Below are 55162 nucleotides of genomic sequence, written 5' to 3'. Positions count from 1 at the left end.
GCTGGGCGTCGAGTTCGACGCCGAGGCAGCTCGCCAGTACCCCGGCGAACCGAAGGACAGCCACAGCCTCTTCGACGCCGAAGGCGCGCTCAAGCGTCCGTAGTCCCGAACTCGTTCAAAAATCCGGTTTCGTTTTTAGCCTCGAGCACGGCCTCTCAGCCGAGCGCCTCGAGGACGTCCTCGGCAGCGACGTCGAAGCCACCCGCCTGGGCGAACGACGACGAACCGCCGCCGCCGCCGCCGAACTCGGCCGTCAGATCCTCGACCACTGCACCCGCGTCGGCACCACCCTCGCTCCGGATCACGACGAACGGGTAGTCGGTTTCGCCGACCACAGCGAGAACGTCCGCGCGCGAGTCGGTGACGCCGCGAACGGCGTCGGCGAGCGCGTCCGGTTCGATCCCGTCGACGCTCGTCACGAGCCACGTCTCGCCGTCTCGTTCGACGGGATCGACCGCCTCGAGCGCTCGTTCGACGAGTTCGGCCTCGAGGGCACGCGTGTCGGCCTCGAGAGCGTCCTGGCGCTCGACGGTCTCCTCGAGGGCGTCCGATATCGAGGTGACGTCCGCCCCCAGCGTCCGCTTCGCCGCGAACGCCGCTCGCTTTTCGGCTGCCCGGCGCTCGATCGCTCGCGGGCCGACGGCGAACTCGACGCGCGTGAGTCCCTCTCCGGGGTTCGACCGGTCGAGGACTGTGACGGGCCCGATTTCCCGGGTGTTTCGAACGTGGGTTCCGCCGCAGGCCGCGACGTCCCAGGGGTTGCTCGAGCCATTGGTCGTCCGGCCGTTGTCGTCTTTCGAGCCGATCGTGACGACGCGGACCTGGCCCCTGGAAAAGGCACCTTCCTCCGTGGCTTCGTTGAACGCAATCTCGTCGCGTTCGCGCGCGTCCGCGACCTGGACGTCCTCCCAGGAGACCGGTCGAGACTCCCAGACTGCCCGGTTGACCAGTTCGTCGAGTTCGATCAGCACGTCGTCGTCGATCTCGGTCGTCGTCTCGAGGTCGACGCGGATCTTCTCCTCGCCGATGTCGAACCCGCCGTAGCCGAGGTCCTCGAGGAGGCGGCGCCCTGCGCCGTAGAGGACGTGGCTGGCGGTGTGTGCGCGCATACAGTACATCCGGAACGACCAGTCGATCGAGCACATGACGCGGTGCCCGGCCTTGAACGACGCTGGATCCGCGAGGACGTGGACGTGCTCGCCGTCGACGATCTGGACGTCCTCGACGGGAACGTCGCCAATCCGCCCGCGGTCGGCTGGCTGGCCGCCGCCCTCGGCGTAGAAGTACGTCGTCTCGAGCCAGACGCGCTTCCCGTCGACTGCCGTCACCTCGGTTTCGAATCGCGTTGTGTAGGGCTCGGCCGCTGCCCGTTGACCGCTCATTGGTGGGACTCCGTCGGCCTCCGATAAAAGTCTGCTCGCCGCGGCGTCTCCCATTCTGGGGAGCGTGTTAGCACGAGTCCGGGCACTATTCGGCGAGTTCGACGTCGAGAACCGACTCGAGGGCCGTGATGAGCCCGCCGCCGACGCCAGCCTGGGTCGCTCGCCCCTGTTCGACGGCCAGCAGGTCGGACTCGCGACAGCCGAGTTCCTCGGCGAGTTCCTCGCGCTTTAGTCCGGCCTCCTGGCGGGCTGCCTCGACGCGTTCACCGTAGCCGGAGACGAGGTACGGCAGCGGGTCGTCGTTGTAGTTCGTTCCCTCCTTCTCCCAGTGTTCGGAGTCGCCGTCCCATATTGGGTTCGCACGGGCGACGTTCTGGGCGGCTTTCTTCTTGCGATTGGGTTCGTCCTGCGATCGCGAGCCGCTCGAGCCGGAGCCCCCCGACCGACGACTACGCTGCTTCTGTTCGTCGCTGTGGGGGGCACAGTTCGGGCAGACCTCGAGGTCGGCGCCGGCGACGGTCGCTCGACGCAGCGAGTCGCTTTCGGCGCCACAGAGCTCGCAGTTCGTCCCGCCGCCGCCGGACGACGAGCCGGTCGAGTATTTTGCCATGACTACCATTGGCCGGTCCGACATTTCAAGGCACCGTTCACTGCCTGTCGATTACTAGTGTTCCGTCAAGCGTCAATCGATGAGACGAACCGGACACAAGGTATCGGTTCGTCTCATCACATCAGGCTTGACACAACACTCGTTTCTATGTGACGGCCCCCCAGAGCCGGCGGCAAAAGAAAGGGCTTTTATATGCCCGTTGGATATCGGAAAGTGCAGAAAGACGCCGCGAGCGTGGGTAGCCAAGCTAGGCCAACGGCGCAGCGTTGAGGGCGCTGTCCCGTAGGGGTCCGCCGGTTCAAATCCGGTCCCACGCATCGCAACGGTGGATTATCCCACCACTCGATGCAGGTGATCTCCCTTCGCGGACATCACCCACGCATAATCCTTTCCGACGAACCACTTACTTGAGCAACTGCGATGTCCCATAGGGGTCCGCCGGTGAGCAGTCGCCCGTCGACTGCGAACGTCGTCGTGAGCGAAGCGAAACGACGGAAGTTCAAATCCGGTCCCACGCATCGTATGCAAATTTGGAGAATTTGCATGCCAGCAAATCTCCGATTTGCGCTGCATGCGCGGTTGTATACACGACCGCGAAACGTGAGGCGGCAACGCCGCCGAACGAGACGATGCAGGTGATTTCCCTTCGCGGACATCACCCACGCATAATCCTTTCCGACGAACCACTCAGTCGAGCGACGGCGCTGTTCCGTAGGAATTTGCCGGTGGGCCATTTGTCTCTCGAGCGCGAGTATTGTCTCTCGTGGCCGGTATCCGTACTTCGTACAATCTGTGAAGTGAACGCAAGTATTGTGGTTCATAGACTCGCTAGCCGAAGCCTGATTTCGGTGTCCACTGATTTACCCGTCAGTGAGAAAGCGAGATACGGGGGGTCGATCCCACGGATATCTACCTTTTCGATGAAGATTGTAGACGGCACATTTGAACACCACTTGGGTTTAGATATCTTCTCCAGCTTGGCCGATGGATGTATGGACTCTTACACATTAATAGAATTATGAAAAGAAGGCAATTTGCTGTTATCTTTGTCAGTGGGTTATCACTGACAAGTGGCTGTACAAGGTTATCGTCAACAGTTAGCAACCAACACAGTTCAGACGTCTTCCAGAGCTATAGTTACGAGCGAACAGAGCTAGTGGTAAGATTCCAAGACGAGGCTACGGTCGAGAAGGCCGTGCTGGTCGACCGAACCGCTGATGAGCAATATCAAACTGTTAGTCACCCTTCCGATAGTGTTCGTTTTGATGTCGTGTTCCCTGACAGACTAGCGTCGTATATTTCGAAAGACCTCTACGTGGAAGCTAAAACCTCCGATGGTTGGGTTAGTCAGTGGGTTTGGGAACCAGTCCATGGAGTCGCACAAAATATTGAGGTGCAATCAGACGGAAGGGCTTCCTTCGATATTCACAATACAGGCACCGCCCCTCTTCTGGTCCGGTTTGTCGGAATGTATGGGAACGTTCCAAACCCCACTGTCGATCTTCAGAGCGAGTCGTTTGATCGCGGTTCTTTCGAACTGGGACCAGGTGTCGTTGGCGCTGGTCGTAGCCGGCCGCTCAGTCCATCGAGGACAGATCTCGTTGTTGGCCCGGGCGAGACCGTTCCGTTCGAGACAATATATCGCCCCTTTGCGTTTGTGGGTAGCGCACCTGACGGTGCTTGTGATGACGGCACAGAACGCAACGGAGAGATCGGCATCTTCCATTCGTCCGGCAAGATAGCTTCGTATTCGTTCACATATAGTGCGAGTGGTGGCCCTGTCGTTGTCGGTGGCGAGACCGATGGGGCTGCCAGCCAGCAGGTAGTCGAGAAGTGTGACACAGTAACCACTTCCAGGTGACATTGTTGCTGGCTCTGGTGAATGGCCAGACACGGGGTTCCTCTGGTAGGTACCAGCCAATTCGATGGTTAGAGTGAACCCACCAGGATGGTCTCTTGGCACCACACTCGAGCATGCACTGTGTTGACGAGGGCGCGTCTGATCTGAACGATCGCAGTTTTCAGGTTGACCCAGGAAACCGTCACGAAGTGTTGACGGTGTCTCTCGAGAGCAATACAGGCCGTCGAACCGTTTCTCGGGCCGATTGACTTTTGTGTCCGGACACGATACGGACACCTGCGCAACTGCCTAGCCCTTTGTACCGATATGCAAACTGAAATCCCTCCCCCAGACAGCACGCACGACTCGAATTACGACCAGGCGAACGATCGGTACGTCTTTCGCTACGACCCCGACGGCACGGCGACGTTGACGACGACCATCGTACACGCCCTCTCGAGCATCGCGAACGTCGACGTCTCCCAGGGCGAGTTCTCCCTGTACGACAGCATCGACCCCGACGCGCTCGAGCAACTGTTCAGCCGGAAGAACGACGGCGAACGACGACTCGACGGCCACGTGTGCTTCAGGGCCCTCGAGCACGAGGTGTACGTTTTCGCCAACGGCGACATCTTCGTCTATCCACCGGCTGGCAGCGGCCAGTCACCGCTTCGCTGAGCCTCTTCCCCTGTCTCTCGATACCGATAGCGAGCCCGTACGCGTCGGTACCGACCCGGGATACACGACGTTCCCGATTCGTCGTCGGCCCCGTTATCGAGGCTATCGAGGCACCAGTCTCCGCGTCGCGCCAATTACAGTCCCGCGCAACGGACAGCTATTTCTCCCTTCTCGGTCTCGAGTCAACCATGACGGTCATCGGATTTCTGAGCACGGCACCGGTCGTCGAGGACAGCATGTCGTCTGAAGTGGCCAAAGCTGTCGACGCGCTCGAGGACTACGACGTCGAGTACGAAACCGGGCCGATGGGAACGACCATTGAGGCCGAAAACGTCGACGAACTGTTCGCCGCGGCGCAGGCGGCCCACGAGGCGGTCGGCGGCGACCGCGTCAGCACTTTCCTCAAGATCGACGACAAGCGGACGAGCGACGAGTCGGCGGCGGCGAAGGTCGACGCCGTCGAGTCCCACCTCGAGCGGCCGGCGAGAAGTGGCGAATAGTCGCAAGTAGTCGCGAGTAATCGCCCCTGACCACAACTAACAAACGGTTTGAAGGCGGAGCGAGTAGCCCGAGCCATGGAGAGTCTCAACCGGATGGCCATCGAACTCGTCGACGAGGCCCTCGAGTTCACCGAGGAGCTCAACGTGGGCGCGTACGAACTCGAGAACGAGACGACGGTGCTCGACTTCGGCCTCGAGTTCGACGGCGGTATCGAAGCGGGACTGCTGTGTACGGAGATCCAGACGGCTGGACTCGCGACGCCGAGTCGCGACCTCACGGAGATTGGCGGCGCGCCCATCCCGCACGTCGAACTCTCGACGGACCAACCGGGACTCGCGTTGCTCTGTTCACAGAAAGCGAGCTGGGAACTCACGACCGAGGACTTCGAGGCGCTGGGGAGCGGTCCCGCCCGCGCACTCGTCGCCGAGGAGACGGAGTTCCGCCGCATCGGCTACACCGACGCCTTCGACCTGACGGCGCTCGCGGTCGAGACCGACGAACAGCCGACGGAGGCCGCTTCCGAACAGGTGGCCGCCCTCACGGGCGTCGAGACCAGCGGCGTCTTCCTGCTGGCCTACCCTACCGCCAGCGTCGTCGGGAGCGTCACGAACGCGGCCCGCGTGGCAGAGCACGCGACGTTCAACCTCGTCGAACTCGGCTACGATCCGCTCGACGTCGTCTCCGCGACCGGGCGTGCGCCGGTGCCGCCGGTCGCCAGCGACGAGCAGACGGCCATCGGCCGGACGAACGACGCCGTCGCGTACGGCGGGACGGCTCACCTCGTGGTTCGGGAGGACTTCGACGCCTTCGACGCGGTCGTCTCGAGCGCGCGCGAGGAGTACGGCACGCCGTTCGCCGACATCTTCGAGGATCGAGACTGGTCGTTCGAGGAGACGTCGGCCGACCTGTTCGGCCCGGCGAAGGTGACCGTGGACGTCCTCGGCGGCCCGACGTACGTCTACGGCGAGACGGACGAGGACGTCCTGGTCGACTCCTTCGGCCTCGACGCCGACCGCTGAGGTCCGTATGCAGTTCAAACTCGTCCCCGAGGCACCCGACGACCTCGCGTACGTCGAGACCGTCCAGCGAGCCGTCCCCCTCGTTCCCGGTACCGAGGACGACTGCTGTGCCCGGATCATGCGCGAGACGGGAATCGGCCCGCGAGACGAGGCCCGGACCTGGCTGACCTTCCTCCGGGCGCTCGAACTCGCTCGAGAGGGACAGGCCGGGTTCTACCGCGAACGGGTCGATCCCGACCCCGACCACCTCCGCGAGGCGTTCCGCGAGCGCGTCTACGGCGTGCCCGTGGTCCTCGACGTTCTCGAGGCCGCCGACGGACCGCTCTCGGCCGACGCCGTCTTCGAGGCGTTCCGCGACGAAATCCCGGCCTACGAACAGCACAAACACCGGACCCGCCTCCAGGAAGTCTGGGGCGAGCGCGTCCGCAGACTGCTCGAGTGGGCGGTCCTGTTCGACCTCGTCGAGCGAACGCCCGAGGGGTACGCTCGAGACGTCGGGCGAGGGGAGGGATGACCGCGCCCACGACGATGCCCGTCGACGCCGTGCTGTTCGACCTGGACGACACCCTCTGTCGCTACCGCCGGTCGCCGGCGACGGTCCTCGAGCGAGCGTTCGAGCGTGCCGGCGTCGACACACTCTTCGAGCCGTCGACGTACCACGATCGGTACGGCGACTACCTGGAAGATAGCTCGAGCGTCGCCGACCTGCGCGAACGGTGCTTCGGCGACCTGGCGGTCGAATCGGGCTTCGACCGGGACGTCGGCGTCGCCGTCGCGGAGGCGTTCGCCGCCGAGCGCGACCAGCGAGCGGTCGATCCGCTCTCGGGCGTTCCCGACGTCCTCGAGGCGCTTGGTGAGGAGTATCGTCTCGGCCTCGTCACCAACGGCAACCCCGAGATGCAACGCGAGAAACTCGACGCCATCGGCCTCACCGACGCGTTCGAGACGACGGTCTTCGCGGGCTACGACACGGCGCCGAAGCCCGACCCGGAGCCGTTTGGGCGGGTGCTCGAGACCCTCGAGACGGATCCCGGGCGCGCAGTGTACGTCGGGAACTCCCTCTCGAGCGACGTCGCAGGTGCTCGAGCGGCCGGGATTCGGTCAGTCTGGGTGCCCCCTAAGCCAGACGTTCCCGCGGAGCCGACGCCCCGCCCGGACTACACGCTCGAGTCACTGGCGGATCTCGAGCAGCCGCCCTGGCTCGAGTCGTAACGACGTCTGGCCCAGCAATTACCGATCGTCGTCGGTCTCCAGTAGCGGAAGGAGCAGGGAGGCGAGGGCGTTCGTTCCGCTGGCGGTAACCGACGCCTCGGGTCGCTCCTCGTCGCCGACGTACACCGTCTCGAATCCCTGCTCACGGGCCGGGACGATGTCGTGTTCGTACGTATCTCCGACGTAGAGGTACGCGTCTGCCGGCAAGCGCACCTTCGCTTCCTCGAAAATGGCGGGGTCGGGCTTTCGCGCTCCCAGGTCGTTCGAAACGATGACTTCGTCAACGATCTCGTCGAGGCCGTGCTCCTCGATCTTGCGCCACTGCATGGGCCCGTCGCCGTTGGTGAGAATGCCCGTCCGATGCCGGTCGGCGACGCTCTCGAGGAGGCGTCGAACCGCCGGGTCGATGGTCATCGACGCTGCCTCGAGAGCGACGTAGTCGGCGGCGAGCGACGGCGGATCACCCGAAACCCCGTAGCGATCACAGGCGGCTTCGAACGCCCGTTCGTAGGGATCCGGTTCTATTTCGGTAATGCCCTCGAGTACTCGATCGGAGAAGAACTCGGCCAGTTCCGGGGACGGGTCCTCGGAGAGGACGCCAGCGAGCAGCTCGTCGAACGGCGTCGTGTACTCGAGGAGCGTGCCGTCGAGGTCGAAATACACCGTCGTTGTCATTACAGAAGAGCGAGGGCGATTCGAAATGGACGTTTCGATTCTGCTCTGTGGACTGGAAGCGGCTGACGACCGGTTTGCCTGGCGCCGAGATCACGTTCACTGAAATATTCGCCCTCGGTTCCCGCGTCGCGTTCCCTCGTCGACGCCACTCCGGACTGCATTCGTACAAGTCTATGTAGGTTGAGTATTATGAAATGGTCGTATGCCAACAGCGCAATTACGGCAAGCCGTCCCCCTTCCGTATCAAATCCTCTTGCTCACGGCGTTGGGTGGGAGTCTCGCGTACGCGTTGATCACCGCCCACATCCTCCTCTGGTTCCTGAGCGTTGCCGTCGTCGTTTCGCTCGGCCTCGGCGTCGTACTGGTGTCTCTCTTTTACCGATTGGTGGTCGCCGTCGAACGAATTGCCGACGAACGATGACGGACCGCGGCCTCAGGACAGTCGCGCCGCCAGATCCGCCTCGGTGATGATGCCCACGGTCTGGCCTGCCTCGGTGATCATGACGGCCTTGTAGTGCTCGAGGAGGTTGCTAATCTCGTCGAGGGTCGCGTCCTTCGAGACGGTCGGAAAGCTCTCAGCCATGTGTTCGGCGACGGGTTCGTTGCGGTCGTCCTCGTCCAGGTGTACCAGTTCCGTCTGGCTGATCGACCCGACCGGAATTCCGTCCTGGATGACCGCCAGTTGCGAGTACGCCTCCCGTTCCATTTGGTGGGCGGCCTCGCTAACCGGATCGTCGGGGGCGACGCTGACCACGTCCTCGTGCATGAGGTCGTCCGCGCGAATGATGTCGCCCTCCGCGTCCTCGAGGGCGTTGACGATCCGACGCAAGGTCGAGAGTCGCGGGTCGACGTCGCCGCCCTCGATGCGGGCGATCAGTGGCTGGGAGACGTCGGCCCGATTTGCCAGTTCGCTCTGGGTGAGTTCCAGTTCGTTCCGGCGCTGTCTGAGATCCGTCGGCGTCGGCAGGTCCATACCGGCACATAACCGCGGGTTATAGAAATGTGTTTGGGTGGGATGGTCTCGAGAACTCGCCTCGAGGTCAGTCCTCGTCGTCGTCGAGTTCGAAGATTTCGACGACCGACAGCGGGACGTCTCGAAGCGCCCCGCCGATCTCGCTCTTCGCGATCCGAGAGGCGTGCTCCTCGCTGTCGGCGTTGAAGACGTCCATCTCGAGGGCGAGCCCGACGAGCGCGGTTTCGGCCGCGATGAACGCGGAGTCGAACGGTTCGCCACAGGCAGGACAGCCCGTCGCGCCGACCTCGACCTCGACGTACTCCATGTTCTCGCTGTTGAGTCGCTTTCCGGCTTCGCTGACGGCGACGCCGATTGCATCGTCGATCGCTTCGACGTCGCGAACGAGCCACGCGGCTTCCATCGCGACGAGATAGTTGGCCATACTCCCTGGTCGGGCCCCGGGGTTTCCTGCTTTGCGGTTTGGCCGCGCTCCGTTCGTCGCCGAAACCGATCCTCGAGCCGAGTGCTCGTACGGCTGATCACCGCGCACGGTTGGCCTATGTTGGCCATAAGTTTTGGAAATTGCCCCGGTGTATTGGCTTCTGGATACCCATCCCTCGAGCGGAAACGCGGATTCGATTTCCCTTTCCACAACTGTACTTGAACCGCAAGACTGCGCGGACTTCAAACCTTCCTGATTAATCATCAACCCGCTATCGGGGCAACAAGGCTTATATATACACCTGGTCTGACCATCGACCGAACGCCGATGATATCCCGCGTGTACCACGCGTCCCTGTTCGCACTGTATCAACTGTGCATCGCAGCCGGCATCGTCATGATGCCGCTCGCGGTCGCCGCCCGCCAGGCCGGAATTTCGATTCCAGTCCACAAGGTGCTCGCCAGCGTCGGTGAGGCCTACGAGAACGCCCAGCCCGAGCCCTGAACGTACACTGTTTCTACCCTTCCATACCTCGATCCTCGACCCTCGAGCCGTCGTGAACGACCCGACCTCGAGCCACCGGTGACAACCGACTTCGAGCCACCGCGTTACGCGACGCGGCGAAACCGGAACGAAGCACGGTGACCGCCGATGTTTTATACCCTGTCGGCCGTAACATGCGGATAATGCGAACGCCATCCCACGACTCCGAGTTCTCTCGCACCGTCGACCAGCTGGCGAACGAGCCCTCGCCGTACGAACCGGAACTCGGCTCGCTCCCCCAGAACGGCCTCTCGCAGGCCGAACTGGACAACGTGAACAAGACGGGGACCACGACGATCGGCATCACGACGGCCGACGGCGTCGTCATCGCGACCGACATGCGCGCGAGCCTCGGCGGTCGCTTCGTCTCGAACAAGAACGTCCAGAAGGTCGAGCAGATCCACCCGACCGGCGCGCTGACGATGGTCGGCAGCGTCGGCGGCGCCCAGTCGTTCATCAAGAGCCTGCGCGCCGAGGTCAACCTCTACAACGCCCGCCGTGGCGAGGAGATGAGCATCGACGCACTCGCCACCCTCGCGGGCAACTTCGCCCGTGGCGGCCCGTTCTTCGCCATCCACCCCATCCTGGGCGGCGTCGACGCGGAAGGGAGCCACGTTTACAGCATCGACCCCGCCGGCGGCGTCATGGAGGACGACTACACCGTCACCGGTTCGGGCATGCAACTCGCCTACGGCCACCTCGAGCAGGCCTACGAGGAGGGCCTCTCGAACGACGAGGCGATGACCATCGCGGCCCGGAGCATCAAGTCTGCCGCCGAGCGCGACACCGGCTCCGGCAACGGCGTCTTCCTCTGTGAAATCACCGAGGACGGCGTCGAGATCCACGGCCACAACGACTTCGAAGAAGTCATCTGAGCGAGCGAGGTCTGAGCAAGCCCATTTTCCCACCCTCGACGAATAATGACCGTCGCATCTTTCCTGAGGTGGCCCGGACGTCTCTTCGAGTGATCGTGTCGATCGATCCGTAAGTAACCCGAAGCCGATGCGACTCAGTACCCGTTGGCGACGTGCTCGAGCAGGACCGACTCCGTCCGTTCGTACGAACCGATGACGACGATCCGGTCTTCCGCTTCGATCGATATCGTGTAGGTTGCGCCGACCGAGGGATCGTCGTCGACTCGAACCGTCTCTCCGTTTCGTTCGATCCACAGACCGTCGAGGTGTTCGATCGCGGTGATCGTGATCACGGCCTCGCCATCCTCCTCGTCCAGGCTGAGGCCCGCCTGTGGTCGGGTATGGCGCGTCGCGTCCGCCGGCGGTTCGAAATAGTTGAACGCCGTGGTCTCGATCCACCCCTCGTAGACAGCCACGCGGTCGGTCGTCCACATCGACGTCTCGTTGTAGTACTCGAGTGGAAGCCACGATTCGATATGGGAGCGTGGGCGCTCTTCGTGGAGCGTTTCCAGATCTTCGTATATCCAGGCGGTCGATAGCTCCGTGCGTTCGCCCCCAAACGACCAGGAAACGACGAACCCACCCGGTTCGTACGATGGTCGCCCGGTACTATCAGGAGCGAGACAAAATAAATACGAACTTTCCCCGCTCGGGACGACCGCTTCCTCGAGCACCTCCAGGAGCGTGCCGACGTCGTCGTGTGTCTCGGGAAGTGCGGCGCCTGACGCCCCTCCCGTTTCCAGGAGCGACCCAACCGACAACGTCGACGAATCCGCAGCGTTCTCGTCGATCAGCCCCGCTGTGGGCGCGACAACGAGGGTGGACGGACCGACGGCAACGGCCGAGTCCTCCAGCAGTTCCCTGTCGCCGTCCTGGATGGAGACGCCGTCGTACACTTCGTACGCTCCGTGGCTGCTCGCGTCGGCGTACCCTGCTGTTTCGATGGCGTCGGTGACGACACTCGAATCGAACGAACCGTAAAGAATCTCACCGACGTTTAGATTGAGGTACCGGTCCAACTCTCCACTCGAGATGCCGAGTGCGCTGTACGCTTCGACGGCCTTCTCGAGTTCGGCGCGGTCGACGCTCGAAGCCGTGTCAGCCAGGTCGTAGGAGGCCTGGACGTCGAGTTCGAGGAATCCCGGAGTCCCCTCGTAATCGTAGGTATCCATCGCCGGCGTCCACTGGCGAAAGAGCGGTTCGTCACGTGCTTCGTAGGTCTCCTCGGCCTCGTCGTCGGTGTTGGACTGGTCGTCGCTTTCGGACTCGCCGTCGACGCCGTCGGTGTCGACGGTGGTATTCGAGGGGTCGTCGTTCGCGTCGCCGTCACCGTCTCGAGAATCGGACGTCAGGCACCCCGAGACCGCGGCGACTCCACCGAGGGCCAGCGATTGCAACAACCTTCTTCGGCCAGCATCATTCATTACGATGCGTCTCACTCTTGAATACAGGACGAAAAGTATTTCTGAATGATACGAGCGCCGGGATGACCTGAGTCAGTCCATCGGACGGGTCGCCTTACGCGTGTCCTCGAGACGAATCGCGCGCCCCGTCTCGCTCGAGCGATAGATCGCGTCGATGACCCGCTGAACGGCCAGGGCTTCGTCGACCGTGTTGACCGTCGCTTCCTCGCCCGCGGCAACCGTCTCGAGGAAGACTCGATCCTGTTCGTAGTGTCCGGTTACCGACGCGTCGCCGGTGAGCTGGGTGTCCGCGTAGTGGTCACAGCCCGCAATGCCGGCTTCGAGCAACTCGAGATCCGAATCGCCAATTTCGAACCGCGCGCCGGCGTTGCTCCCCCGGACGTGGAACTCTTGACTGGGGTCGCGGTTGGTCGCCCAGCCAGCCTCGAGGGTGATCGTTCGCCCGTCGGCACAGCGGATGAACGCGCTGACGGAATCGTCGACCTCGTAGGCCTCGGACTGCGCGTCCCAGTTGTTGCCAAAGCCGTCGGGGTCGGCGTACTCCTCCTGGGTGCCGAACGTGCTCCGGGCCGTACCGGAGACCTCGAGCACGTCCGGAAAGTCGAGCATGTAGAGCGCGAGGTCGATAGCGTGGACGCCGATGTCCAGTAACGCACCGCCACCGGCGAGGTCGGGGTTCGTGAACCAGGAACCAGGGCCGGGAACGCCGCGCCGACGGATGTAGTTGGCTTCGACGTGGGTCAGCCGACCGAATCGGCCCTGGGCCTTGTACGCGTCGAACATCGCCGCCGACGCGGCGTGACGGTTGTGAAAGCCCACCATACAGATTCCGTCCGCCCGTTCGGCCGCCTCGGCGAGGCGCTCGGCGCTCTCGAGGGTGTGCCCGAGTGGCTTCTCGACAAGCACGTGGCGACCGGCCTCGAGCGCGGCGACTGCGATCGGCTCGTGGAACTTGTTCGGCGTCGTGACGACGACCACCTCGACGCGCTCGTCCTCGAGCATGGCCTCGTGAGAGTCGTACGTTTCGGCGCCGAACTCGGCACCGAACCGTTCGCGCTGTGCTGCGATCAGATCGACACCGGCGACGATATCGGCGCCCTCCTGGCGCATGTTCGAGGCGTGGAGTTGCCCCATCCCACCGAGGCCAACGATACCAACGCCGATTCCGGTGCCGACGCCGGTCATCGAGTAACCCCCGATTTACCGGCTCGTGTTCGGGTAATGCCCGATTTCATCTGAAAACGAATGCGAAAGAACGCTCCCATAGAGAAACCCGGGGTGGCGATCAAAATAAGGGTTGTGACCCATGTCGTCCATATGTTCGAACCAGTTGAGTTCGAATTCTTGTTGGTGGGTCGATGAATGTCAGCGTCCCTACCGCTAGTGCCAGCTTACGACCCCGTCAGCCGCCGCCGGGACCGCCCACGCTTTCAGTCTCGATGTCGAATCGCTTCACGATGGCCACTGTCACGATCTGGAACGAGTACCGACACGAACGGGAGAACGACGAGGTCGCCGCCGTCTATCCCGACGGGATCCACGCGACCATCGCCGACTTCCTCGAGGACGACCACGAGGTGACCACGGCGACGCTCGACGAACCCGAACACGGGCTCACCTCGGACGTCCTCGAGGAAACCGACGTCCTGCTCTGGTGGGGACACACGGCCCACGACGAGGTCGAGGACGAGATCGTCGACCGGGTCCAGGAACGCGTCCTCGAGGGAATGGGCCTGCTCGTGCTCCACTCCGGCCACTACTCGAAGGTCTTCAAGCGCCTCATGGGAACCGGTTGCAGTCTCCAGTGGCGCGAGGACGACGGCCTGGAACGCCTGTGGGTCGTCGATCCCGGTCACCCGATCGCGGACGGCCTGGGCGAGCGTATCGAACTCCCCGAGACGGAGATGTACGGCGAACCCTTCGACGTTCCCGAGCCCGACCGTCTGGTCTTCACGAGCTGGTTCGAGGGTGGTGAGGTGTTCCGCAGCGGGTGCTGTTACCGGCGTGGAAGCGGCCGCATCTTCTACTTCCGACCGGGCCACGAGACGATTCCGATCTACGAGAACGAGGACGTTCAGCGGGTGATCCGAAACGCCGTCGAGTGGGCCACGCCGAACGAGGGCGCCCCGCGGACGTTCGGCGAGCGAGACTGAGTCTGCGTTCGTCCTGGCCTGGAGCCTTCTCGGACACGACCACGGTCTCGAGTTCGCCTGAATCGTGTTCTCGCTCTCGTACCTGATCTCCACCTCGATCTCGAGCGGCGCGTTTTTGCCGCCGGCGCGAGACGCTCGCGTATGGACGTACACGTAGTCGGTGACGACCCCGTTCGCGCGGCCGTCGTCGCCGCGTTCGACGACGTGGATTCGGTATCGGCCGTCGACGCAACCCCAGACGATCTGAACGACGCGCGATTCGCCGTCGTGAGCGACGTCGTCGGGGCCGAGACCTTCGAGCGCGCGAACGCGGCCGCTCGCGAGGGGAACACGCCCTGGATCGCCGTCGAAGTCGGCGGCGTCGGTGGCCACCCGCTCGAGGCGGTCGACGCCGCAATCTCGGGGTTCGCCACCGACACGGCTTGCTTCTCGTGTCTCGAGGGTCGCGTCGAGTCGACGCTCGAGGACGAGAACGGTAGCGACGGAAAACCACGCGCGAACCGGAGCGCGGCCAGGCTCGCAGGGGCCATCGCCGGCCGGGAGTGCATTCGGCTGTTCAGCGGGGAGGAGCCGACGATCGTCGGGCAGGTTCGCGAGGTTCCTCACGCCAGGCGACAGGTGCTCCCCGTTCCAGGCTGCGCGTGCCAGCCGTCAGAGCGGGATCGATCGCTCGACCTCGCGGACGACGAGTCCCTCGACCTCGAGGCGGCCGTCGACCGGGCCGAACTCGCTATCGACGAACGAGTCGGCATCGTCGAATCAATCGGCGAACTCGAGTCGTTTCCGGCTCCCTACTACCTCGCGACGGTGGCCGACACGACGGCCTACAGCGACGCGAGCGCGCCGACGCAGGCCGCCGGCGTCGCCGTCGACTGGAACGCAGCGCTGATGAAGGCCGTTGGGGAAGGCCTCGAACGCTACTGTGCGGGGACCTACCGAGATGCGGACTTCGTTCGAGCCAGCGAGGCCGGCCTCGAGCACGCCGTCTCGCCGACCGACCTCGTTCGGCCGGACTCGGCCCCCGAGTACGATTCTGGTGAGGACCGCCGATGGGTCGAAGGCGTCGACCTCGAGAGCGGCGCGTCCGTCCACCTTCCAGCGGCAGCGGTCCAGTTCCCCCAGCCCGGCGACTCGCTGGTGCCGTCGATCACGACCGGACTCGGCCTCGGGTCGTCGACGGTCGACGCGCTCCGCTCCGGGCTGACGGAGGTCGTCGAACGCGACGCCACGATGCTCGCGTGGTACTCCACGTTCGAACCGCTGGCCCTCGAGGTCGATGCCGAGGCCGAGACCACCGCCTACGAGACGCTCGCCAGGCGGGCGCGAAGCGAGGGACTCGAGACGACCGCGCTGCTTTGCTCGCAGGACGTGGACGTCCCCGTGGTCGCGGTCGCCGTTCATCGGGACCTGAACACTCCCACCGAGGAGTACGAAGAGCCATGGCCCCACTTCGCCGTCGGCTCGGCCGCCGGACTCGACGCCGGTGCCGCCGCGGCGGGCGCGCTCGAGGAGGCCCTCCAGAACTGGATGGAACTTCGAGGGATGGGACCGGAGGAGGCCGAGAACGCGAGCGGTGCCATCGGCGAGTACGGGTCGTTTCCCGACCGGGCCAGGAAGTTCGTCGACGTCGGCGACGCGCGGCAGGTAGCGGCCTCGTCCGTCGGCCCGGACCCCGTGCCCACTGGCGCGGCGAGACTCGAGGCGCTCCTCGAGCGCGTGACCGACGTCGGACTGACGCCGTACGCCGCTCGACTCACGACGCGAGACGTCGAACGAATTGGGTTCGAGGCCGTGCGCGTCGTCGTCCCCGACGCCCAGCCGCTGTTCACGAGCGAGCCGTACTTCGCGCCTCGAGCCGAGACGGTCCCCGACGACCTGGGGTTCGAGCCGCAACTCGAGCGGGCATTTCACCCCTATCCGTAGGTCGATATCGGCGTTTTGGTGGTGTCGGTTGAACGATCAGTCGTCGGACGCGTTGTCGTTCGAGTCGTCCTCGTTATCGTTCGAACCGTTATCGGTCGAGTCAGACGAATTCTCGCTCGAGTCGTTCGCCTCCTCCTCGAGTTCCTCCTGCTCGGCCTCCGCTTCGTCCTCGTCCTCGATGATCTCGAGTTCGAGGGCATCGTCGTAAATCCGGATGCTCACGAGCTGAGTATCCTCCGTAATCCGGCCGGTCTCGACGAGATCCTCGCCCGGGCCCCCTTCCTCGCCATCGTGTCCGAACCGGGTGACGCGAAACTGCTGTGGGCTTCGTTCGATACGGCCGGTGACGGCCCGCTCGCCGGGGACCATGTTGATTCCATCGTCGTGCGTCTTGCGTCCAGTCTCGACTTCTTGGGCTTCGATCGCGACGTTGTACGAACGTTCGGCCTCGCTAAAGAGCTGGATCGGCACGTTCGGCTGGATCCCACCACCGGTGAAGAACTCACCGAGACCCTGAAAACAGCCGGCGAGTCCGACGCTCGCGCCGACACCGATCGCCTGAAGGACGTTCCGACGGTTCACACCGCCGGCTAGGGAGTGGACTCTCCTAAGCGTGCTGATTCGTCGCCTCGAGTATCACCCGGTCTTGTACACGCCTCGAGCGTCCGCGATCAGCGTGTCGTCCTCGCTGTAGACCTCGACGTCGACGACGCCGACGTCCCCACCACAGCGAACGACGTCGGCTTCGGCGTAGAGGTCGCCCGTGCCCGCCGAGAGATAGTCGATGCGCATATCGATCGTCGGCACCGGCTGATCGACCTCCGAGACGAGCGCCGCCCCGCCGACGGTGTCCGCCAGGGTGAACGTCACCCCGCCGTGGGCCATCAGCCGATCGGCGTTCCAGGACAGTTCCTCGCGCATCTCGAGGCGACCTTCGGCGTGGCCGTCTGCGGCTTCGGTGACCTCGACGCCCAGCAGGTCGGCGAACGGCATCTCCTCGAAGAAAGACTCGATGTCCATACTCGAGGATGGTTCGGGATGGCGCATAAACGATGGGGGTCTTGTGTGACGGTCGGGACCGTCGCGAACCACTTTCGAGCCGGTCGCGAAACGATCGCGAAATCGAGACGGTCTCGAGGAGGAAAACTTACGGTATCCCAGTAGTTTGGATTGAGTATGTCTACGCGCGCACACTCCCGTGGCGGTGGCGGATTCGTCGCCGCGGTGAAAGTCGACCTGGCACGGCTCCACGGAGCGTGGATGGAGCTCGTCTTCCCCCGTCAGCGTGGCCGTGGCCACTCCGTCATGGGGAAATGGAAACCGGAATCGCTCCCGCAGAAAGTGGGCTACTATCTCTGGAGTCTCGTCGGTGCCCTCGGCATTCTACTCGTGTATCCGTTCACCGTAATCGGCCTCGCGACCCGCTACTACGCGGCGAAACTCGACTCGACGCGAACCCGACTCGGCATCGTCGGCGTCACCGCCGTCGCCCTCCTCGGCTGGGGCCTGCTGACCATCGCCTGGGGTGCGATGTCGTACATGGAGCAAGTCGACGTCCCGCTCGACGCCGTCTACGCCGTCGCCGCAGCGAGCGGCGTCGCAACGGTCTCGACCGCACTCGCCGCCGCCTGCTCGAAGTTCGGTGGACGGCCTCTCTCGGTGATCCTCGCCTATCCCTTCGCGATGACCGCCCTGTTCTTGCCTCCGGTCGTCGCCGCGCTCGTCACCCCCTCGCTCGAGCCCTACGTCCTCGAGCCGAGCTACGACCTCGCCGTGTGGCTCCTCGACACCGTCTTCGTCGTCGGGGATCTCAACCAGTACCTGCGGAACAACTACCAGCTCGAGGGCGCGGCCTACGCGGCCATGTGGCTCGGGTTCTCGTTCCCGATGGGCTGGTTTCTCGGGACGATGGTCTCGCTGGCGAACGTCGTCCGGCCGTCGGGCGAGTAACCGAGTCCTCGCCATCCAGCAACTTCAGCAACCGACGGAAATGGGCGCGTCATTTCGGTATTCTTAGGAATCTTCGGAACCGACGTCCGCATATGCCACTCGAGTTCGACCTCGTCAAGACCGTCGGTGCGTTCGTCGCGATCATCGCCGTCGGGACCGTAGCCCTCACGATGATGCCGGGCATGACGACCGGAACGATCCTGACGATGGTCCTGCCGTCGATGGCGATCTTCGGGGCGGTCATGCTCGCCATCGGCGTCAAACACGGGGAATACCGGGCGACGCGCTGATCGAGGTATTCGTTTTGGAGCGTATAGAGCGTGTCTCGAAGATGAGTCTCGAGGGACGAATTTCGACCAGTGGTCTCGGACGCGTACGACGAGACTCGAGTCGTACCGACGCCTTTCGCGAGCCGTCGATTCCTCCGGTGAACCGGTCGTAACGGAGCGTGCGCTCGCTAGGAGCGTATCGTAAACGAAGTACTCTCCGGACGGTCGATGAAGACGGCCCGGCGTCAGAACTTAGTTGCGGACGACGTTCGTCGCGCGGGGGCCTTTGGGGGCCTGTTCGATGTCGAATTCGATGTCTGTGCCTTCTTCGAGGTCCGGACCGCCGACGTCTTCCATGTGGAAGAAGACGTCATCGTCCGCGTCGTCCGTCGAAATGAAACCGTAGCCGCCTGTGTCGTTGAAGAAATCAACCTTACCGTTTGCCATTGCAAACAAACGTTCACCCGGAACACGGATAACCCTTGCGAGGGTCGCGGTACCACGACGGTCGCTTCCGACCTGTCCTACATGTAGCCGAGGTCCCGCAACCGCTCCATCAGGTCCTCTTTGTCCTGGGCGCGCCCCGCGCGCTCGGTCGTTCCCTCGAGGTCCTGAAGCCAGGCGGGGTCGTCCTCGGTCTTCTCGGTGCTAATCTCGCTCCCGAGCGAGCGGAAGCCCTCCCAGTATTTCGGCGAGACGGGGGTATCACCAGGCTCGAGGTCGTTCGGCAGGTCGTCGGCGCTCTGCGGGACGTAGCCCTCGTCCGGGAACGCCTCGACGGTGTCCGGGACGACGAAGTTCCAGAACGCCTCCCAGACGGCCGCCTCGTCGAACTGGAGAATGGGCTGAACGCGGTCGTGGGGCGGGTAGATGTCCGGATCGTGGCGCGGCGAGAAGAACGTCTCGTCGGCGCGGGCTTCCTGTTCGTCCCAGCGGACGCCCGAGAGGATGCCGTCGATGTCGTACTCCTCGAGTGCGTCGTTCAGCGCGACCGTCTTCAGCAGGTGGTTGCCTGCGTAGGTGTCGAGCAGAAACGGGAACGTGTCCTCCTCGTACTCGAGGATGTTCTCGACGTGGTGCTGGTTGTGTTCGGACAGTTCGTCGACGGGAATGTCGTCACCCGGCTCGAGGTCGTTCTCCTCGACGTACCTGCCGATGTCCTCGTTTCGCGCGTAGATGACCTCGAGGTCCCACTCGTCGGCCCAGTGGTCGACGAAGTCGTGGATCGCCTCGAAGTGCTGGTAGTGGTCGATGAAGATCGCCGGAGGTACCTCGAGGTCGTAGCGGTCCGCGACCTCCTTGACGAAGTACAGGACGAGCGTCGAGTCCTTGCCGCCGGTCCACATCACAGCCGGGTTCTCGTACTGCTCGAGTCCCTGTCGCGTGACCTCGATGGCCTTCTCGATCTTGTCCTGGATCTGCGGGTAGTCTTCGGGGTCCTCGTCGGTGCCGTCCTCGTAATCGACGTCGACGTACGTGGGGAAATCGTCGGGCATACGGTGTAATTACATATAATTACGAGGGTTAAAGTCCTTACGCCGGCGGAACGTGCTGTCGCTGCTGTTCGGTCTTCACGTGGGAAGTGCTAGCAAACACTGCTGATCGCACTCGGTCGTGCGATCGGCGCTGACGATTCCCTCGTACACGGGCCCGGGACGTATTCGTTTCGACGATCCGCACTTGATGGTCGCGTCTGTTCACGCTGATTCTTATGTCGTCTCGACCACAACCGGACATCGACAATGACCCAGCGGCCGCCGTCACCGCAAACGCCGGCGTCGAAACCGTCCGTCGTTCCGATCGTCGACTCGTCTCTCGAGGACCGGGCCGTGCTGACGACCCCACAGCTCGCCGACCGACTTGAGGACCGAATCGGTTATCGACTCGATGAAACGGCTCTCGAGCGGGTACTCATCGAACTCGACCGTCGCGGCTATATCGAGTGGGAGGGGGTCACCCGCGTCGGCGATTACGTGTGGGATCTTTCGGAGTCGCCAGGTCACATCGCCGACGCGGTCGCAAAAACCCTGGCAAGCCGAATCGAGAACTGGCTCCACAGGTAGCTCAGCTGCCGTCGGATTTGAACCATCCCGTCGAGACCGCTCGCGACGTGACTCGAGACGACCGTAGTAAGAGCTTCCGGATGGAAGCCGGTCCGATTCGTCAATATCCGGAGGACCTGTTTAAATAGAATTCCGGTGGGGTACGGGTTCACACTACCAGTGGCTGTTTCGATTTGTCCTGGAAAAAAGGGAGAGTGGCGGCGATGAACTGTTTCGATTTGAAATCAACGTCATACCCTGTGTATAAGTATAACAGAACAGTCGGTAGTGCTACCCGATGAACGTCCGCGAAGTGTATCAAACGGCGAATCGAGTGCGCAGGCTGGTCCGTGACGAGCGAGAATCGAGGTCGATTTACGACTTCTCACGACGAGAGCGCCTCTGGCTCTATCGACGGCGGTTTCTGAGCAAGTCGGGTATGGTCTACGACTTCGACACCTACGACCCGTCACTGTATCTCGACGACTATCAGCGGTACGTTCGAACGGGTCGAATCAACGACCACTGGAGCGCACTGATCGACAATAAACTCGCCTTTCACGAGGTCCTTGGCAAGTTTGCGTCCCATCGGTCGACGGTACACGGACTGCTCAAGAACGGCTGGTTCCACGCGTTCGATTCGAGTGAGACCACTGAAATCGCGAGCGACGGTGGCATCAAACTCGAGCGTCCGACCGATTCCACCGTGTCGCGTCCGACCAGGGATCCAATCGACTGGCTCGACGAGACCCTTTCGGACGGAGAGCAACTCGTTTTGAAGTGGTTCAGCGGCGGCGGCGGAAACAACGTCCACTTCCTCGAGCGCACGGACGGGTCGTACCTGTACGACGGCGAGCCACTGACCGACAACGAGCTCGCTCGGACGCTCGCGGACCTCCAGGACTACCTCGTCTGCGAGTTCGTCGAGCAGGACGAGTACGCTGCCAAACTGTACTCCGACACGGTGAACACGCTCCGGGTGATCACGATGTACGACGAGCGAGCGCAGGAGGCGTTCATCCCGATCGCCGTCCAGCGGATCGGCACCAGCGATTCCGCGCCCGTCGACAACTTCTCGAAGGGTGGATTGTCCGCGGAAGTCGACAGAGAGACTGGAACGCTCGGTCCCGGCGCCCAGTACTATCGCAGAGACAGCGTCGAGTGGCACGACACGCACCCCGAAACCGGCTCCCGCATCGAGGGGACGACGGTTCCAGGCTGGGACGAGATTCGAGCCAAACTGCTCGAGATTGCCAACGAACTCTCGTACATGCCCTACGTCGGGTGGGACATCGTCGTCACGGGCGACGGCGAATTCAAGATCATCGAGGGGAACAGCCAGACGGGCGTCACTGCGCTACAGGTACACCGCCCGCTCCTCGCCGACGAGCGAGCGCGACGGTTTTATCGGCGACACGACGTCGTTTGATCACCCGTTCGCGGGCGAATTTCCGCTGTCAGGGATCGTTCGGCGAAGAAAGACGACCGGCAGGAGTTGCTGCGGGCTCACACGGCGAAGCCACTCTCCTCTGTGATTTCGCTCGGGATGAGAAGGGAGAGAAGTGGTTTCGATTCGCTTTATCTATCTCAATTCTCAATCGCTAATGAACTTGTTGTCCCGCCAGTTGACCCCACTCGAGGCCGACTTGCGTTCACGCGGTCCCTCGACGACCTCGACGTCGGCGGGTCTGGCTTCGCCGTCGACGATCCGGGTCGCCTCGAGGTCGCCGTCGCGCTCGGAAATCGCCGTCAACGTCCCCTTCTCGGTCTGGAGGGCGATGTCACACAGCACCTTGAACATCTCGTACTGGAGGAGCGAGTTCTGGAGTACCGTCTCGCGGTCGCCCTTGAACGCCGCGAACTCGACGAGTTCAGACTCGATCTCCTCTTCCTCGTCTTCGTCCCAGCGGAACGAGTTCTGCCGGCGTTCCTCCGGATCCTCTTCGTAGACACGGTTCTCCGTGACGCTGGCTTTCAACTGGGCCGTCGGCGTGTACTTGCTGACCGTCTCGTCGTTGGAGACGGCTTTGAGAATGAGAGTGTTGTTTCGGCGGGTGAGCTCGACGTCGGTGACGCCGTCGGGGTAGGTCGCCGTCTCGAGGTGCTCTTCGAGGTCCTCGAGCGGGAGTTCGAGCGTGGAGTGGAGCCGATACACGTGTCTGGATTCCTCTGTTGACATATCTGGAAGGGGGTGGGCGATAGTCGTCTGGTTCCTAGTACGGTCGCTCCCCATATATGACCTGCTATTATCTCCCCGGGTGACGTATTGGAATTCATATGGGTGTTCGCGAACAGGTCGCTGTAGACCTCGCCGACGGCGGCCCCGTCGGTCGAGATTCGGGGTACTCGCTCAGTGACTCGCCTGGAGCGTCGTCTCGAGTTCGCCGCGCTCGTCGAGTTCGGCCAGGACGTCCGACCCGCCGACGAACTCGCCGTCGACGTAGGTCTGTGGGATCGTCTCCCAGCCGCTGTGTTCCGAGAGTGCCTCCCGGAACTCGGGCAGGGACTCGAGCACGTCCACCGTCTCGATATCGCTTCGGTGCTTGCCGATCAACTCGAGGGCGCGCTGGGAGTACCCACACTGGGGCATGAGTTCGTTGCCCTTCATGAAGAGGACGACGTCGTTCTCGTCGAGGGCGGTTTCGACGATCTCGTCGACCTCGTCTTGCTCGAGGCTGCTTTCTGGCTGAAACGTCATGGGCGTTCGTAGGGGCGTGGGATGGAAAGCGTTTGCGCCGTACGGGTGGCGTCGCACCCCACCATACTATAGAAAATATAGTATCGGAACCCACGGTCGGTCGAAAACGGACTACTCGACGACGAAGCGAAGCGCCGGGCGAGGAGTCACTCGTCCGCGTCTTTCCCGACGCTGATGACCTGCAACAGGGAGTAGACGGGGACGCCGTCGAGTTCGTCGACGCCCTGCTTGTCCGCGAGGACGACGCACGCGAGCGGCTCACCGCCTTCCTTTCGAATCGCGTCGATGGTCTCGCGCATGGTCGTCCCGCTGGTGACCGTGTCGTCGACGACGTAACACTCCCGGCCACGAATCGTCGCAAAGTTTCGCGAGAAGGTTCCGCCGAGTTCGTCGATGTCGCCCTCCTCCCACTGGTGTTTCGCCGGCGTGTACGTTCCCAGGTCGGTCTCGAGTTCGTGGGCGACCAGCGCGGCGATGGGGCCGCCTGCCTTCTCGATGCCGATCGTCAGATCGACGTCTTCGCCGTGTTTGGCGAGCAGATCGGCCATCGCGCTGGCGATGTAGCCCATCCGCTTTGAGTCCCGACCGATGGCCGACCAGTCGACGTGGATGTCCGCCGATCCGGCGGTATCGGCTGTCTCGGGAGCCGACGGTTGCGGTGCGGTGCCGCTGCGTTCGACCAGCCAGCTCGCCGTCTCGCGGGAGACGTTCAACTCGTCTGCGATCTCGCCCTTCGAGAGGCCGCGCTCGGCGAGGTCGGCCGCACTCTCGATCAGGTCGTCGACGTTCTTCATATACGATCGAATTCGACCGCCGTTTTTATAGTCGTGTCGTCGTCGACGAATGCCGCCTCGAAGGCGTCGACGTCGTAAATCCCGGTCACGAGGTCGTCCAGGAACGACGACGGCAGCTGCGTGAGCGTGTCGATGGCGGCCTCGAAGTGGCCGCGGTTGGCGTTGACGCTCCCGACCAGTGCCTTGTTGTGGAGCACGAACTCCTCGTGGAGCGCGCCGCCGTCGATCTCGAACGTCCAGCTCGAGGGAACGCCGAGCAGGGCACCGACGCCGTTGGGCGCGAGCGCCTCGATCGTCTCGAACGCGTGGGGGGCGTAGCCGGTCGCCTCGTAGATGAAGTCCATCCCCTCGTACGCTTCGGGAACCTTGGACACCGGCGTCTCCCGCGAGTCCACGTACGTCGCGCCGAGGGACTCGACGATGTCGATCGTCGGGTCCGGCCGATCACGCCGGCCGAGGCAGTACGTGCGATCGAACTCGAGGGTTTCCGCGAGCATGGCGACGGTCAGGAGGCCGAGCGAGCCATTGCCGAGGACCATCGCGGACTCGGGTTGCCAGTCGAACGCCGACCGACTGGCGGCGGCGTGTTCGATGGCCTTCTCGGAGATGGTGATCGGTTCGACGAGGAAGCCGATCGGCGCCAGTTCTTCCGGGATCGGAATCAGGTACTGGGCCGGGCTGGTGAAGTACTCCGCCATGAACCCGTGGGCACCGACGATGCCGCACTCGTGGTACTCGCCCTCGGGTGCCATATCGGGATAGCCCGACTCGAAGTAGCGATTCGACCCGTTCGGCGGCCGTCGAACCGTCGGGACGACGATCTGGCCCTCCTCGAGGTCAGTCCCGTTTGCGTCCTCGACGACGCCGACGGCCTCGTGGCCCAGTACGAGGTGATCTTCGCCCTCGGGGACGCCGCCGTGCTCACCCGCGATGACCTCGTGGTCGGTCCCGTCGACGCCGACGCGGAGCGTTCGAACGAGGGCTTCGCCGTCAGCCGGGTCGGGAACCGGCTTCTCGAGCATCACTGGCTCGCCCGAGCCCGGCTCGACTGCGATCGTTTTCATACCGATCCCTCGTTCCCCGACGACTAAAAGTTTATTCTATTTCGAGTAAAGATCGCGTTCACTGCCGAGAGGTGGTTACTATCGCACCAGCGGAAACGATTAACCCGCCACCACGTCAATTACCTTCATGGAACGCTACGACCTCGTCTACCGGCTATACGACGAGTTCGACACGAAGACGCTCCGTGAGTACCAGGAGTTCGTCGACGTCTTCCCGCCAATCGACTCCAGGGTGGCCCTCGAGCACTGGCAGGACGCGAGCGAGGAACTCGAGTCCCGCAAAGACGAGATTCGCTCGTCGTTCGCCGCCGGGGAGACACTCGCCGAAGTCGCCGCGCGAACCACGCGCGACCAGGCGTTCACGGCGCTCGACCTCGAAGCGAAGTACGGCCGGGCGGTGAACGTCCTCGTGCTCGACGTCGACGAGACGCTTCGGTCCGCGGGCGGCACGGACAACGAGATTCCGCGCGACACTCTCCACGTGCTCACGGAGTTTCACGAGGCGGGACTCCCCATCGTCATCTGCACCGGCCAGACCCTCGAGAACGTCAAGGGGTTCGCTATCCAGGGGTTGGGCAGCGAGATCGTCCACTCGGGAAATCTCTCGATCGTCTACGAGACGGGCAACGGCGTCTTCACGCCGGGCCACGGTGCCGACACCAAACAACTGCTCTACGAGGACCTCGACGCGGAGATTCGCGACGTGTTCGACGACGTTCGCGCGCGCGTCCTCCCCGACGCCCCCGAGGACCTCCGCCGGGGATGTCACCTGCAGGGCAACGAGTTCAACGTGACGATGAAACCGAACTACGAGACCGGCTCGAGTCGGGCCCGCGAGATCATCGACGATGCACTCGTGTACGTGATCGACCTGCTGGGCGGTGCCGTCGCCGAGGCGGTGGACTGGAACGGGGACGACACGTCCGAAGCGGGCGACGAAGGCGCCACCGAGCCGGCCGACTACGCCCGCGCGTTCTACGCCGCCGAGGATCCCGAGGTCAGGGGCGTCCTCGAGCAAGGCGGCGCCTATCCCGACGTCGACCGTTCGAGCGTGCCCAACGTACTCGTGGACGTCTTCGAGCGCATCGACGTCGCCTACTACGAAGCCGACGCGGCCGAGATCGGTAGTCTCGAACTCGACAAGGTCGCCGGCGTCGAGCGCGCGCTCTCGGTCCTGGACGTCGAGGACCCGTTCGCGCTCGTCATGGGCGACTCGAAGAGCGACCTGCGCGTGATGGAGTGGGTCGCGAGAAACGACGCCGGCATCGCCGCCGCGCCGGAGCACGCCTCGGAGGACGTCCTCGAGCACGTCCTCGGGTCGGACGAACTCGTCTTCGACCGCGGCAAGAGCGTCGACGTCCTGCGGACGGTGTACGCGCTCAACCGGTTCGCCCGCCTCGAGCGCTGACCGGTCGATGGGACGGACCGTCTCGAGACCGTGAAAAAGTGGTTTTCGCTCGCGTCGTGACGTGATCGTATGCGACGTCGAACACTGCTGGCCGGCCTGGGGAGCGCGGGTGCGGCCACCGGCGTAGTGGGTGCCAGCGACGGTGAGTGCGAGTCTCGAGATCAGGACGGGGATGATTCCGGCGGTCAGAACGAAGACCTGTCGGACTCGGTCGAGGTCGACATCGACATTGAGACGCTCGAGGGCGACTGTCTGAGTGACGGGACAGGCGCCTATCCAGCGGTGCGGTTGCTCGAGGATGGATTGCAAGTTGAGTCCGCACTCCAGACGCCGTCGCCCTGTCACGAGGTCGTCCTCGAGTCGGCGGCCGTTCGCGAGCGCGGTGGCGACGATACCGAGGACGATGGGGGTGATCAGGCCGACGATGACGACAGCGATGGCGACAGACACCTGGACCGGAGCACGACCGAACTGGCCGTCCGTCTCCGTCCCGGCCAACCGGTCGACGAGGCCTGCATCCAGTGCGTCGGCGCCGTGAGCTACTGCCTGTCGGTTACGTTTGCCGACGCCGGCGTTCGCCCCGACGCGTTCAGATTGGTCCACCAATCGTTCGCGGATCCCCGGACCGTTCTGAGCCTCGAGTGGCCGCCCGCGAGCAACGAGGAGGATGGTGGCGGTATGGAGAACGATACGAATTCGGGCGACTGATAGGGTGGAGACGACAGGAGCGAGGAAACGATCTCGATCAGTGCTCGACGAACTCGAGCAAGATGCCGCCCGTATCCCGAGGATGCAGAAACGCCACGTCGTGGCCCCAGGCGCCGGGCCGCGGTTCGTCGTCGATACACTCGATGCCGAGGTCCCGAGCGCGTTCGAGGGCCGCCGCCGCGTCATCGGTCTCGACCGCGAGGTGGTGGATTCCGGGGCCGTTTCGCTCGAGGTACGTCGCGATGGTGCCCTCCTCCTGGGGCTCGAGCAACTCGAAGTAGCCGTTCTCGAACGCGAGGAAGACGACGGTCATCCCGTCGAACGTCTCCTCGTGGACGATTTCGACGTCGAAGAGCTCGGCGTACAGGTTGGCCAGCGCCTGGGCGTCTTCGGTCGCGATTCCTGCGTGGTCGAAGCGCATCATGCCTCGAGATGAATCGACCAGCGTCGTCAGTGTTGCGCTCGAGTTGCGGTCTACGAAATTGCCGTGCAGACGCCGCGACGACCAATCCATCGCGAACGCGAGAGGATCGAATCCAAAGGTGTTAGTAGAGAAACAACAGATACTCGAGCGAATGCAAATCACCACCACCGAAACCGTTCCAGACGGCGAAATAGACGAAATCCTCGGCGTGGCCCGCGGAAACACCGTGGAAGCCAGAAACGTCGGCCGCGACATCACCCAGTGGATTCGCAACATCTTCGGCGGCGAGCTCAAGGCCTACTCCGAACTGCTCTCGAAAGCGCGCGACGAGGCCGTCGACCGCATGGAAGCCGACGCCGAGCGCATGGGTGCCGACGCGGTCGTCAACGTCCGCCTCGAGACCTCCCAGATTACCGATGGTGGCTCGGAGGTCATGGCCTACGGGACGGCCGTTCGGCTTCGGTGACGGTACCGGTTCCTCACACCCTCACTCGGACGGGACACTCCGATTACGACCCGCCGGCGTCCCCACCTCCGCCCTCGTCCTCGAGCGCGAACGCCGGCGACTCTCCCGAAATCTCGAACACCTCGCGCATCTCCTCCTCGGAGAGTTCGACGTCGAAGCAGTCGGCGTTCGCTTCCACGTGCTCGCGACTCGCCGCCTTCGGAATCGCGACCACCGACGGCTGCTGAAGCAGCCAGCGCAGCGCCACCTGCGCCGCCGACTTGCCGTGTCGCTCGCCGATGGACTCGAGGCGCTCGTCGTCGGCGACGTCTCCCCTCGCCAGCGGCGAGTAAGCCGTGAGCGAGACGTCCGCCTCGAGACAGTACTCGAGCAGCGCGTCCTGCCGGGTGTACGGATTGTACTTCACCTGGTTCGTGACGATGGGCGTCTCCGACCGGTCGACGGCCTCCTCGAGTTCCGGGACCGAGAAGTTGCTGACACCGATGTGGTCGACGACGCCCTCGTCCTGGAGGTGGTTCATCGCGTCGAGGGTAATCTCGAGGGGCACCTCGTCGCTCGGCGCGTGCAACAGCAGGAGGTCGATCGTCTCGATCCCCAGTCGGTCACAACTCCCCCGTGCGGACTCGATCACGTCGTCGAAGGCCGCGTCCTCGGGATCGATCTTCGTGACGACGAACACCTCGTCTCGGGGGACCTCCGCGCGCTCGAGGCCGTCGCCGACGGCCGATTCGTTGTCGTACATCGTCGCCGTGTCGAGGTGGCGGTAGCCGGCCTCGAGGGCCCACTCGACGGCCTGTGCGCAGTCCTCGCCGGTGATCCGGGCGGTGCCGAAGCCGAGTGCGGGGATCGACGCATCGGCGGCCGAAACGGTCGAGTCGATGGTCAGTCGTGACATGGTAGCCGGTCACCGCTACGGGTTAAGAAACGGGGGCTTCGACTCGCCGGCCCGGCGGTCGTGTGCTTGTTACAGGTAGCCGGTGTTCGAATTACACCGCGCTCCCCGGCGTGTACTCCCCGAACTCCTCGCGAAAGACGTTACAGATCTCTCCCACCGTCGCGTACGCCTTGACCGCGTCGACGATGACCGGCATGAGATTGTCGTCGCCCCGCGCGGCCTCCCGCAGGGCCTCGAGCGCCGCCTCGACGGCCTCCTCGTCTCGCTCCTCGCGGACGGACTCGAGGCTTCGGATCTGGCGCCGTTCGTCCTCTTCGGTGACCTCCTGGACGTCCATCTCGGGGTCTTCGTCGACCTCGAACTCGTTGACGCCGACGATGATGCGCTCGCCGTCTTCGATCTCGCGCTGGCGGTCGAACGCGGTGTCCTGGATCTGGCGCTGGACCCACTGCTGTTCGATCGCTCGCCGCATTCCGCCGCGCTCGTCGACCTCCTCGAGGAGGTCGTAGGCCTCGGTTTCGACCTCGTCGGTGAGGTGCTCGACGTAGTAACTGCCTGCGAGCGGGTCGACAGTGTCTGCCGCGCCGGATTCGTGAGCGAGGATTTGCTGGGTACGCAGGGCGGTCCGGACGGACTTCTCGGTCGGCAGAGCCAGTGCCTCGTCTTTCCCGTTGGTGTGGAGGCTTTGCGTTCCCCCAAGGACTGCCGCCAGCGCCTGGAAGGCCACCCGGACGACGTTGTTCTCGATCTGCTGGGCGGTGAGCATCGAGCCCGCCGTCTGGGTGTGGAACTTAAGCTGTTTCGACTTGGAATTTTGCGCGTCGAAGCGTTCGTCCATCATGTCGTGCCACATTCGCCGCGCGGCACGGAACTTCGCGACCTCCTCGAAGATGTTGTTGTGCCCGTTGAAGAAGAAGGAGAGCTGCGGGGCGAAGTCGTCGACGTCCAGCCCGGCGTCGATGGCGGCCTCGACGTACTCGAGGCCGTTGCCCAGCGTGAAGGCGAGTTCCTGGGCGGCGGTCGAGCCAGCCTCGCGGATGTGATAGCCCGAGATGGAGATGGTGTTGAACTTGGGCACTTCCCCGGCGCAGAATTCGAAGATGTCCGTGATGATCCGCATCGACGGCTCGGGCGGGTAGATGTAGGTGTTCCGGGCGATGTACTCCTTGAGGAGGTCGTTCTGGATGGTTCCCCTGAGTTCGGCGCGGTCGACGCCCTGGCGGTCTCCTACGGCGATGTACATCGCCAGCAGGACCGACGCGGGCGCGTTGATCGTCATGCTCGTCGACACCTCGTCGAGCGGGATGCCGTCGAACACCGTCTCCATGTCCTCGAGCGAGTCGATGGCGACGCCGGCCTTGCCGACCTCGCCGGCGGACATGTCGGCATCCGAATCGTAGCCCATCTGGGTCGGGAGGTCGAACGCCATCGAGAGCCCGGTCTGTCCCTGATCGAGCAGGTAGTGAAATCGCTCGTTGGTGTCCTCGGGCGTCGAGAAGCCGGCGTACTGGCGCATCGTCCACAGCCGACCCCGGTAGCCGGTGGAGTAGACGCCGCGGGTGTAGGGTGCTTCCCCGGGATAGCCCAGGTCCTCCTGATAGTCGAGGTCGGCGACGTCCGCCGGCGTGTACAGTCGGTCGACCTCCTGGCCGCCAGTGTCGGTCGTGAACGTCTCCTCACGTTCGCCGAAGCGGTCGATCACCGGTTCGACCTGCTCGTCGTGCCAGGTTTCTTTCCCCCTGCGGATCGCCTCGAGATCCTCGGCATCGAACATTATCGATGACGACGGTTTCCTGTGGCTTGAAGGTTGACAAACGAGTCGGTCGACGGAACCCGAACTGGACGCGTCCGGCGCTACGCTACGTTCTAGGCTCGGCCGCTTCGGCGTTCTTCTCTCGGTCTCGGTACTCCTCGAGGCGACGATCTTCCCTCGAGCCCGACCCGAATAGCCGCTCGGTGAACGTTCGCTGGGACGGCCGTTCCGAGAGCAGCACCGATCCCTCGACGACGCGCGCGACGTCGATGTGGAGCGAGTCCCGGACGAGCCGCGAGAGCAGGCCGCGCTCGGTCGCGCCCATCATGACGACCGTGGCGTTCAGATCCCTGGCCGTGCGACAGATCGCCTGCTCGACGTCGCCCGAGTCGTCGATGACGATTTCTGCCCCCTCGAGTCCGTGATCGCTCGCCCAGTCGGAGAGGAACGCCTCGCCTGCTGCCCGATCGGCCGGGTCGTCGACGACGTGTAAGAGGGTGATCTCGGCGTCGGCACCCTTCTCGAGGGCCTGCGCGATTTCGGCGCTGAGGTCCGAATCGGGGCCGCCAGCGGTCGGGAGGAGCACCCGCGACGGATCGAGCCCGCGGTCTTTGACCACGAGGAAGTCCGTCGGAAGCCGATTCGTGAGTTCGTCGAGGTGGCTCTCGGCGCGGGCGGAGGTCCACAGCTGGTCCTGTCCCCACCCCATGAGCACGAGGTCGGGGCGGGTCCGCCTGGCGCGGTCGAAGATCTCCTCGAACGATCGGGGAGAGACGATGGTCGACGTCCCGAACTCGACGTCGTAGCCGTCGCCGATTCGGCGAATGTCCTCGAGCAGGCGGTCTGACTCGCGGAGGATTCGGTCGTGGTGGCCGCTACTGTCCGCGACGTGCTGGGGGGCCTGGACGATGTGGACGACGTGGACCTGTCCCTTCTCTTTCGTTTCCGCCAGCGCGCAGGCGAACTCGACGAGCCGAGCCTCGGTTCGTGGGTTGGCGATGGGGACGAGGATTCGGTAGGAGTCCTCGTCGCGAACGATCGTCTCGACGGTGTCGACGACGGGGACGTAGGTACGCCCCGAGAGCGAACCGAGGAGCCACTCCCGGATAGTGAGTCGCCTGGTGTTCTCGTAGCGGTCGATGTCGAGTCGCCGCTCGCTGGTCTGGTAGTAGTTGACGACGGTGACGAGCAGGACGCCGCCGAGGGTGTTTCCGAGCAACACCGGGATCACGAACTGTGTCATTGCCGGAAATAGTATCCAAACGTCACCGAGGACGAGGGTGAGGTACACCACCTCGGTGAAGGAGACGACGACGTGGAACAGGTTGCCGAGCGGGATCATCAGAAAGGCCAGATAGACGACGAGCAATCGGGAGGCGGTGTCGCGGACGGCGAAGTTGATCCAGACGACGCCCGCGACGACCAGGCCGGCGAATGCCCCCTTGAAGAAGAGACTCGTCGCCGGGGTTTCGATGCCCTTCTCGGCGAGGGAGACCGCCATCTCCGCCGATGGCGCATCGAAGACGCCGCCGTAGGCGAGGGCCACCGCCCCGAGCGCGCCGCCGGCGAAGTTCCCGGCGAGAACGATCACCCAGTGGCGAAGGAGCGTCGGGACTGACGAGAGGCGCTCGAGGACCAGCGCGACCGGCGGCAGGGTGTTCTCGGTGTAGAGCTGGTAGCCGCCGATGATGATGTAGATGAACCCCAGCGGGTAGAGCAGGGCGGCGACGACCTCGCTGTCGGTCTTCGTCGACATCGAGGCGTAGATCAGGAACGTGAGCGTGATCGCGAAGCCGCCGGCGAGCGCGCTGAAGAAGAGTTCTCGCGTGCCGGACGTGATTTCGTGGTCGGCGTCGGCGACGACGCGCTGGAAGACTTCGTCGGACGAAAACCGGTCCGGCATGACCGTCCCGTACGCCGGCGCACCACTCTCGGCCCGCTGTGGAATCTCCGCTGCGGAATCGTCGTCGTCGCTCATTGTCGACTCCCACTCACGGCAGGGCTAAGTGACTTTCTTCATCGGGCGGGTCGTGTCGGGGTTCGAGCGTCATCGACGACCCGTATCGTACTTGTAGGTCGCCGTGTCGGGGTCGATACCGAAGTCCTCCGGGGATTCCTCCCCGCCGTCGCCGGAATCCGGTTCGTTCGCCTCCTTGAACGCGTCTCGCAGCCGTTCGGGCATCTCGAACCCGCCGACGTCGATCGCGAGCGGGACCGCGTCCGGGTCGACGCCCTCGCGTTTGTCCGCCAGTCGCTCCTGTAACACGGCAGGGAGGGCCGATTCCTCGAGGCGACTGAAGCCGAACTGCCGCAAGTAGTCGCCACTCCCCGTGAGCGTGTAGACCGTCTCGAAGCCCTCGTCGCCAGCGTACTCGACGAGCCGTTCGACCACGTGGGCGCCGACGCCCTGGCCGCGCCACTCCTCGAGGACGCCGATGCTCGTCAACTCGCAGACGTCGTCGGCGTCGTCGGGTTTGTGGATGCGGATACGGCCGAACCCCGCCTTCTCCCCCGACTCTTCGTCGATGGCGACCACGTAGTCGCGCGACCGGAACGCCGTGTCGTCGAGCCCCATCGCCTCGATGTGGTCGAGAAGCCAGACCTCTTCCCGGTTTTTCGCGTCCCGTACGTACATGATTCGAGCTAGGGCCGCCGCGGCCAAAAGCGTTTGTGGGGTACTGGCAGGTTTCGGCCCGTCTCGAGACGGTAACGTTCATGATACGGGACGGCAAACCGTGTCAGTGACATGGAAGGGGACCTGATCGACGAGGTGGTCCACGAACCCGACGAGGCGTTCGTCGAGTCCACCAACGTCCGGGCGTTCATGCGCGAGTACGGCATCGAGGACTACGACGACCTCATCGAGCGCACCACGACCGACCGGGGCGACGGCGAGAGCGGGGTCGAGTGGTTCTGGGACGAACTGGTCGACTACCTGGACATCGACTTCTACGCGGACTACGACCGGGTCCGGGACGACAGCGACGGCCCCCAGTTCACCGACTGGTACCCTGGCGGCGAGCTCAATATCGCCCACAACACGGTCGACCGTCACGCCGACCTCGAGGCCGCGAACCGAAACCGGGTCGCCACCATCTGGGAGGGCGAGGACGGCGAGGTCCGGGAGATTACCTACCACGAACTCCACCGCCAGGCTAACAGGGTGGCGAACTACCTCGAGTCGGCGGGGGTCGAAACCGGCGACACCGTCGGGCTGTACATGCCGATGGTGCCGGAAGTGGTGTCGATTCTGTACGGCTGTTTCAAAGTCGGCGCCATCGCCGTCCCCATCTTCTCGGGCTTCGGCGTCGACGCCGTCGCCACCCGCATCGAGGACGCCGAGTGTTCGGTGCTCTTTACGGGTGACGGCTTCCTTCGGCGAGGCAGTCCGATCACGCTCAAGGGGAGCGCCGACGACGCTATCGAAGAGGCGGGCCACGTCGAGCACACGGTCGTCTTCGACCGGCTGGGCTCGGGCTCGAACTCGAGTTCCGACGGCTCGACTGTCACCGTCGAAATCCCCTGGAACGACGCACGAGACGACTGGTGGCACGACGCCGTCGAGAACCAGGACGACGAGTACGAGAGCAAGTCCCTGGACTCGAGCCAGGAGTCGATGCTGCTGTACTCCTCGGGCACGACGGGAACCCCGAAGGGAATCGTCCACACGCACGCGGGCGTGCAAACACAGTGTGCGAAGGAACTCCACTTCGGGTTCGATCTCAAGCCCGCCGATCGCTTCTTCTGGGTCAGCGACATCGGCTGGATGATGGGACCCTGGACCCTGATCGGCGTCCACACCTTCGGCGGCACCGTCTTCATGTACGAGGGCGCACCCGACCACCCGAACCCGGACCGCTTCTGGGAAATGATCGACCGCCACAAACTCACCCAGTTCGGTATCTCGCCGACCGCCATCCGCGCGCTTCGGAAACACGGCGACGACTGGCTCGAGGGTCACGACCTCTCCTCGCTTCGAATACTGGGCTCGACGGGCGAGCCATGGGACCCCGAGAGCTGGCAGTGGTTCTACGAGAACGTTGGCGGGAGCGAGGCGCCGATCGTCAACATCTCCGGCGGGACCGAGATCTGCGGCTGTTTCCTGATGCCGATGCCCGACCAGCCGCTCAAGCCGTGTACCCTCGGCGGCCCCGGCCTCGGCATGGACATCGACATCGTCGACCGCGACGGTAATTCGGTGAAAGACGACCACGAACGCGGCTTCCTCGTCGCCCGCGACTCCTGTCCTTCGATGACCAAATCGCTCTGGAGCGGCGACGAGCGCTACCTCGAGGAGTACTGGTCGACGTTCGAGGACCTCTGGGATCACGGCGACTGGGCCCAGAAGGACGAGGACGGCTTCTGGTTCCTCCACGGTCGGGCCGACGACGCCTTGAACGTGGCGGGCCGGAAGGTCGGCCCCGCCGAAATCGAGGGCGTTCTGATCGATCACGAGGCCGTCAACCAGGCCGCGGCGGTGGGCGTCCCCGACGACACGACCGGCACCGCCGTCGTCGCCTACGCCATCCTCGAGGACGGCGTCGAGGAATCCGAGGCACTCCGCGAGGAACTCCGCGAACAGATCGGCGAGGAGCACGGCAAACCGTTCCGACCCCGCGAGATCCTATTCGTCGACGCCTTCCCAAAGACGCAGTCGGGCAAGATCATCCGCCGGGCCATCGAGGCCGCCTACACCGGCGAGGACCTGGGCGACCTCTCGAGTCTCGAGAATCCAGACGCGCTCGAGGCGCTCGAGGACGCCCGGTAGGGCGGTCAGGATGCCGAAGGTCGAGCGTCAGTTTTCCGCGTCGCCAGACCAGTGAGCGCCGCACCCGCGAGACCAGCGACTCCGGCGGCGACGAACGCCGGCGTGTACGTCCCGAAGAGGTCGTAGCTCGCGCCGGCCAGCGGCGGGGCGAGCAGTCCCGAGACGGCGAACGCGAGCGAGACGACGCCGAAGAGGGCGTTGGCGTCGTCGGGACCGAACAGGTCGACGGTGAGCGGCGAGAGGAGTGCCCCGTTCCCGCCGTAGGCCGTGCCGAAGACGGCCGCGAAGGCGACGATCCCGGCCGGCGACGACAGGACGGGTAAGGCGAACATCGAGACGGCCATCAGGATCGAGCATCCGATGAACGTCCGACTCCGGCCGAGGCGGTCCGACGCGAATCCGATCGCCAGTCGCGAGGCGGCGGTCGTGGCGCCGATGATCGAGAGCGCGAGCGCGCCGATTCGCGCGTCGAGTCCGAGGTCAGTGACGTGAGCCACCAGGTGGACCAGCGTCACGTACAGGGTCCCGTAGACGAGTATCCAGCCGACGAGCACCAGGAGGAATCGGCGGCCGGTGGCGATCGACACGACGTCTCGAGCCTGCTCGAGCCACCCTCTCGACCGCGAGCGCGTCTCCGGGTAGCCGGCGGGAAATTCGCTCGCCGGAACCCCTCGCTCTCGCGGGTCGTCTTCGATCAGTACGGTGGCGACGACGAGCAGGGCGACTAGCCCCGCGACGAGGGCGAGGTAGGCGCGTCGCCAGCCGTAGCGGGCGATGAGGAGCGTCGCAACGGGCGTGACGGCGACCATGCCGACGCCCAGGCCGGCACTGGCGATCCCGCTCGCGAAGCCGCGGCGGCGCTCGAACCACCGGGGAACGGTCGCGTACGAGACGACGTAGATCAGCCCCATGCCGAGGGCCGTGACGACGCCGTAGGCGAGGCCGAGCGTCGTGATCGAGTTCGCTTCGCTCGTCCAGAGCAACCCGAGCGCCAGCAGGACCACGCCAGCGCCCATGACTCGACTGACGCCGTAGCGGTCGGCGATGCCGCCAAAGAGCGCCGCACCGACGTAGATCATCAGGGTCTGTACGGAGAACACGAGCGACGTCGCGCCTCGAGAGAGGTCGAAGTCGCTCGCCAGCGGTTCGAAGAACACGCCGAAGGAGTACGAGACGCCGAAGATGACGAAGGTGCCGATGAAGCAGGCTGTCGTCACGACCCAGCCGTAGTAGTAGCCGTCGTTCGTCGAACCGGACCCCGTCACTGTCCCCGAATTGGTCGGTTCGACATATAAATATTTAATACAGTTACCAAACACCACGGACCATGGCAACACGAGACAATGGTGCCGGCGGAGGGGCGAATCGTGGTGGCGACTCGAAACCAGGACTCTTCGAGCGGGCCGGGAAAGGGCTCGCGGACGTCGTCGAACGGTGGATGCCGAGTCCGTTCCTGTTCGCGATTCTCCTGTCGTACCTCGTGTTCGTCGCCGGGATGGTTTTCGAGGGATCCGGTCCGCTCGAGATGACGACCTACTGGTTCGACGGGTTCTGGGCGTTCCTCGCGTTCGCGATGCAGATGACACTCATTCTGATGACGGGCTTCGTGCTCGCGTATCACCCGCGAGTGAACGCGTTGCTCAAAGGGTTGACCCAGCTTCCGAGTTCCGGGAAGCAAGCCGTCGTCCTCGTGGGCGTCTTCTCGATGGCCGTGGCGTGGATTCACTGGGGGTTCAGCCTCATCCTCGGAGCGATTTTCGCACGTGAGATGGGGAAGACGGCCCATCGGAACGGCATGCCGGTTCACTACCCGCTGCTGTGCGTCGCCGGGTACATGGGCCTCGGGCTGACCTGGCACTGGGGACTGTCGGCGTCGGCGCCGCTGTTGCTCAACACCCCCGAAAACGAATTCATCGAGGGGGGCTACATCGACGGAATCGTCCCGGCCAGCGAGACTATCTTCAGCAGCTACGCCCTCTTGCTGACGGTTTCCTCGATCGTCGTCGCCGCCGTGTTCCTGTACCTGCTCGCGCCGGGGGCGGGGCGGACGCGCTCGATCACGGAGTTCGTCGACGAGCAGAACCTGTTCGACGATTCGGGGGCCGGTAGCGACACCGTTCCCGACGGCGGCATCGACACGTACGAGACGCCGGCAGAGAAGATCGACAACAGTCGCCTCCTCGGTGGGCTGATCGCTCTCGGTGGCGTAGTCATGGTCGGCTACCTCCTCGCGACAGAGGGCCTCGACGCCTGGAACCTGAACCTCGTCAACTTCGCGTTCCTGTTCGCCGGCCTGCTCGTCTTCCTGCGTCCTGCCTACTATCGCGAACGATTCGGCGAGGCAGCGGAGGCCGCCGCCGGCATCATCCTGCTGTTCCCGTTCTTCGCCGGTATCCAGGGGATGATGAACGCCTCCGGGCTCTCCTCGTCGATTGCCGAAGGACTGTTCGCCATTTCGTCGCCCGAAACGTTCCCCATCATCGCGTGGATCGCCGGCGGCATCGTCAACCTCTTCGTGCCCTCCGGTGGCGGCGAGTGGATCGTCCTCGGTCCATCGGTCGTCGAAGCGGCGCAGGGCCACGGCGTCCCCGTGGGCCAGGCCACCATCGCCTACGCGGTCGGCGACGCGCACACGAACCTGTTCAACCCGTTCTGGGCGCTCCCGCTGCTCGCGATCACGGGGATCAAGGCGCGAGAGATGTTCGGCTACGCGATCGCGATGATGCTCCTGCTCACGCCGTTCCTCGCGCTCGCGCTCACGTTCATCCCGTACTGACTCGAGACGTACTGATCCCCATTCCATACTGACTCGGGCGATCGGTGAGGGATTAACCGGCCGAGAAACCGGTCTCGCTCGACGTTGACTCTCTCGAGGGAGCGATGCCTGCTATCGACGGCACAACACGCTTCCGTGTCACTGCCCCACATAATTATGATCTGCTTCCAGCTGGTACAGATGGGACCACGGAGGCAGATCGCGTATCGACTCGAGAGACAACGAGCGAGTGAAGCGATCTCGACGGCGACCACACGGACACGCGCGATCCCCAACGGACGCGATCCCCCACAGACACACCCTATCGCACCACGTACTGGAACGGAGTGCGATACAATACTTTTCGTGGACCATCACCGCCTCGAGAGCGGTTGGCCTTCCCGTCCAGGAACGGCGTGATCGACCGGACACGACCGGAACGGGCCAGAGAACCGAAACCGGCCGGCAGCCGATAGTATAAGAGACTCGAGTCCGATCCCACGTGTATGCGCCACGCACGGGGTCCCCTGCTCACTGTCGACGTGAGCGACCGGACCGCAACCACGACCGACATCGACGACGTGCTCGAGCGAACCGTCGGCGGCCGCGCAACGGCCACCGCCCTCGCTCACGACCGCATCCCGTTCGACGCCGATCCGTTCGGCCCCGAGAACCGGGCGTACCTCTCGACGGGGCCGCTCCAGCAGAGCCGAATGTCCTTCACCGGCCGGATGAACATGACCGGCCTCTCACCGCTGACCGACGGCCTGGTCTCGACCAACGCCGGCGGCTACCTCTCCCGAAACTTCGTGGGAACGGGCATCAGCGTCCTCGAGGTCGTCGGCGAGAGCGACGAATTGCTCGCGGTTCACGTTACGGACGGCGGCGAGGACGACGAGGGCGATGGGGGCGTCCAGGTCGAGTTCGAAGCAGTCCCCGAACTCGAGAACGCGCTCGTCCCCGAAATCTCCGACTACGTGGCCGACACCCGGGCCCTCGGCCCCGAACACTGCATCGCCATCGGCCCCGCCGGCGAGAACCTCGTGCGCTTCGCGAGCGTGATGACCTTCGACTCGCGGGCGTTCGGCCGGGGCGGGCTCGGTGCCGTTCTGGGCTCGAAGAACGTCAAGTGCGTCACGTTCGAGGGCGATTCCGCGCCCGACGTCGAGTTCCCGCCGGTCCAGATGGACGTTCACCGGGAAGCCGCCGAGTCCGACGACCTGATGAAACGCCAGGGGACGACCGGCGGCACCGAGTTCATCAACGACAACTTCTCCCTGCCGACGCGGTACTTCCGGGACTACGAGTTCGAGCACGTGGCCGACATCGGCGGCAACGCCGTCGAGGCGAAGAAGTACAAGCGCGCGGCCTGTTCGGCCTGCGCCTACGGCTGTAAGCTCCCGACTAGGGACGAGGAGACGGGCCTCGAGACCGAGGGCCCGGAGTTCGAGACGGTCTACTCCTTTGGCTCCCTGCAGGGGATGGGCGACGTCGTCGACGTGATGAAGGGGAACGAACTCTGTGACACGCTGGGGATGGACACCATCTCCGCGGGCGTGACGGTCGCCGCCTACCTCGAGAGCGAGGACGCCTTCGGCGACGCCGATCTCGCCCACGAGATCACCGAACGAATCGCCTACCGCGACGGCATCGGCGACGTACTCGCCGAGGGCGTCCACCGCTGTCACGACGAGCTGGGCGTCGACGACTACACCGTCAAGGGGATGGAGTTCGCCGCTCACGACGGGCGCGTCTTGCACGGACAGGGGCTCTCGTACGCCGTCGCCAACCGCGGCGGGGACCACATGTACGCCGGCATGCTGAGCCTCGAGTACAGCGGCGAACTCGACCCGGAGGGCACGCTTGGCAAGGCCGAGACGCTGGTAGCGGAGGAGAATTCGTCGGCGTTCCGCGACACGGGCATCGTGTGCGCGTTCGGCGGCGACTACGTGACCGACGAGCGACTCGAGGAACTCTTCGACGCCGACTACGAGGACCTCATGGCCGTCGGCGCTCGCACGGTCGAGCGGGAGCGCCACTTCAACAACCAGCGCGGGTTCGGCGTGGGGGACGACCGGACTCCGTACGACCTGCCGGACCTCGAGGCCGCAGTGGGCGAGTACTACGAGGCTCGCGGCTGGAACGACGACGGGACGGTTCCGGCGGGGCGAGTCGATTCGGTCGCTCCCGCCGCGGACTGACGGGCCGGCCACCAGTCGCCGTCATCAACGTCTCGCCGTTAGCCCCCGTAAACCGACGGTACGAGCCGATACACGTCGCCGTCCTCGAGTTCCGTCCCGAGGCCGTCGAGGTGTCTGACGTCCCGTTTGTTCTTCGTCACGACCGTCTTCCCGGCGAGGGATCCCTCTTCGTCGTCGAGCAGGCGACCCTCGAGCACCGGATAGGCGGCCTCGAGTTCGACGAGCAAGTCGTGGACGGTCTCGCCGTTTGGTTCCCACTCGGTCGCCGTCTCGCCGGTGTCTTCGCGAAACGGTCCGAAGAAGACGCACTCGAGTTGCACGTCTCGAGGGAGGGGTCGTTCGCTCTTGTACGTACGGGTTCCGGCGCCCATCTGTCGGTCGCAACTGGGACCACCGAATCGGCGCAGCGGCGGCCTTTTGGTGATCTACGCGCAATGGAGTCTATGCGCCACGCGATGGAAGCGGCGACGGGAACGGTGCTGGCCGTCGGCACCGCGTCCTGGCTCGAGGGCGTCGGCCAACCGCCCGAATCCGAGAATGCCGAGGGCGAGCGGACGTGGGCTGGCGAAGACAAGAGCCAGCGAGCCGATCGCCCTATGAACGTCTACGGCCCGGTTTCGGCCGTCGAAGAGCAGCCGCCGGAACTCGAGTCGCTCGAGGCGGTCGACTGCGTCCTCACCGACGACGTCGAGACCGTTTCGGCCGCCTCCGCGACGCTCGAGGACGTACCCGTAGTCGTCGGCCCGCCAGCCGATCGATCGACCCTCCTCGACCGCGGTCGAAGCGGAGACGATCCGCTGGCGGCACACCTCGAGGCAGCACTCGACGCCGGGGCGAACGACGTCGTCGACGTCACAACGGCCGACCACCCGGAGCTACTTCGACGACGCCTCGCGGCCGTTCTCGAGCGCCAGCGAGCGACGACTGCCGCAGCGGAAGCGAACACGTGGTGTCGGACGTTGATCGAGAAGTCGCAGTCGCTATTTCTGGTCCTGGACGACGGCGGGCGAGTAACCTTTGCCGGACCCTCCACGCCCCACGTCGTCGGCGCCGACCCCAATGTGCTCGTCGACCAGGCGCTCGACGAACGGATTCACTACGACGACCGCGATTCGTTTTACCGGGCATTCGAGGCCGTCCGCGAGGCAGACGCCGGTGCGTCGAAAACGTGCGAGTATCGGTACCGACACGCCGACGAAACCTGGCGCGTCCACGAGGCGATCCTCACGAACCGACTCGAGGACCCGGCCGTGGACGGGATCGTCGTTTCGGCGCGAGACATCACGGACTACCGGCGGATCGAGCGCGAGCTGAACGAGTCGTTCGACCGCGTCACCGACGCGTTCTTTTCACTCGACACGGACGGAGAATTCACGTACCTCAACGATAGAGCCGAAGAGCTCCTCGAGACGTCGAAAGAGGCGATCCTGGGCCGGTCGTTCGTCGACGTCTTCCCGGAGGCCGAGGGCGGTGACTTCCAGCGGGAAGCGATCGCGGCCCTGGAGTCACAGGAGGCGCGAACGATCGAGAGCTACTACGAACCGTTCGATCGGTGGATCGAAGCCCGAATGTATCCGTCACCGACGGGGCTGTCGATTTACTTCAGAGACGTGTCGAGACGAGTTCGACGCGAACAGGCGCTCGTCGAGCGGTCCGAGCGATTACAGGTACTGGTCGAAAACGTCCCCGTCGTCCTGTTCGTCATCGACGACGACGGGACGTTCACCCTCTCGGAGGGGCGCGGTCTCGAGCGAATCGGGGTCGAACCCGGGTCGGTCGTTGGCCAGTCGATATACGACGTGTACGCCGAGTATCCGTCGGTTATCGGCGACGTCAACCGAGCGCTCGGTGGCGAGTCAGTCCACAGCTTTCAGCGGATCAATGGTCGAATCTTCGAGACGTGGTACCGGCCGGTGGTGACCGGCGGGACGGTCGAACGGATCATCGGCATCGGCGTCGACGTCACCGAACGACGGCAGTACGACGAAACGATCAACACGCTGTACGAAGCGACCCAGCACCTGCTGACGGTCGAATCGAAACAGACCGCCTGTGAGTACATCGTCGACGTCGCCACCGACGTTTTGAACCTGGAAAACGTCGTCGTGTTCCGATTCGACGACCGGGAGAACGAACTCGTTCCGGCCGCGTACACGACGGACCTCCTGACCGACATCGGTTCGCCACCCCGGTTTGGACCGAACGACAGCATCGTCTGGCAAACGTTCGTCGAGGGTGAATCGAACGTCTTCGACGACGTTCGAGCGTCGACACACGTCTACGACGAGGAGACCGCCGTCAGAAGCGGACTCTTCGTCCCACTTGGCGAACACGGCGTGCTGGCGACGCTGTCGACCGAGGAGGGCCAGTTCACCGAGGAAACGGCCGACCTCGCGCAGGTGTTTGGCGCGACCGCCGAAGCCGCCCTCGACCGAATCAGTCGAACCCAGCGACTCCACGAACGCGAACAGGAACTCAAGCGCCAGAACGAGTACCTTGAGCGCCTGAACGAGGCGAGTTCTCTCCGCGAAGAGATCGAGTCGCTCCTGTTGCGTGCAGGCTCGAGGGACGAAATCGAGGCCGGGCTCTGTGACCGGCTCACGGACCTCGAGGACTGTTCGTACGCCTGGATTGGCGAACCAGACCCCGGCGGCAACGAGATACTGGTTCGCCACGAAGCCGGGTACGGCCACGGCTACCTCGAGTCGGTGACGGTGACGGCCGTCGACGATCCGGCCGCCGAACCGGCGGGTCGAACCGCTCGCACGCTCGAGCCGACGAACGTCGACAACGTCGCCCAAGACCTCCGGCACGGCGCCTGGCGAACCGAAGCCCTCTCGCGGGACTTCCAGAGCGTCTACGCCGTGGCGCTCGTCTACGACGACTTCCTGTACGGCGTCTTGACGCTCTACAGTACGGACCGAACGGGGTTCGACGAACCGACCCGATCCGTCCTGGACGACTTCGGCGAGACCGTCGCCTACGCGATCAACGCCGTACAGCGAAAACAGGCCCTCCTGGGCGGTGCAACGACCGAAGTCGAACTCGAGGTAACGAGCGAGACGCCGCTGGCAGTCCTCTCGCGCGTCGCGAACGCCCGCGTCGAACTCGAGGGGATTATTCAACAGGACGACGGCACATCGACCGTCTTCGCGAGCGTCGATAGTGACGTCGAACCCGACGTCCTGGACTCGATCGAGACGGTCACCGACGGGACGATCATCAGTCGAACCGACGACCGAACGGTGGTTCAGCTCGAACTGACGGAGCCGTTCCTCGCTGCCATCGTCGACGGTCACGGCGGTCTGCTCCGATCGTTTACGACCCACCCCGAGACGGGAACGCGAACGACGCTGGAGATTCCGAACGCCGTCGCCGTCCGCGAGGTTCTCGCCGAGATGAACCGACGAGGACTCTCGGCGTCTATGGTCGCCCGTCGGGAGCGGTCGGGCGAGAACGACCGCCTGGCCGGGGACCCGAGAACGCGCGAGCGCGATCGGTTCCTGTCGCTATTGACCGATCGCCAGCGAGAAGTCGTCCAGACCGCCTATCACGGTGGCTTCTTCGAGTGGCCGCGAGAGACCACGGGCGAGGAACTCGCCGGGTCGCTCGGGATCTCGCCACCGGCGTTTCACAACCACGTGCGATCGGCCGAGCGAAAGCTCTTCACTGCCGTTTTCGATCACGAGTGGAGCGGGGTTAACTGATTAACCCTCTTTCTGCAGTCCCATTACAGAGTTAACAGCCAGACTCTTTACCCACACCTGCAAACGGTCAATCGTCTTCCCATCTCTACGGGGGTTGAATTCACGATGACTGAAACATCTTCGCCACAAATTCGGGCTGGAACGACTGAATCGTACTCGGTTCAATTCGATCGACTGGACGACGAACCGCTGAGCGTCACCGTCGCCGACGCCGTAGCGACGTTTACCGGACTCGACGTCACGGAACTCGACCCGCTTCACTACGCGATCGACGCCGACGCGCTCGAGCGCCTCTTCGAGCCCCGCGCGGAGGGGATTCGATCCGACGGAACAGTTTCGTTTGCGTACAACGAGTGTCTCGTGACCGTCTCCGCTGGTGGCGAAATCGACGTCGAGTCACTCGACGGCTGATTGGTTTTGGCGTTTCTCGAGCTAGTGAGACGGGAGCGACGCCGTCGTTCTTGCTGAGCGGGTACCGAGCAGCGCCAGCGGTTATCGGGCATCTGCCAGCGCTCAAAATATAGTGGGATATTAACACACTATATTGTATTCATTCCCCATAGGCAACGTCTTTATAGGACGTCTCGCTACGTGACTCCATGTCATCAAAGACTCCCACAAGCGAGACGATGAAAGACGTTAGCCACACCCCGCCAGCGGGACAGTCCGTCACGAACGTCTGGCACCGCGGGCGAGCGGACGACGAATCGGACGAGTAAGAACAAGAGTAACTGGCAGTTGTTCGCTGACCCGATTCCATTCTCGTTCAAACGAAACCACTGCCATTAGAGCGACCGCCGTCTTCCCTTCGGAATCATCGACCTGAGTTCGTCGTGCAGGTACAGACCGACGCCTATCGGTTCGCGGTCGCCGTCGACGTCGTGTGCGGCGATGAGATATCCCCAGTCGCCATCCCACTCGAGCGACTGGTCCTCGCCAGCGGCGAATCGGGTCGCTTCCGCGTCCGAGAGGTCGACGACACATCGGGTCGCGTGACGCCCAAATCGCTGTACGAAATCCGTCGTCGGTTTCCAGTGGTCCTGTCGCGTTCGCAGGCAGGTCATCCCCAGGGCCTCGATTTCGGCCGGTGACGGGCTCTCCCCGCCGTAGATCCATATTTTCCCGGCTCCTTTCTCCCAGAACGTGTGTTCCTCGAACGTCTCCGGCGGGATGCCGAATCGGTCCTCGAAGTACTCGAGCACCGCTTCGCGCGAGGCCCGACCCTCGACGGTCCGGTCGGCGTCCGTTGCCGGAAGCCGATCGAACTGCTGACCGACGTTCGTCTCGAGGTCGTCGGCCATCAGGCGCCCACCTCCAGTTTCGCGACGAAGAAGCCGCCGGTGTCGTTGTGGTGCGGATAGATGCGGAGCGCTCGCTCAAGGCTCGAGTCGTAGGTCTCGTCGTTCCACTCGGTGACGCCGGGGGCGTACTCGAGGTTTGGGTCGAGATCCACGTCGACGACGCGACAGTCCTCGGCATCGAGAACGTGCTGCACGACCGCCTCGTTCTCCTCCGGCGCGAACGTACACGTCGAGTAGACCACGGTACCGCCAGTACAGGTCGCCTGCACCGCTCGCCGGAGAATTCCCTTCTGAATGCCCGCCACCGAGTGGACGTGATCCTCGGACCAGTCCTCGAGCGTCGTCGGATTTTTGCGAATCGTCCCTTCACACGAACAGGGGGCGTCGACGAGCGCGTGATCGAACTGGTCGACGGCCAGCGGCGCGAACGAGAAATTCCGCGCGTCCTGGTGAGTGACAGCCAGCGACGTCGCGCCGAGGCGCTCGGCGTTGAACCGAAGCGCCGAGAGGCGGCCGAGGTTGCTGTCGTTGGCGACGACCGTGCCCCGATCGGCCATCAGCGCGGCCAGCTGGGTCGCCTTGCCGCCGGGGGCCGCGCAGGCATCGAACACGGTCTCGCCGGGCTCGGGGTCGAGGACGACGGGCGGCACCGCGGAGACCTCCTCTTGCGTGTGGACGAACCCGTGAAACGAGGCCCACGTCGACCCCGGCGAGTCGGTCTCGAGGCGGAGTACCCGCGGATTCCACGCCGCCTGCTCGTAGGCGATGCCGTCGTGCTCGAGGGTCGCTATTGCCCGTTCGACGGAGGCCTTGATCGTGTTCACCCGGACGGCGATTCCGAGCGGCCGCTCACAGGCCGCCCGAAACGCCTCGAAGTCGTCGACTATCGGCCGGTACCGCTCGAGTGGCTCCATTGGGACGTGATTCGAGGGCGCGTCGCTTGTGGGTTTCGAAGCGGTCGGCGCCACGGGGCTGGTGCCACAAGGTCGGCGCCGCGAGGTCGGCGTCACGGAGTTGGCGCCAATGAATCGACGACCGCGGGCGCCTGCCGTGACCGGTTTTAAGTCGTCGGACGGCGTCACCTCGCGTATGTCAGAGATCCGTAGACAGGGGCCGGAAGCCGAACTCGAGGAGCCAGTGCTCGTCGAAGGATTTCCCGGCATCGGTCTCGTCGGGAAAATCGCAACCGACCACCTGATCGAGCAACTCGATATGCGCTACTACGCGAGCGTCCACTGCGATGGACTCCCGCGAATCGGGATCTACCGTGGCGGATCGACGACCATCCAGCCGCCCGTCCGACTCTACGTCAGCGAGGCCGAGGACGTCATCGCCCTCCAGAGCGACGTTCCCATCAGCACGCAGGCGCTCGAGTCGGTCGCCGGCTGTCTGACCAGCTGGGCGGTCGACCACGACGCGACGCCGGTGTACCTCAGCGGCCTGCCCTCCCAGCGCGACGAACCGCCCGCACTGTTCGGCGTCACGACCGGCGACGCCGACGCCGTCGACACCTACGGCATCGACAGCCCGACGGAGGACGGCGTCATCAGCGGTCCGACAGGCGCCCTGCTCAACCGGGCTGCCGAACTCGGGACCGATTCGTTCGGACTCGTCGTCGAGTGCAGCCCGCAGTTCCCCGACCCCGAGGCGGCGAGCGTCCTCCTCGAGGACGGCATCTGTCCCATCGCCGATGTCGAACTCGACGTCGAGGCGTTGATCGAACGGGCGGGGGAGATTCAGGAACAGCGCCAGGCGTTCGCCGAACGGATGCGCGAGGTTGAGTCCGCCGAGAGCACGCAGGCCCAGCCGTTGCGGATGTACCAGTAACCGACGTCTCCACGCCCGACCCGACGTGCGGGGCGGCACCCGCAAACCCAACGCCTTTTCGACTCGTCCGCTAGCGCTCGAGTATGGATTCCGGTACAGATCTGACACCCGCTGACTGCCCTGCAGCGAACGGCATGCCCATGCTCGGGCTCGGCACCTGGCAGAACACCGATCCGGACCAGTGTGCGGACTCGATCCGAACCGCCCTCGAGATGGGGTATCGCCACGTCGATACCGCACAGGGGTACGACAACGAGGAGTACGTCGGTCGAGGGATCGCCGACGCCGACGTCGACCGCGAGGACGTCTTCCTGGCGACGAAGGTGTCCACCTCCAACCTCGCCCACGACGACGTCCTCGAGACGACCGAGGAGAGCCTGGGGAAACTCGGCGTCGACGCCGTCGACCTGCTGTACGTCCACTGGCCGGTCAACACCTACGACGCCGAGGAGACGCTGGCCGCGTTCGACGAACTCTACGACGACGGCCTGATCCGCAACGTCGGCGTCAGCAACTTCGAGCCCCGCCACCTCGAGGAGGCGGTCGACCTCCTCGACGCGCCCCTCTTCGCGAACCAGGTCGAGTGTCACCCGCTGCTCCCCCAGGAGGAGCTTCGGTCGGTCTGTGCCGACCTCGACGTCGAACTCGTCGCCTACTCGCCGCTGGCTCGAGGCGAGGTCTTCGACGTGCCCGAGATACAGTCCGTGGCGGAGAAGCACGAGGCTAGTGAGGCCCAAGTCAGCCTCGCCTGGCTTCGGGAGAAGGGCGTTACCGCGATTCCGAAAGCGACGGGCGAGGATCACCTATCGGACAACTGGGCGTCGCTGGAAGTGGAATTGGACAGGGAAGATCTCGAGAAGATCGACGGGCTCGAGGAAGTACATCGAGAGGTCGATCCGGAGATGGCGCCCTGGAACTGAGATAGACAGCACTGGCAGATTCTCTAAGCGATAAATCGGCCTCATCGATATCTGATCTGCATCGAATCAGTCCTCGTCGACCAGAATGTCCGTTACGGTCACCCGCAGATACGTCGTATCGGTCACCGTCCGTTTCGCTCCCCCTCCGGATGACTCTTCGATCAGCGCCGCGTCGTAGTGAAAGTCGATATTCTGGTCGACACTTTCGACGGATGCGACGAGGCCACCGTAGAAATCGACGTTGTTGTTGAACGTGACACGAGCAGGTGGTTCCTCATCGGCATTCCCGGCGTAGACCACACCGACGAAAGTCGTGCCTCCAGATTCAAAGGAAATATCCGAACCGGGCCGGGCAAGAATCCAGAAGTTGGTCGCATCCATGTCTGGGTTCTCGTGGATATTGACGTCATCACGGACTGTTAGCGAATCTCCGGTCATGTAGAGGTTAACCTGGTGTCCGTTCTCGCTATCGAGCAAGACCTCCTCGTCGAAGACGATATCGCCATCAACGAGAATATCGACTTCACCACCGTCTTCGAGATCAACCTCGAGGGTATCTTCCGAGGAGATTTCAGCAAGGTAGTACTCGCCGGGAGTTGTTATTGCATTTTCAGTTAAACGCCCGTCCTCGTCAATTGCCTCCGTTTTCTCGTTATCGTTCTCAGTCGACGTAATCCGCTCCTGTTGGCGGTCTATCTCGAGCGTCGACGAAAGCGGAGTCAACTCGATGTCGGTGGTATACATTTCACCGTTGTGAGAGCCACTATTGATCGTGAGGCAATCCGCAGATTCACCGACACAGTAGATGTCGCCGTTTATCTCCGCATTATTCTGATCGAGCGTTAGCTCACCGTCAATAATGATGTCAGCGTCTATCTGGGTATTGTGGTTGATAACGACGTCGTCTGCAAACCGAATCTCGAGGTCGTCGACATCCTCATCCGGGTCTGCAGAATTGTACGCTTCCATATCGACGTTGTTGTTGATCTCGATATTCGTCCCGCTCGGTGGTGAGGTGATCCCAGCGTCGATTTCGAATTCGTAGGGGACATCGATCACGAGTTGCATCCGTTCGTTCGTGTGATCGATGGACACGGTCCCGACATCACCATCGTCGTCACCAACTCCGATACCGTTCTGTTCGGCAAAATATGCCGCCCAGGCGTCGTAGTACGACGATTGGATGGTGATCTCCATCTTCCCAGGTGGAAGCTCTTCAGGGAGCGAGTCGGTAGATGTGTTCGTACCAGCAGAACGAACGGTAAAATCCTGTCCTCGTCGTTCAGCACCTTGGAGGCTCGTAACGTGGACTCGAAGGTTGGTTACCTGATTCTCGTCCGTAATCACGTCCACATTCGGGGCGCTGTGAAGCAGCGTTCCATCATCCGTCGATTCCCAGAGTCCACCGCCCTGATAGGCCAGATGGGTTCCATCACGTTCGTAAATTATAGTACCAAGACCGTACGTTTTCGATTCGCCACCAGCAGCAATAGTAAGGGTACCATCGTTCGGTTTGACGTGAACGTCGTCCTCGATCGACTCGCTGAACGCTATGGATTGACCTTCCCCCGGTTCGAGCGAGGCCAACTCCACCTTAGCTTGCTCGAGCGATTGCGTCGCAGCCTCGTCGCGACTCTGTGACTCGAGTTGTGCGAGTGCGGTTTGTCCAACCGCAACGACACCGACAGCGGCAACGATAACGAATCCGAGCAGAACAACAACTGCAATGACTTCGGCCTGTCCACGGGAATATCCCCTCGGCAGTAACGTGTCGTCTCCGTGGTCAGCGTCATCGCTCATACGCGTACTCGATAATCAGGCAATATGATAGTATCGGCCGATTGGCGTGCTGGGTCGTAGAAACAGTCTCCAAACTACGTCAAAATGCGAACCTCGAGAGGCAGCGTTACTCAGCCGTCACTCATCACTCGCTCGGCGAGTAGTTCGGCGCCTCGTCCGTAATCACGACGTCGTGGGCGTGGCTCTCGGTCTGGCCAGCCGAGGAGACGCGAACGAACTCCGCTCGCTCCTTGAACTCAGGGATCGTCTCCGCACCGACGTACCCCATTCCCGACTGCATCCCGCCCGCGAGCTGGTGAAGTTCCGACTGGAGCGTGCCCTTGTACGGTGTCGCCGCCTCGACGCCCTCCGGGACGTACTCCTCGTCGTCCTCCGGATCGTCCTTCAGGTAGCGGTCGCCGTCACCCGACTTCATCGCTCCGACCGACCCCATCCCTCGGTACTGCTTGTAGCGCTTGCCGTTCATCGTCACGACGCGGCCTGGGGCCTCGTCAGTGCCCGCGAAATAGGATCCGAGCATCACGGCGTCGGCACCGGCGGCGATCGACTTGATCGCGTCGCCGGAGTACCGAATCCCGCCGTCGGCGATTACCGGAATGCCGTGCTTGCTCGCCACATCTGCAACCTGTGCGACGGCGGTGATCTGGGGCATACCCGCGCCAGAGACGACCCGCGTCGTACAGATCGAACCCGGGCCGATGCCGACCTTGATGCCGTCGGCGAAGTCCACCAGGTCCTCCGCGGCCTCTCGCGTCCCGACGTTTCCGACGACGACGTCCGCGTCGACGGACTCCTTGATCTCGCGCGCGCCGTCGATGACGTTCAGGTTGTGCGCGTGGGCGCAGTCGATGAAGAGCACGTCCGCGCCCGCCTCGTCGGCCGCTACCGCCCGATCCGTTTCGAACGGACCGACGGCGACGCCACATCGTAAGCGCCCGGTTTCGTCTCGAGCGGCTTCCTTGTACTCTCTGCGCTGTAAGATGCCCTGCATCGTGACCAGGCCGACCAGCAAGTTCTCGTCGTCGACGACGGGCACGCGCTCGATCTTGTGCTCGTACATCAGGTCGAACGCGTCGCGCGCGTCGATGTCCTGGGGCGCCGTAATGACCTCGTCGGTCATCGCCTCCGTCACCGGGTCGTTCTCGCCGACCTCGAGGTGCGGGCGGATGTCCGTACTCGAGATGATGCCCAGGACCTCGCCGTTCGTGTTGACGACGGGGGCGCCGCCGACGCCCTCCTGGACCATCATCTCGTCGACCTCGCGGACGGTCATCTCCGGGTCGGCCGTCACGACGTCGTCGAAGGGGATGATGAGTTCGTCGGCGCGCTTGACGCGACTGATCTCCTCGACCATCTCGTCGATGTTCAGGTTCCGGTGGAGGACGCCGAGCCCGCCGTGACGGGCCATCGCGACGGCCATCTCGCTCTCGGTGACAGTGTCCATCGCTGCCGAGAGTATCGGAACCGAGACCTCGACGTTTCGAGACACTCGCGAGGTCAGGTCCGCCTCGTCGGGCTCGACACGACTCTCCTTGGGACGGAGCAAGACGTCGTCGAACGTCAGCGCTTCCGGTACGCGTAATTTCGCAGAATACGGCTCGTGCTCGGGAACGTCGTTCGCCATGTAAACTGTCCGGAACCGTCGGTAAAAAGCGTTCCGAGACTCCCTCGAGTGTGTGGTACTCGATGGCGTTATCGCTGGTCGATGACCGACGCTCGGCGCTTGACACGACACCGAAACCAGCTCTAACACAAAACGCCGTTTCAGGTTCTGACGGGCAATTATTGCCCCTCGAGGCCAGCCTGTGTTGAAAACTCTCATCCAATCATCCGTACCAGGAACTATTCGTCGATATTACTCGCGTTTCAGTTACGATTTCACGGTTCGTGTTCAGCCATCTCACACAACGTTTAATAATACAGGTCCACTCGATTCGAGTATGTACGCTGTGAACTTCCGCGATTCCCGACTCGCCGGCCGGACGACGTTCGACTCCGTAGCCGCGATTTTCTTTGGGAATTGCCCACTCACAGCGCGAGGTCTTCGGTTCGGGCGGAAACGCTTCTCGTCGACGTCGGCACCGACGCCAACGCCGACGGACTGGCTTCCGCTCCGGCCGTCGCTGCGGGACCGTTCACTTCGTTACCCCCATCCCCAGGCCTCGGGTCACGGCCATCGTTCGTAATCGATGAGCACGTCACAACACCCCGTCGCCCTCCGTCTCGAGCGGTTAGTCGGCGGTGACGCCAGACTCCTCGCCCTGGTGATGGCCCTGCCGCTGGTCGACGGCATCTTCGTCGCCCTGATCCTGGCCGGCGCCCTCGAGACGCCGACGAGCGCCGTCCAGGTCGGCCTCCTCATCTTCGGTGGCAGTGCGACCCTCGCCGTCATCCTCGCGGAGATGCAGGGAACGGTTCGCGAACAGGTTCGCGTCGTGTTGATCGTCGGCATCCCGTTGATCGTGCTCGCAGCGATCCAGGCCGCGCTCGCGCCGGCGATCGAGAGCGTGATCGAGACGGCGACTTTCGAGCGATTCGCCGCGCTGGTCATCCTGGCGATCGCCGCCAAGACCGCGAGCGCCACCGTCGGCGAGTACCTACCGAGTCCCGGCGTCATCATCGGACTGGGGCTCGTCGCCAGCCTCGAGCCCACGGGCGCGAAGTTCGCACTCATGGACGACCCGCAGCTGGTCGCCAACGCGACGCTGGCTGCCGTGATCGGCGTGGCCTTCGCGCTCTCCGTGGCCGTCAGTGGGCCGTACCTGCGCGAGTACATGGACCTCAACCGGTTCCGGTTCGGGAGCGCCGTCGCCCTCGGTCTGTTGCCCCTCTCGATCATGGGGATGGCCTTCGGGCAGGCCCCACTGGCTGCGCTTGTCGTCGCCGCGCTGTTCGCGCTGGATCCGGACACTGATGACGAAGCGTCCGACACGTCGGCCAGCTCCGGAACGCGGGCCGACGGCGGCGTCAGCTCGGAACCGTCGGCGGAAGCGACCGACTCCGAACGCGAGGACGCAGACGTGACCGTCGACAAGTCGAGCGGTGACGCCGATCCGTACCCAGGCGACGACACGACGTCGACCGCTGGACGCGCCCCCTGGCTCTAGGCTCGAGACAGGGTTTCGACTACCGCCGAGCGCTTGAGTCGCTGGTCCGGTCGCAGACTCTCACCTGAATCGTAACTGCTTTAGGCTGGATCACCCAACGATTGCTCGAGGGGTCGTGGCCAAGCCAGGCATGGCGACTGACTCCAGAGGTCCCGCGCCCGGGACGACACTCCAGACTGATATACTGATCGGGCACCTGATCAGTGTCCGTGTGATGACCCTCTGGAGTTCCGAGGCGCACCGGAGATATCAGTCGATCGGGGGTTCAAATCCCTCCGACCCCATCCCTCTGCCGCGAACAAACACGTGAGCGGCAGGTATGTGATTCGGAGGGATTTGAGCCAGGGAGCAGCTTTGCTGCGACCGTGGTTCAAATTCCTTCGACCTATCCTCATTATCGAATCCGCTTTGTATAGAATTTCGAATCAATCAGAAATTCTGGCAAGTTTCAAGTACTCTCTACTGCAGATGTAGTGTGAGAAACATATGATGGGCGGTGATCAACAGACGTTCGACCGTGTTATTGAGCTCGTAGAAGCCTGGATTCCCAGGAAGGCATACGGACACGAGCGGAAATTTCAAAGTGAGCTTCAAGACTACCTGGATCAACAGTTAAACAAAACCCAGAAAAGGGGAGGGATGGGTCTTCTTGGTGGAATGGGCCAACAACGCGATCTCCCCGTATCTACCGAGCGAGGAAAGGCAAGAGCTGATGTCGTCGTAGATGATCTCGTTGGCATTGAACTGAAGCGGGATCTTACCAACAGTCAGCGAAACAAGCTTGAGGGCCAGATTAAGAACTATCTGAGGGAGTACCCATTTGTCATCGTCTGTGCTTGTGGAATCCAGGACCTGGATGGTTGGCGCCAGTTGAAAAATCAATACAGGGGACCGTCTGGATTCGGTATGAATCAACAGGATGTTGTATTCATCCACAAACGAAAGGAGGATTTCGGTAAAGAGCCATCCGAACGAAGTGGAAATAGTGACGGGTTCTTCGGTGGTGGTGGAATCTTCTAATGTGGTTCTGTTAAACTCCTCGACGACTACGCGAGGGCGACAGTATCGTTGTAACGGGAAGGCACGTCTAGGACGGAGCCGGGGCACGTTCGTAATTCGCGCCGTCAACGATGGAGGCGTTCCCGAGCTAAAGAATCTACTTCCAACGTGGTGAGGAGGTGATAACTTTGGCATTACTCGAACCTGAACTTCGCCTCATTCTTCCGGTTCTTCCACTATCTTTGCGATAGTGAGCAGGGCATCGAACTCTTCAGGCGACCCCTGGACCTGGATGAGCCCCTGTTCCCGGTCGTACTGGATGAAATCCACTTCAGCAGATTTTGGAAGGTGGACGTGTTTTAGGTCGAGAGCGATTTCTTCGAATCGATCAAGACTCCCATCCGCCTCCGGAGGGTCCTCTTCCCACGTCTCTATTTGTTCTACCACTTCAGAAACGGCTACTGGGCCGTCTTTTTCGTAGAGACAGTACAACGCATATCGCCGTCGTTGATCTTCCAACAGTTCGAAGATTTCGTCCAGCGTAACCATATGCAATATTTGCCGTGGTAGGATTTAACGCTCTCCACCACCACCCGCTCACGTTAGTCTCGTTCAATTACATCCGATCGACCCACCCGCGTCGAATCAACTGTTCGCCAGACGTGGAACGGGCAAAAATCGAGAGCTGGACTATTCGTCACTGACGACGATTTCGTCTCCCTCTATCTGGACGTCGTAATCGTCGACAGTAAAGGCGACCGAAACGTGATCAGAAGCGGAGACGAGGGTATCGAGAGCGTCCGGATCGACTTGATCGTACAACGTCGTATCGAGAGCGTCCGAAACGTCGGTTACTTCGACGTCTTCAGCGTGCGCAACGGCGTCGATTACGGCGATGCTCGGCCTCGTCACCGACCAGTCGTACTCCTCGCGTACCGAACCGTCATCCGCATTGTGACCCCCCATGCATCTACTAGCGACTTCAGAGGGAAATATTTGCCGTCAAACGACAGATAACGGCACTCTCAGCCATGC

General features: G+C 63.4%; 56 protein-coding genes and 2 tRNA genes (1 of these 58 only partly in view). 30 read left to right on the top strand and 28 right to left on the bottom strand.

Annotated features, from left to right (window positions below):
• A protein-coding gene (locus J1N60_RS14965) for a mandelate racemase/muconate lactonizing enzyme family protein (protein ID WP_312908650.1) crosses the window boundary here: on the top strand, positions 1-103 show its end. The gene continues 1049 nt to the left of window position 1, outside the view; 103 of the gene's 1152 nt are visible here — the last part of the coding sequence; its start codon lies off the left edge, out of view; the stop codon is at positions 101-103.
• 52 nt (positions 104-155) lie between these two features.
• Here the strand turns inward: J1N60_RS14965 and J1N60_RS14960 are convergent, their stop codons facing one another.
• Positions 156-1382: an alanyl-tRNA editing protein gene (locus tag J1N60_RS14960; RefSeq protein ID WP_312908648.1), complete on the bottom strand. Its 1227-nt coding sequence runs from the start codon at positions 1380-1382 to the stop codon at positions 156-158.
• Positions 1383-1467: 85 nt separating this feature from the next.
• The gene (locus tag J1N60_RS14955) at positions 1468-1992 is read right to left on the bottom strand and encodes a helix-turn-helix domain-containing protein (protein WP_312908646.1); all 525 of its coding nucleotides are present in this window, start codon (positions 1990-1992) and stop codon (positions 1468-1470) included.
• 232 nt (positions 1993-2224) lie between these two features.
• Here J1N60_RS14955 and J1N60_RS14950 point away from each other — a divergent pair.
• The 6 genes from J1N60_RS14950 (at position 2225) to J1N60_RS14925 (ending at position 7242) form a co-directional block, all read left to right on the top strand.
• Positions 2225-2309, top strand: a tRNA-Leu gene (locus J1N60_RS14950).
• Between the two features lie 1850 nt (positions 2310-4159).
• Positions 4160-4510: a HalOD1 output domain-containing protein gene (locus tag J1N60_RS14945; protein WP_312908644.1), complete on the top strand. Its 351-nt coding sequence runs from the start codon at positions 4160-4162 to the stop codon at positions 4508-4510.
• A gap of 188 nt (positions 4511-4698) precedes the next feature.
• The gene (locus tag J1N60_RS14940) at positions 4699-5010 is read left to right on the top strand and encodes an MTH1187 family thiamine-binding protein (RefSeq protein WP_312908642.1); all 312 of its coding nucleotides are present in this window, start codon (positions 4699-4701) and stop codon (positions 5008-5010) included.
• A 75-nt stretch (positions 5011-5085) separates the two neighbouring features.
• A complete protein-coding gene (mch, locus tag J1N60_RS14935; protein ID WP_312908640.1) occupies positions 5086-6030 on the top strand; it encodes a methenyltetrahydromethanopterin cyclohydrolase in 945 nt (314 codons plus the stop codon).
• 7 nt (positions 6031-6037) lie between these two features.
• The gene (locus J1N60_RS14930) at positions 6038-6544 is read left to right on the top strand and encodes a double winged helix-containing putative transcriptional regulator (protein ID WP_312908638.1); all 507 of its coding nucleotides are present in this window, start codon (positions 6038-6040) and stop codon (positions 6542-6544) included.
• Positions 6541-7242, top strand: a complete 702-nt coding sequence (locus J1N60_RS14925) for an HAD family hydrolase (RefSeq protein ID WP_312908636.1) — start codon at positions 6541-6543, stop codon at positions 7240-7242. The genes J1N60_RS14930 and J1N60_RS14925 overlap by 4 nt, the downstream gene beginning before the upstream one ends.
• An 18-nt stretch (positions 7243-7260) precedes the next feature.
• Here J1N60_RS14925 and J1N60_RS14920 read toward each other — a convergent pair whose 3' ends face one another.
• Positions 7261-7917, bottom strand: a complete 657-nt coding sequence (locus tag J1N60_RS14920) for an HAD family hydrolase (RefSeq protein ID WP_312908634.1) — start codon at positions 7915-7917, stop codon at positions 7261-7263.
• Between the two features lie 202 nt (positions 7918-8119).
• Here J1N60_RS14920 and J1N60_RS14915 point away from each other — a divergent pair, with 202 nt between their 5' ends.
• Positions 8120-8338 carry a DUF8066 domain-containing protein gene (locus J1N60_RS14915; protein WP_312908633.1) on the top strand — a complete coding sequence of 73 codons (219 nt, stop codon included), beginning with the start codon at positions 8120-8122 and terminating at the stop codon, positions 8336-8338.
• 12 nt (positions 8339-8350) lie between these two features.
• On the opposite strand, the gene J1N60_RS14910 is transcribed toward J1N60_RS14915, so the two are convergent.
• Positions 8351-8890, bottom strand: coding sequence for a CBS domain-containing protein (locus J1N60_RS14910; protein ID WP_312908631.1), 540 nt, complete (start codon positions 8888-8890; stop codon positions 8351-8353).
• Between the two features lie 67 nt (positions 8891-8957).
• On the bottom strand, positions 8958-9314 hold the full coding sequence (locus tag J1N60_RS14905; RefSeq protein WP_253436195.1) for a DUF555 domain-containing protein: 357 nt from the start codon (positions 9312-9314) through the stop codon (positions 8958-8960).
• Positions 9315-9641: 327 nt separating this feature from the next.
• On the opposite strand from J1N60_RS14905, the gene J1N60_RS14900 reads away from it, so the two are divergent.
• Together J1N60_RS14900 and psmB are read left to right on the top strand one after the other, a co-directional pair.
• Positions 9642-9818 carry a hypothetical protein gene (locus tag J1N60_RS14900; RefSeq protein ID WP_312908630.1) on the top strand — a complete coding sequence of 59 codons (177 nt, stop codon included), beginning with the start codon at positions 9642-9644 and terminating at the stop codon, positions 9816-9818.
• Positions 9819-10000: 182 nt separating this feature from the next.
• On the top strand, positions 10001-10732 hold the full coding sequence (gene psmB / locus J1N60_RS14895; protein ID WP_312908628.1) for an archaeal proteasome endopeptidase complex subunit beta: 732 nt from the start codon (positions 10001-10003) through the stop codon (positions 10730-10732).
• A gap of 134 nt (positions 10733-10866) precedes the next feature.
• Here psmB and J1N60_RS14890 read toward each other — a convergent pair whose 3' ends face one another.
• Together J1N60_RS14890 and J1N60_RS14885 are read right to left on the bottom strand one after the other, a co-directional pair.
• Positions 10867-12195 carry a hypothetical protein gene (locus tag J1N60_RS14890; RefSeq protein WP_312908626.1) on the bottom strand — a complete coding sequence of 443 codons (1329 nt, stop codon included), beginning with the start codon at positions 12193-12195 and terminating at the stop codon, positions 10867-10869.
• A gap of 72 nt (positions 12196-12267) precedes the next feature.
• Positions 12268-13380 carry a Gfo/Idh/MocA family protein gene (locus tag J1N60_RS14885; RefSeq protein WP_312908624.1) on the bottom strand — a complete coding sequence of 371 codons (1113 nt, stop codon included), beginning with the start codon at positions 13378-13380 and terminating at the stop codon, positions 12268-12270.
• 272 nt (positions 13381-13652) lie between these two features.
• On the opposite strand from J1N60_RS14885, the gene J1N60_RS14880 reads away from it, so the two are divergent.
• Together J1N60_RS14880 and J1N60_RS14875 are read left to right on the top strand one after the other, a co-directional pair.
• On the top strand, positions 13653-14348 hold the full coding sequence (locus tag J1N60_RS14880; protein WP_312908623.1) for a ThuA domain-containing protein: 696 nt from the start codon (positions 13653-13655) through the stop codon (positions 14346-14348).
• Between the two features lie 141 nt (positions 14349-14489).
• The gene (locus J1N60_RS14875) at positions 14490-16271 is read left to right on the top strand and encodes a YcaO-like family protein (protein ID WP_312908621.1); all 1782 of its coding nucleotides are present in this window, start codon (positions 14490-14492) and stop codon (positions 16269-16271) included.
• Between the two features lie 36 nt (positions 16272-16307).
• Here J1N60_RS14875 and J1N60_RS14870 read toward each other — a convergent pair whose 3' ends face one another.
• Both J1N60_RS14870 and J1N60_RS14865 read right to left on the bottom strand, forming a co-directional pair.
• The gene (locus J1N60_RS14870; protein WP_312908619.1) at positions 16308-16853 is read right to left on the bottom strand and encodes a hypothetical protein; all 546 of its coding nucleotides are present in this window, start codon (positions 16851-16853) and stop codon (positions 16308-16310) included.
• Positions 16854-16907: 54 nt separating this feature from the next.
• Positions 16908-17291 (bottom strand): PaaI family thioesterase, encoded by a 384-nt coding sequence (locus J1N60_RS14865; RefSeq protein WP_254156935.1) that lies wholly within the window; start codon positions 17289-17291, stop codon positions 16908-16910.
• A gap of 156 nt (positions 17292-17447) precedes the next feature.
• On the opposite strand from J1N60_RS14865, the gene J1N60_RS14860 reads away from it, so the two are divergent.
• Entirely contained in the window at positions 17448-18221 is a 774-nt protein-coding gene (locus J1N60_RS14860) for a hypothetical protein (RefSeq protein WP_312908616.1), read from the top strand.
• A gap of 92 nt (positions 18222-18313) precedes the next feature.
• The gene (locus J1N60_RS14855) at positions 18314-18511 is read left to right on the top strand and encodes a DUF7333 family protein (RefSeq protein WP_312908614.1); all 198 of its coding nucleotides are present in this window, start codon (positions 18314-18316) and stop codon (positions 18509-18511) included.
• A gap of 231 nt (positions 18512-18742) precedes the next feature.
• On the opposite strand, the gene J1N60_RS14850 is transcribed toward J1N60_RS14855, so the two are convergent.
• Positions 18743-18937: a cold-shock protein gene (locus tag J1N60_RS14850; RefSeq protein ID WP_179259303.1), complete on the bottom strand. Its 195-nt coding sequence runs from the start codon at positions 18935-18937 to the stop codon at positions 18743-18745.
• 77 nt (positions 18938-19014) lie between these two features.
• Complete coding sequence (locus tag J1N60_RS14845) at positions 19015-19986, bottom strand: phosphoadenosine phosphosulfate reductase family protein (protein WP_312908609.1); 972 nt, start codon at positions 19984-19986, stop codon at positions 19015-19017.
• Between the two features lie 246 nt (positions 19987-20232).
• Between J1N60_RS14845 and J1N60_RS14840 the strand changes: the two genes are divergently transcribed.
• Positions 20233-20553: a hypothetical protein gene (locus tag J1N60_RS14840; RefSeq protein ID WP_312908607.1), complete on the top strand. Its 321-nt coding sequence runs from the start codon at positions 20233-20235 to the stop codon at positions 20551-20553.
• Between the two features lie 418 nt (positions 20554-20971).
• Positions 20972-21961 carry a sugar-transfer associated ATP-grasp domain-containing protein gene (locus J1N60_RS14835; RefSeq protein ID WP_312908605.1) on the top strand — a complete coding sequence of 330 codons (990 nt, stop codon included), beginning with the start codon at positions 20972-20974 and terminating at the stop codon, positions 21959-21961.
• Between the two features lie 165 nt (positions 21962-22126).
• Here the strand turns inward: J1N60_RS14835 and J1N60_RS14830 are convergent, their stop codons facing one another.
• The 4 genes from J1N60_RS14830 to J1N60_RS14815 all read right to left on the bottom strand — a co-directional run bounded on the left by J1N60_RS14830 (position 22127) and on the right by J1N60_RS14815 (position 25088).
• A complete protein-coding gene (locus tag J1N60_RS14830; RefSeq protein ID WP_312908603.1) occupies positions 22127-22711 on the bottom strand; it encodes a DUF7110 family protein in 585 nt (194 codons plus the stop codon).
• A gap of 171 nt (positions 22712-22882) precedes the next feature.
• Positions 22883-23230, bottom strand: coding sequence for a glutaredoxin family protein (locus J1N60_RS14825; protein ID WP_312908601.1), 348 nt, complete (start codon positions 23228-23230; stop codon positions 22883-22885).
• Positions 23231-23376: 146 nt separating this feature from the next.
• Entirely contained in the window at positions 23377-24024 is a 648-nt protein-coding gene (gfcR, locus tag J1N60_RS14820) for a transcriptional regulator GfcR (protein WP_312908599.1), read from the bottom strand.
• Entirely contained in the window at positions 24021-25088 is a 1068-nt protein-coding gene (locus J1N60_RS14815; RefSeq protein WP_312908597.1) for a glucose 1-dehydrogenase, read from the bottom strand. The genes gfcR and J1N60_RS14815 overlap by 4 nt, the downstream gene beginning before the upstream one ends.
• Positions 25089-25215: 127 nt before the next feature.
• Between J1N60_RS14815 and J1N60_RS14810 the strand changes: the two genes are divergently transcribed.
• The gene (locus J1N60_RS14810; protein WP_312908596.1) at positions 25216-26496 is read left to right on the top strand and encodes an HAD family hydrolase; all 1281 of its coding nucleotides are present in this window, start codon (positions 25216-25218) and stop codon (positions 26494-26496) included.
• Positions 26497-26565: 69 nt separating this feature from the next.
• Positions 26566-27204 (top strand): hypothetical protein, encoded by a 639-nt coding sequence (locus tag J1N60_RS14805; protein WP_312908594.1) that lies wholly within the window; start codon positions 26566-26568, stop codon positions 27202-27204.
• Between the two features lie 37 nt (positions 27205-27241).
• On the opposite strand, the gene mce is transcribed toward J1N60_RS14805, so the two are convergent.
• On the bottom strand, positions 27242-27625 hold the full coding sequence (mce, locus tag J1N60_RS14800; RefSeq protein ID WP_312912596.1) for a methylmalonyl-CoA epimerase: 384 nt from the start codon (positions 27623-27625) through the stop codon (positions 27242-27244).
• A 154-nt stretch (positions 27626-27779) separates the two neighbouring features.
• Here mce and J1N60_RS14795 point away from each other — a divergent pair, with 154 nt between their 5' ends.
• Positions 27780-28094: a YbjQ family protein gene (locus tag J1N60_RS14795; RefSeq protein ID WP_312908593.1), complete on the top strand. Its 315-nt coding sequence runs from the start codon at positions 27780-27782 to the stop codon at positions 28092-28094.
• Between the two features lie 43 nt (positions 28095-28137).
• Here the strand turns inward: J1N60_RS14795 and J1N60_RS14790 are convergent, their stop codons facing one another.
• The 4 genes from J1N60_RS14790 to J1N60_RS14775 form a co-directional block, all read right to left on the bottom strand.
• On the bottom strand, positions 28138-28989 hold the full coding sequence (locus J1N60_RS14790) for an aldo/keto reductase (protein WP_312908591.1): 852 nt from the start codon (positions 28987-28989) through the stop codon (positions 28138-28140).
• 91 nt (positions 28990-29080) lie between these two features.
• Positions 29081-30763, bottom strand: coding sequence for an acyl-CoA mutase large subunit family protein (locus tag J1N60_RS14785; RefSeq protein WP_312908589.1), 1683 nt, complete (start codon positions 30761-30763; stop codon positions 29081-29083).
• Between the two features lie 85 nt (positions 30764-30848).
• Positions 30849-32720 (bottom strand): formate/nitrite transporter family protein, encoded by a 1872-nt coding sequence (locus J1N60_RS14780; protein ID WP_312908588.1) that lies wholly within the window; start codon positions 32718-32720, stop codon positions 30849-30851.
• 69 nt (positions 32721-32789) lie between these two features.
• Entirely contained in the window at positions 32790-33377 is a 588-nt protein-coding gene (locus J1N60_RS14775) for a GNAT family N-acetyltransferase (protein ID WP_312908586.1), read from the bottom strand.
• Positions 33378-33488: 111 nt separating this feature from the next.
• Here J1N60_RS14775 and J1N60_RS14770 point away from each other — a divergent pair, with 111 nt between their 5' ends.
• The gene (locus tag J1N60_RS14770) at positions 33489-35510 is read left to right on the top strand and encodes an AMP-binding protein (protein WP_312908585.1); all 2022 of its coding nucleotides are present in this window, start codon (positions 33489-33491) and stop codon (positions 35508-35510) included.
• Between the two features lie 5 nt (positions 35511-35515).
• On the opposite strand, the gene J1N60_RS14765 is transcribed toward J1N60_RS14770, so the two are convergent.
• Positions 35516-36775 (bottom strand): MFS transporter, encoded by a 1260-nt coding sequence (locus tag J1N60_RS14765; protein WP_312908584.1) that lies wholly within the window; start codon positions 36773-36775, stop codon positions 35516-35518.
• Positions 36776-36948: 173 nt separating this feature from the next.
• Between J1N60_RS14765 and J1N60_RS14760 the strand changes: the two genes are divergently transcribed.
• On the top strand, positions 36949-38286 hold the full coding sequence (locus J1N60_RS14760; RefSeq protein ID WP_425499356.1) for a short-chain fatty acid transporter: 1338 nt from the start codon (positions 36949-36951) through the stop codon (positions 38284-38286).
• Between the two features lie 485 nt (positions 38287-38771).
• Positions 38772-40466 (top strand): aldehyde ferredoxin oxidoreductase C-terminal domain-containing protein, encoded by a 1695-nt coding sequence (locus J1N60_RS14755; RefSeq protein ID WP_312908581.1) that lies wholly within the window; start codon positions 38772-38774, stop codon positions 40464-40466.
• Positions 40467-40504: 38 nt separating this feature from the next.
• Here J1N60_RS14755 and J1N60_RS14750 read toward each other — a convergent pair whose 3' ends face one another.
• Positions 40505-40837: a ubiquitin-like small modifier protein 1 gene (locus J1N60_RS14750; RefSeq protein WP_312908579.1), complete on the bottom strand. Its 333-nt coding sequence runs from the start codon at positions 40835-40837 to the stop codon at positions 40505-40507.
• Between the two features lie 63 nt (positions 40838-40900).
• Between J1N60_RS14750 and J1N60_RS14745 the strand changes: the two genes are divergently transcribed.
• From J1N60_RS14745 to J1N60_RS20785, 3 genes are all read left to right on the top strand, one after another.
• Positions 40901-44173 carry a PAS domain-containing protein gene (locus J1N60_RS14745; protein ID WP_312908577.1) on the top strand — a complete coding sequence of 1091 codons (3273 nt, stop codon included), beginning with the start codon at positions 40901-40903 and terminating at the stop codon, positions 44171-44173.
• A gap of 105 nt (positions 44174-44278) precedes the next feature.
• On the top strand, positions 44279-44584 hold the full coding sequence (locus J1N60_RS14740; RefSeq protein ID WP_312908575.1) for a HalOD1 output domain-containing protein: 306 nt from the start codon (positions 44279-44281) through the stop codon (positions 44582-44584).
• A 188-nt stretch (positions 44585-44772) separates the two neighbouring features.
• The gene (locus J1N60_RS20785) at positions 44773-44892 is read left to right on the top strand and encodes a DUF7989 family protein (RefSeq protein ID WP_484551598.1); all 120 of its coding nucleotides are present in this window, start codon (positions 44773-44775) and stop codon (positions 44890-44892) included.
• Positions 44893-44958: 66 nt separating this feature from the next.
• Here J1N60_RS20785 and J1N60_RS14735 read toward each other — a convergent pair whose 3' ends face one another.
• Both J1N60_RS14735 and J1N60_RS14730 read right to left on the bottom strand, forming a co-directional pair.
• Positions 44959-45474: a DUF7122 family protein gene (locus J1N60_RS14735; protein WP_312908573.1), complete on the bottom strand. Its 516-nt coding sequence runs from the start codon at positions 45472-45474 to the stop codon at positions 44959-44961.
• Complete coding sequence (locus J1N60_RS14730; protein WP_312908571.1) at positions 45474-46388, bottom strand: RsmB/NOP family class I SAM-dependent RNA methyltransferase; 915 nt, start codon at positions 46386-46388, stop codon at positions 45474-45476. The genes J1N60_RS14735 and J1N60_RS14730 overlap by 1 nt, the downstream gene beginning before the upstream one ends.
• Before the next feature lie 175 nt (positions 46389-46563).
• On the opposite strand from J1N60_RS14730, the gene J1N60_RS14725 reads away from it, so the two are divergent.
• The gene (locus J1N60_RS14725) at positions 46564-47301 is read left to right on the top strand and encodes a proteasome assembly chaperone family protein (protein WP_312908569.1); all 738 of its coding nucleotides are present in this window, start codon (positions 46564-46566) and stop codon (positions 47299-47301) included.
• An 83-nt stretch (positions 47302-47384) separates the two neighbouring features.
• Positions 47385-48221, top strand: coding sequence for an aldo/keto reductase (locus J1N60_RS14720; protein WP_312908567.1), 837 nt, complete (start codon positions 47385-47387; stop codon positions 48219-48221).
• A 66-nt stretch (positions 48222-48287) separates the two neighbouring features.
• On the opposite strand, the gene J1N60_RS14715 is transcribed toward J1N60_RS14720, so the two are convergent.
• Together J1N60_RS14715 and guaB are read right to left on the bottom strand one after the other, a co-directional pair.
• The gene (locus J1N60_RS14715; protein WP_312908565.1) at positions 48288-50021 is read right to left on the bottom strand and encodes a DUF7289 family protein; all 1734 of its coding nucleotides are present in this window, start codon (positions 50019-50021) and stop codon (positions 48288-48290) included.
• A gap of 124 nt (positions 50022-50145) precedes the next feature.
• A complete protein-coding gene (gene guaB / locus J1N60_RS14710; RefSeq protein ID WP_312908564.1) occupies positions 50146-51645 on the bottom strand; it encodes an IMP dehydrogenase in 1500 nt (499 codons plus the stop codon).
• A 565-nt stretch (positions 51646-52210) separates the two neighbouring features.
• Here guaB and J1N60_RS14705 point away from each other — a divergent pair.
• The 3 genes from J1N60_RS14705 to J1N60_RS14695 all read left to right on the top strand — a co-directional run bounded on the left by J1N60_RS14705 (position 52211) and on the right by J1N60_RS14695 (position 54148).
• On the top strand, positions 52211-53128 hold the full coding sequence (locus J1N60_RS14705; RefSeq protein WP_312908562.1) for a DUF5794 domain-containing protein: 918 nt from the start codon (positions 52211-52213) through the stop codon (positions 53126-53128).
• A gap of 109 nt (positions 53129-53237) precedes the next feature.
• Positions 53238-53412, top strand: a tRNA-Trp gene (locus tag J1N60_RS14700).
• 202 nt (positions 53413-53614) lie between these two features.
• Positions 53615-54148: a hypothetical protein gene (locus J1N60_RS14695; protein ID WP_312908560.1), complete on the top strand. Its 534-nt coding sequence runs from the start codon at positions 53615-53617 to the stop codon at positions 54146-54148.
• Positions 54149-54343: 195 nt separating this feature from the next.
• Here J1N60_RS14695 and J1N60_RS14690 read toward each other — a convergent pair whose 3' ends face one another.
• Together J1N60_RS14690 and J1N60_RS14685 are read right to left on the bottom strand one after the other, a co-directional pair.
• Complete coding sequence (locus J1N60_RS14690) at positions 54344-54676, bottom strand: DUF7344 domain-containing protein (protein WP_312908558.1); 333 nt, start codon at positions 54674-54676, stop codon at positions 54344-54346.
• Positions 54677-54817: 141 nt separating this feature from the next.
• On the bottom strand, positions 54818-55093 hold the full coding sequence (locus J1N60_RS14685; protein ID WP_312908556.1) for a HalOD1 output domain-containing protein: 276 nt from the start codon (positions 55091-55093) through the stop codon (positions 54818-54820).
• Positions 55094-55162: the final 69 nt, after the last annotated feature.

Origin of the sequence: Natronosalvus caseinilyticus (assembly GCF_017357105.1) — an archaeon.
Classification (GTDB): Archaea; Halobacteriota; Halobacteria; order Halobacteriales; family Natrialbaceae; genus Natronosalvus; species Natronosalvus caseinilyticus.
Note: the sequence above shows the minus strand (reverse complement) of the source record. Positions and strands in the feature narration are given on the sequence as shown.

Excerpts from the sequence above, each read along its gene's own strand:
- J1N60_RS14925 (WP_312908636.1), top strand. The coding sequence starts at position 6,541 with ATGACCGCGCCCACGACGATGCCCGTCGACGCCGTGCTGTTCGACCTG.
- J1N60_RS14755 (WP_312908581.1), top strand. The coding sequence starts at position 38,772 with ATGCGCCACGCACGGGGTCCCCTGCTCACTGTCGACGTGAGCGACCGG.
- J1N60_RS14760 (WP_425499356.1), top strand. The coding sequence starts at position 36,949 with ATGCCGAGTCCGTTCCTGTTCGCGATTCTCCTGTCGTACCTCGTGTTC.
- J1N60_RS20785 (WP_484551598.1), top strand. The coding sequence starts at position 44,773 with ATGTCATCAAAGACTCCCACAAGCGAGACGATGAAAGACGTTAGCCAC.
- J1N60_RS14780 (WP_312908588.1), bottom strand. The coding sequence starts at position 32,720 with ATGAGCGACGACGACGATTCCGCAGCGGAGATTCCACAGCGGGCCGAG.
- J1N60_RS14740 (WP_312908575.1), top strand. The coding sequence starts at position 44,279 with ATGACTGAAACATCTTCGCCACAAATTCGGGCTGGAACGACTGAATCG.
- guaB (WP_312908564.1), bottom strand. The coding sequence starts at position 51,645 with ATGGCGAACGACGTTCCCGAGCACGAGCCGTATTCTGCGAAATTACGC.
- J1N60_RS14960 (WP_312908648.1), bottom strand. The coding sequence starts at position 1,382 with ATGAGCGGTCAACGGGCAGCGGCCGAGCCCTACACAACGCGATTCGAA.
- J1N60_RS14830 (WP_312908603.1), bottom strand. The coding sequence starts at position 22,711 with ATGTCAACAGAGGAATCCAGACACGTGTATCGGCTCCACTCCACGCTC.
- mch (WP_312908640.1), top strand. The coding sequence starts at position 5,086 with ATGGAGAGTCTCAACCGGATGGCCATCGAACTCGTCGACGAGGCCCTC.
- J1N60_RS14955 (WP_312908646.1), bottom strand. The coding sequence starts at position 1,992 with ATGGCAAAATACTCGACCGGCTCGTCGTCCGGCGGCGGCGGGACGAAC.
- J1N60_RS14850 (WP_179259303.1), bottom strand. The coding sequence starts at position 18,937 with ATGGCAAACGGTAAGGTTGATTTCTTCAACGACACAGGCGGCTACGGT.
- J1N60_RS14775 (WP_312908586.1), bottom strand. The coding sequence starts at position 33,377 with ATGTACGTACGGGACGCGAAAAACCGGGAAGAGGTCTGGCTTCTCGAC.
- J1N60_RS14790 (WP_312908591.1), bottom strand. The coding sequence starts at position 28,989 with ATGTCACGACTGACCATCGACTCGACCGTTTCGGCCGCCGATGCGTCG.
- J1N60_RS14945 (WP_312908644.1), top strand. The coding sequence starts at position 4,160 with ATGCAAACTGAAATCCCTCCCCCAGACAGCACGCACGACTCGAATTAC.
- J1N60_RS14825 (WP_312908601.1), bottom strand. The coding sequence starts at position 23,230 with ATGACGTTTCAGCCAGAAAGCAGCCTCGAGCAAGACGAGGTCGACGAG.
- J1N60_RS14885 (WP_312908624.1), bottom strand. The coding sequence starts at position 13,380 with ATGACCGGCGTCGGCACCGGAATCGGCGTTGGTATCGTTGGCCTCGGT.
- J1N60_RS14845 (WP_312908609.1), bottom strand. The coding sequence starts at position 19,986 with ATGCCCGACGATTTCCCCACGTACGTCGACGTCGATTACGAGGACGGC.
- J1N60_RS14835 (WP_312908605.1), top strand. The coding sequence starts at position 20,972 with ATGGTCTACGACTTCGACACCTACGACCCGTCACTGTATCTCGACGAC.
- J1N60_RS14860 (WP_312908616.1), top strand. The coding sequence starts at position 17,448 with ATGTCTACGCGCGCACACTCCCGTGGCGGTGGCGGATTCGTCGCCGCG.
- J1N60_RS14770 (WP_312908585.1), top strand. The coding sequence starts at position 33,489 with ATGGAAGGGGACCTGATCGACGAGGTGGTCCACGAACCCGACGAGGCG.
- mce (WP_312912596.1), bottom strand. The coding sequence starts at position 27,625 with ATGCGCTTCGACCACGCAGGAATCGCGACCGAAGACGCCCAGGCGCTG.
- J1N60_RS14880 (WP_312908623.1), top strand. The coding sequence starts at position 13,653 with ATGGCCACTGTCACGATCTGGAACGAGTACCGACACGAACGGGAGAAC.
- J1N60_RS14735 (WP_312908573.1), bottom strand. The coding sequence starts at position 45,474 with ATGGCCGACGACCTCGAGACGAACGTCGGTCAGCAGTTCGATCGGCTT.
- J1N60_RS14685 (WP_312908556.1), bottom strand. The coding sequence starts at position 55,093 with ATGGGGGGTCACAATGCGGATGACGGTTCGGTACGCGAGGAGTACGAC.
- J1N60_RS14890 (WP_312908626.1), bottom strand. The coding sequence starts at position 12,195 with ATGAATGATGCTGGCCGAAGAAGGTTGTTGCAATCGCTGGCCCTCGGT.
- J1N60_RS14930 (WP_312908638.1), top strand. The coding sequence starts at position 6,038 with ATGCAGTTCAAACTCGTCCCCGAGGCACCCGACGACCTCGCGTACGTC.
- J1N60_RS14695 (WP_312908560.1), top strand. The coding sequence starts at position 53,615 with ATGATGGGCGGTGATCAACAGACGTTCGACCGTGTTATTGAGCTCGTA.
- J1N60_RS14915 (WP_312908633.1), top strand. The coding sequence starts at position 8,120 with ATGCCAACAGCGCAATTACGGCAAGCCGTCCCCCTTCCGTATCAAATC.
- J1N60_RS14750 (WP_312908579.1), bottom strand. The coding sequence starts at position 40,837 with ATGGGCGCCGGAACCCGTACGTACAAGAGCGAACGACCCCTCCCTCGA.
- J1N60_RS14730 (WP_312908571.1), bottom strand. The coding sequence starts at position 46,388 with ATGGAGCCACTCGAGCGGTACCGGCCGATAGTCGACGACTTCGAGGCG.
- J1N60_RS14785 (WP_312908589.1), bottom strand. The coding sequence starts at position 30,763 with ATGTTCGATGCCGAGGATCTCGAGGCGATCCGCAGGGGGAAAGAAACC.
- J1N60_RS14875 (WP_312908621.1), top strand. The coding sequence starts at position 14,490 with ATGGACGTACACGTAGTCGGTGACGACCCCGTTCGCGCGGCCGTCGTC.
- J1N60_RS14795 (WP_312908593.1), top strand. The coding sequence starts at position 27,780 with ATGCAAATCACCACCACCGAAACCGTTCCAGACGGCGAAATAGACGAA.
- J1N60_RS14905 (WP_253436195.1), bottom strand. The coding sequence starts at position 9,314 with ATGGCCAACTATCTCGTCGCGATGGAAGCCGCGTGGCTCGTTCGCGAC.
- J1N60_RS14705 (WP_312908562.1), top strand. The coding sequence starts at position 52,211 with ATGAGCACGTCACAACACCCCGTCGCCCTCCGTCTCGAGCGGTTAGTC.
- J1N60_RS14910 (WP_312908631.1), bottom strand. The coding sequence starts at position 8,890 with ATGGACCTGCCGACGCCGACGGATCTCAGACAGCGCCGGAACGAACTG.
- psmB (WP_312908628.1), top strand. The coding sequence starts at position 10,001 with ATGCGAACGCCATCCCACGACTCCGAGTTCTCTCGCACCGTCGACCAG.
- J1N60_RS14840 (WP_312908607.1), top strand. The coding sequence starts at position 20,233 with ATGACCCAGCGGCCGCCGTCACCGCAAACGCCGGCGTCGAAACCGTCC.
- J1N60_RS14725 (WP_312908569.1), top strand. The coding sequence starts at position 46,564 with ATGTCAGAGATCCGTAGACAGGGGCCGGAAGCCGAACTCGAGGAGCCA.
- J1N60_RS14865 (WP_254156935.1), bottom strand. The coding sequence starts at position 17,291 with ATGGACATCGAGTCTTTCTTCGAGGAGATGCCGTTCGCCGACCTGCTG.
- gfcR (WP_312908599.1), bottom strand. The coding sequence starts at position 24,024 with ATGAAGAACGTCGACGACCTGATCGAGAGTGCGGCCGACCTCGCCGAG.
- J1N60_RS14815 (WP_312908597.1), bottom strand. The coding sequence starts at position 25,088 with ATGAAAACGATCGCAGTCGAGCCGGGCTCGGGCGAGCCAGTGATGCTC.
- J1N60_RS14690 (WP_312908558.1), bottom strand. The coding sequence starts at position 54,676 with ATGGTTACGCTGGACGAAATCTTCGAACTGTTGGAAGATCAACGACGG.
- J1N60_RS14745 (WP_312908577.1), top strand. The coding sequence starts at position 40,901 with ATGGAGTCTATGCGCCACGCGATGGAAGCGGCGACGGGAACGGTGCTG.
- J1N60_RS14805 (WP_312908594.1), top strand. The coding sequence starts at position 26,566 with ATGCGACGTCGAACACTGCTGGCCGGCCTGGGGAGCGCGGGTGCGGCC.
- J1N60_RS14720 (WP_312908567.1), top strand. The coding sequence starts at position 47,385 with ATGGATTCCGGTACAGATCTGACACCCGCTGACTGCCCTGCAGCGAAC.
- J1N60_RS14940 (WP_312908642.1), top strand. The coding sequence starts at position 4,699 with ATGACGGTCATCGGATTTCTGAGCACGGCACCGGTCGTCGAGGACAGC.
- J1N60_RS14715 (WP_312908565.1), bottom strand. The coding sequence starts at position 50,021 with ATGAGCGATGACGCTGACCACGGAGACGACACGTTACTGCCGAGGGGA.
- J1N60_RS14920 (WP_312908634.1), bottom strand. The coding sequence starts at position 7,917 with ATGACAACGACGGTGTATTTCGACCTCGACGGCACGCTCCTCGAGTAC.
- J1N60_RS14900 (WP_312908630.1), top strand. The coding sequence starts at position 9,642 with ATGATATCCCGCGTGTACCACGCGTCCCTGTTCGCACTGTATCAACTG.
- J1N60_RS14855 (WP_312908614.1), top strand. The coding sequence starts at position 18,314 with ATGCCACTCGAGTTCGACCTCGTCAAGACCGTCGGTGCGTTCGTCGCG.
- J1N60_RS14810 (WP_312908596.1), top strand. The coding sequence starts at position 25,216 with ATGGAACGCTACGACCTCGTCTACCGGCTATACGACGAGTTCGACACG.